Below are 57,436 nucleotides of genomic sequence, written 5' to 3'. Positions count from 1 at the left end.
GCCCGACACGGTGATTCCGAGGCGGTGTGCCGCGGCGACGTCGATGGCGGCATTGAAGGGTCCGGTCGTCACCAGCAGTTTCAGGGCCGGTAGTTGGGCGAGCAGTGTCGCATCGAGGGGGGTGCGTTCCCGCATCGCGACGACGACCTCGTAGCCGGCCAGAGTCTGGACCAGCGCCGGGCCGGGTGCGATGTGTTCTCGCAGTGACGTGATCTCGGCGGCGCACGGAATCGGTGACCAGTCGACGGTGTCGGCGATTCCCTGGTAGTCGTCGAGGACGGCGATGCGCAGCGGTTCGGTCATGAATCAGTAGGCGTTCGGATCGTTCTGCACGGCCGGCGGCACCGGGTGCTGGTAGAGCTGGGATGCGTTCTCCCAGGTGATCTTCCGGATCACCTCGGCGGGCAGGCCCTGGATCTGTTCGTGGATGGTGCGTTGGGTGTGCGGCCAGGTCGAATCGCAGTGCGGGTAGTCGGCTTCGAGCAGGATGTTGCCGGTGCCGATCCGTTCGTGCTGGACGAACGAGGACTGGTCCTCGACCGCACAGAACCAGAAGTTCCTGGTGAACACCTCAGCGGGGGAGAGGGTTTCGCCCAACGCCTTCCAGGTTCCGTACATCTGGTGGTAGCTGAGCATGTGATCGAGCCGATCGAGTAGCCCTGCCACCCAACCGATTCCACCTTCGGACAGGCAGATCTTGAGGTCGGGGTACCGGCTGGGCAGACCCGAGTACAGCCAGTCGACCGCGGCAGTGATGGCGTAGGCGAAGAACAGCACACCCTGCACATCGGGCGGGGCGTCGTCGGTGGTGGACGGCGCCGAACCGGAGGAGCCGATATGCAGGTTGACCACGGTGCCCGTCTCGGCGCACGCGGCCATGATCGGTTCCCAGTAGCCCGAGTGGATGGTGGGCAGCCCGAGCATGGCCGGGTTCTCGCTGAACGTCACGGCGTGGAAGCCGCGTTCAGCGTTCTCGCGGATCATCTGGGCGCCGACCTCGGGATCGAGCAGCCAGGGCAACTGGCACGGGATGATCCGATCGGGATAGGCGCCGGCCCACGCCTCGAGATGCCAGTCGTTCCAGGCCCGCACCGCGGCCATCGCCAGGTCCCGGTCCTTGGTCACCTGCTGCAACCGTTGGCCGGCGAATCCGGGTAGGAACGACGGGAAGTTGAGCGACGCGTACACGCCGTTGAGGTCCATGTCCTTGACACGTTCGTGAATGTCCCAGGCGCCCCGGCGCATCTCGTCGAACCGGGCCGGTTCGAACCCGTACTCCTCGACCGGCCGTCCGACCACGGCGTTGAAACCGACGTTGGGCAGTGACTGCCCGTCGTACATCCAGGTCTGCCCACCGTTTTCGGTATCGACGACCTTCGGGGCGCGGTCGGCGAACTTGCTGGGTACGCGTCCGGTGAAGGTGTCCGGCGGTTCGACGATGTGATCATCGACGGAGATCACCGTGTAGAGCCGTTCGGCCCGCTGCGGTTCGGGCAGAAACGTGACCGTGCGCTCGGCGCCGTTGCGGGCGGTGGTGAAGTCGAGATTGCCGGCGAGTTCGTCGATGGACTTCATGGGGCTGAATCTCCTTGCTGCGTCAGGTCAGAACTTCAGGATCGGCCTTGATGGTCATGCGGGCCGCCCCGGCCCAGTACACATCGGCTGCGCGCTCGATCAGCGAGGCCTTCATGCCGTACATGTCGGCGCGGTTCATCGCCGTCGGTTCCCGCCCGGTGAGCATCACCTGGTAGGCCAGTTTGCACACCCGGTCGATCGACGCGGCGCGGTACACGGCCTCGGCCACGGTGCCTCCCGTGGTGATGACGCCGTGGTTGGCCAGGATGGTGAGGTTGGCCGTGCCGATCCGTTCGGCGAGCTCGCGGGCCCGCGGTGCCGAATCGACCTCACCGTCATAGGTTTCGACCAAACACATGTCGTCGAGGAACAGCGAGCCGGTCTGGTGCACCAGGTCCGGCAATTTCCCCAACGCCGCGATGAGGCTCACGTAATAGGGATGGTTGTGGATGACGACGCGGGCGTCGTCGCGCATGCGGTGCAGTTCGGTGTGGATGTGGATGGCCGGGGTGACATCCCAGCGGCCCCGCACCACGTGCGCATCCTCGTCGACCACACAGATGTCGGATGCGGTGAGCTCCTGCCACCACAATCCCCACGGGTTGACCAACATCTCGGTGCGGCCCTGTGGCTGCCAGGTGATGTGGCCGGCCATGTTCTCGGCGAATCCGATGGAGGCCAGGTGCCGGAACGCCACGGCCAGCGCTTGTTCCTCGGTCAGGTCGACGCCGATCGGTGGGGTGACCGACGGCGACCACACTTTCAACCCGCCCTGCCGCACCTCACCGACGCTCATAACCGTCTCCCAACCGCATCCGGATATCCTCGCGGAGTTGACCTTTGGCGATCTTCCCGCCCGACGACCGGGGCAGCTCATCGAGCACGATCAGCTTCTCGGGAAGCAGTTCTTTCGACATCCCCTGGGTCAGCAGGTGCTCGACGAGCTCCGGCAGATCGATCGTTTGGCTGTTGGCGGGTGCTACGGGCTCGACGTAGATGCAGACCTTCTCGCCGAAGACCGGATCGGGCATGGCCACCGCGGCCGCGACGGCCACCGCGGGATGCGTCGTCACCGCATCCTCGACCTCGCCCGCACTGATGTTCTTGCCGCCGCGCACGATGAAATCCGAGGTGCGGCCGGTAACCGACAGGTAGCCCTCGGCGTCGACCTCGCAGACGTCGCCCATCCGCATCCAGCCGTCGGGCGTGTAGAGCTTGTCGTGGTCCACCCCGCCCAGATAGCCCAGGCTGGTGGCCGGCCCGCGGCAGGCCGGCTGGCCGCGTCCGGTCGAGGTCACGTCGTCGTCGCCGTCGAACAGGCGGACCGCCATCTCCGGCACCAGGCGTCCGGCGGTCCGCAGCCTGCGCTCCCGGGAATCCTGCAATGTGGTCCCGCTCAGCAGGCCGGTTTCGTTGGAGCCGTAGAACTGCAGGATGGTGGCGCCGGTGAGCTCCTCGAAGTCGGCGGCCCGCTGATACGGCAGTGCCTCACCGCCGGTGAAGACCACGCGCAGCGAGCTCAGGTCGTTCTCGCGCGACGCCCGGTCGGCCATGATCATCATCAATTGGGTACTGACACAGCACAACACGCTGACGCGGTGGCGAGCGATCGCCTCGCACGCGGCTGCCGCGTCGAACCGTTCGAGCAGGACCGTGGTGGCGCCGAGGTAGATCGGGGTGGTGTGGGCGGTCCAGATGCCGAACCCGAACGGAGCCGGGATGACCGGCAGGAAGACATCGTCGGCGGTCAGGGCGCCGTTGGCAACCGCCTGCTGATGGAAGTAGTGCCACCGGTTCTGCGTGTGCACCACACATTTGGGAAGGCCCGTGGTGCCCGAGGTCGAGTTGATCAGGAACACGTCGTCGGCTCCGACGCCCGCGGCCGGTGGTCGCGAGGGGGTGTCAGTGTCGAGGGACAAACCGTCCAACACCAGTGCGCTGATCTCGGGCGTCAGTCCCGACCCGGTGGCTTGTGCCGACGAGTGCCGGGCCGCGTCGCTGATAAGCAGGCGCGGCTGGGTGGTCCGCAGGATCTGAGTGGCCTCGCGGGTCCCGGCGCGGGCACCGATCCCGACCACGACGGCACCGCACCGCTCGATCGCCACGAACAACACATGGATGGCCGCGGTATCGCCGTGCCAGACCGCGACGCGATCGCCGGGTGTGACACCCAGTCCGGCCAGCTGGGCAGCGAGTAGCAATGCAGCACAGTCGAATTCGTTCCAGGTGAACGTGGTGGCGGGGTAGTCGACATAGGCCGGCTTGTCGGGGTGGGTGCGGGCGTGTTCGCGCACGGTCTGCGACAGTGTGCGGTCCGACCACCATCCGGCCGCGCGGTAGTGGGCCGCGTCTGCAACATGGGCGGCGTCGCCAGCCTTCATCACCAAATCATATGAAAATAAGGATCTGTGTCAACGGTCGCACCGCGGCGGCCCTGGTTTCATGGTCGCCGAGGGCTCGACTGCGTCCAGGTGCGCACCATCGTCGGGTCGACGACGCCTTCGACACCCGGGTACTGCTGGGCGTTGACGAGATGCGCCGCGGCCAGATCGCGGGCCCGCTGCGCGTCGCCCATGTCGATCGCGTCGATCACCTGCCGGTGATCTTCCAGGACCGCCCGGCGTTCCTCGACGGGCACCGTCGAATGATCCGTCACCTGGGCCGACCAGTTTTGCTCATGGGCGGACCACAATGCCTCCAATGCGCCCGCCAGGATGATCATCGTCTCGTTCCCGCAGTGGCGCACCAGCGCTTCGTGATACCGCCGACTCGCCGAGGTGGCCTGCAGCAGATCCGATACCGATCGGACCGATTCTTCGTGTAGCTCACGGAGAATGGGGACGACCGTGCGTTTGCGGTCCGCGCGTTGGGCGCAGAGTGCGGCGCATGCCGGTTCGACCTGCAGCAGCGCGGTACCCACGTCGGCGAGGCCGACCTGCCCGGCACCTAGCACCAAGCCCATGGTGTAGGCGAGGTTCGCGGAGTCGGGTCGGTGGACCACCGCACCGCCGAGCTTGCCGCGTCGTACCGTCAACAGCCCCTCGGCCTCGAGGATGCGCATCGCTTCGCGCAGAGACGGCTTGCTGATCGGGTACTCGACGAGAAGTTCGTCCTCCTTGGGGAGGATGCTGCCGTCGGGCAGTTCCCCGGTGAGGATCCGGCGCCGCAACTGGTCGGCGACCTGTTCGGCTAGTCGCTGGAACCGGACGTTTGGCTGCGCCACGCATCGAGTGTGCCAGATGGCAGGCAGTTGAGGACGTCGCGCCGAGCCTTGTATCCAAATGATTTGTCTCATACGGTGAGCCATGCAGAAGTGGACCATCGGCGCGGTGACAGTTCATTCGGTCCTGGAGACGGTGGTGCCGACCCGGCCTGACCGGGTGTTTCGCGGGCTGCCATCGGAACTCCCGCACTGGCTGTATCCCCATTACGTCGATGACGCCGGAAATCTGCTGGTGGCCATCCAGTCGTTCTTCATCGAATCCGGCGACGACCTCGTCGTGGTCGATTGCTGCTTCGGCGAAGGCCACGACCTGCCGTACCAGATCCCCATGGACCCGGACCAGTACCGGCAGTCGCTGGCCGCGGCCGGATTCACTCCCGATGAGGTGACCACCGTCGTCTGCACCCACCTTCACCTCGACCATGCCGGACGCCACACGACCCGGCATGACGGCGCCTGGATCCCCACCTACCCCAACGCGACGTACCTGCTCACCGCCGAGGAGTACACGTCGTGGCGGCATTCCTCGGCGCCGAACCGGGCGGCCGCCGAGACCGTCGAACCGCTTGTCGCACAAGATGTTCTGCGGCTCACCGAGATGGACCACGCGATCACCGACGAGATCCGGCTGATCGCGACGCCCGGTCACACACCGGGGCACACCGCGGTACGGATCGAATCCGGCGGTGAGGTGGCGGTGATCAGCGGGGACGTCATCCACCATCCGCTCCAGATCACGCATCCAGACGTGCAGGCTCTGCCCGATGATGATCCGGCCGCGGCCGCGGTGACCCGCGCGCGGCTGCTGCATAGCGTCGTCGACGAGCAGGCCCTCCTGCTCGGCACCCACTTCGCCGCCCCGACCGCAGGCACCGTCATCGCCGATGACGATCGGCTGATGTGGGTGCCGATGTAGGCGGCGCGTCCTAGTTCGCCGTGTGGACGATGAGGATGTCGATCTTCACTCGACGCGCGATGGTGGCAGGCACCGAACCCAACAGGCGCCCGGCGACCGAGTCCAGTCCGATGTCACCGACGACGATCAGATCTGCATCGACCTCTTTGGCGAGTTTCACCAGGGCGTCGACCGGGGCACCTTCGACCGCCCGCTCGACGATATCCGAGGCGCCCGCGGCTTTCGCGCGGTCGCGTGCCGCCTGGAGGATCTCGTAGACCGGGGCCGCGCCGTGCATCCGGTAGCCCTCGCTCTTGAGGCTGTCCTCCGCGCGGGTGTCGACCACGTGATCGGGCGACGGCGGTCGCGACCAGCCGCCCTTTTCGGCCACGGGTTGATGAGCACTCGCGACGATCAGCTTCGCGTTCTCCTGCGCGGCGATCTCGGCGGCGCGGTGGACCGCTCGTAGCGACGAGTCGGAACCGTCGGTCCCGACAACGATCGTCCGATAGGTGCTCATGTCGTCTCCGAACTGTTCGACTACCAGGACAAACAGGACCTTAATGCCTGATGGGTCTCAGCCGGCACAGAAACGTCCAGCATCACCCGCCGTCATACAAATGAAAAGCGCCCCCGGCAGGAATCGAACCTGCGACCTAGGGATTAGAAGGCCCTTGCTCTATCCGACTGAGCTACGGAGGCAGCGCTCGACGAGTCTATCGTGCCTGTGCTCAACACCACGCAAACCGTGTCACCGGCAAAGCCGACCCCCGGGGCCGGTGGCGGACTAGCGTGGACGCTGCACTGGCGGCCGGGGAGGGGAGAGGGACCACGCTATGAGCGACGTGCCGGAGTTGGACGCGGCCGGACTGCCCGAAGAACTGAGCGCAGTCGATCAGCTGTTGCATCGAGGCGAGGCAAACCCCCGCACCCGGTCCGGGATCCTGGGAGTCGAGATCCTCGACACCACACCGGATTGGGACCGTTTCCGTGCCCGCCTGGATCATGCGTCGCGCAAGGTTCTACGGCTGCGCCAGAAGGTCGTCATGCCCACCCTGCCCACGGCAGCCCCGCGCTGGGTCATCGACCCTGACTTCAACCTCGACTATCACGTGCGGCGGGTACGGGTTCCCGCTCCCGGCACTTTGCGCGATGTGTTCGACCTGGCCGAGATCGCGCTGCAGTCGCCGATGGACATCAGCCGTCCGCTGTGGAGCGCCACCCTGGTCGAAGGGCTGGCCGACGGGCGGGCGGCGACCATCCTGCACCTGAGCCACGCGGTATCCGACGGCGTCGGCATCGTCGAGATGTTCGCCAACATCTACGACCTCGAGCGTGACCCTGAACCGGCCGCCGCGGTACCGCTGCCCATCCCGCAGGATCTGTCGCCCAACGACCTGATGCGGGAGGGCATCAACCGACTTCCCGGATCGATTGCGGGCGGCGTGCTCGGTGTGCTCGGACAGGCGGCCCGCGCGGTGACCAAGGTGGTGCGCGACCCCGTCTCGGTGGTCAGCGGCGCCGTCGACTACGCGATGTCCGGCGCCCGCGTGATGGGCCCGGCCGCCCATCCGTCGCCGCTGCTGCGCCGCCGGAGCCTGTCATCGCGCACCGAGGCGATCGACATCCCCTTCGGCGACCTGCACCGAGCGGCCAAGGCCGCCGGCGGTTCGATCAACGACGCCTACCTGGCTGGGTTGTGCGGCGCACTGCGCCTCTACCACGACGCCATGGGCATCTCGATCGAGACGTTGCCGATGGCCGTGCCGGTCAACCTGCGTTCCGAGGATGATCCCGCCGGCGGCAACCGTTTCGCCGGCGTCAACCTCGCCGCGCCCGTCGGAATCGTCGACCCGGAGACCCGGATCAAGGCCGTGCGGTCCCAGATGATGAGCAAACGCGAGGAGCGCGCCATCGACGTGGTCGGCGCCATCGCGCCGGTGCTCAGCCTGCTGCCCGATGCCGTGCTGGAGACGGTGGCCGGGTCGGTGGTGAATTCCGACGTACAGGCCAGCAATGTCCCGGTCTATCCGGGGGACACGTTCATCGCCGGGGCAAAGATCCTGCGCCACTACGGAATAGGTCCGCTGCCCGGGGTCGCGATGATGGTGGTGTTGATCTCGAGGTCCGGGTACATCACGGTCACCACCCGATACGACCGCGCCGCCATCACCGACGAGCAGCTGTTCGCCCGGTGCCTGCTGGCGGGATTCGACGAGGTGTTGGCGCTCGGCGGCGACGGCCGCGCGGAGCCGGCCTCGTTCAGTGGCGATACGTCGGCGACGAACGGGAGTGCTGCACAGTGACTTCGAAAGATCCGTCCCCGAAGCCCCGCGGTACCAAGCAGATGCGGCTGCCCGGCACCCTGGCCGAGATCGAGGGCAGTCCGGAGGGTCCGGAGATCGGCGCGTTCTTCGACCTGGACGGAACCCTGGTGGCCGGCTTCACCGGGGTGATCATGACCCGGGACCGGTTGCGCCGCGGTCAGATGGGCGTCGGCGAGTTCATCGGGATGGTGCAGGCCGGGCTCAACCACCAACTGGGGCGTTCGGAGTTCGAGGACCTGATCGGTAAGGGCGCCCGGATGCTGCGGGGCAATTCGCTCAGCGATCTCGATGAGCTGGGCGAGCGGTTGTTCGTCCAGCATGTGCAGGGCCGCATGTACCCGGAGATGCGTGCGATGGTTCGCGCGCACATGGCCCGTGGCCACAGCGTGGTGCTGAGCTCCTCGGCGCTGACGGTTCAAGTCGAGCCGGTGGCACGTTTTCTCGGCATCGACAACGTGCTGTGCAACAAGTTCGAGACCGATGAGGACGGCCTGATCACCGGGGAAGTGATGAGACCGGTCATCTGGGGTCCGGGCAAAGCCCGTGCGGTGCAGAACTTCTCGGCGGCCAACGGGGTGGACCTGACCAAGAGTTACTTCTACGCCGACGGCGACGAGGACGTCGCCCTGATGTACCTGGTGGGCAACCCGCGGCCGACGAATCCGGCCGGCAAGTTGGCCGCCGTCGCAGCCAAGCGCGGCTGGCCGGTGCTGAAGTTCAGCAGCCGCAGTGGCAGCAGTCCCGTCTCGCAACTGCGCACTTTGGCCAGCCTGGCCGCCATCCCGACCGTTGCGGCAGGCGCGATCGGACTGGGGCTGTTGACCCGCAACAAACGCACGGGGGTCAATTTCTTCACCTCGAACTGGAGCAAGCTGCTCATGCTCGCCACCGGCATCGAGCTCAACGTCCTGGGTGAGGAGAATCTGACCGCGCATCGCCCTGCAGTGTTCATCTTCAATCACCGCAACCAGGCCGACCCGATGATCGCGGGCCGACTCGTCGGGGTGGATTTCACCGGTGTCGGGAAGAAGGAGCTGGAACGCAACCCGCTGATGGGTCCACTGGGCAAGGTCATGGATGCGGCATTCATCGACCGCGACGACCCGGAGAAGGCCGTCGAAAGCCTGCATCGCGTGGAAGAGCTTGCCCGCAAAGGCTTGTCGATCCTGATCGCCCCCGAGGGGACCCGGCTGGACACCACCGAGGTCGGCCCGTTCAAGAAGGGGCCGTTCCGCATCGCGATGGCCGCGGGCATTCCGATCGTGCCGATCGTGATCCGCAACGCCGAGGTGATTGCGGCCCGCGATTCCAGCACGTTCAACCCGGGCACGGTGGATATCGCGGTGTATCCGCCGATATCGGTCGACGATTGGACCGTCGACAACCTCACCGACCGCATCGCCGAGGTCCGCCAGATCTACCTTGACACCCTCGGATCCTGGCCGCAGGACGAGCTGCCCACCTTCGACATCTACACCCGTACGCCCGCGAAGCAGGCGGCCCCGCGCCGGGCGGCCAAGAAGGCCCCCGCGAAGAAGGCGCCCGCGAAGAAAGCCCCGGCGAAAAAGGCTGCGCCCAAACCGGATACCTCACCCTCCGGCTCGTCCTCGCGGTCGACTCCCAAGGGCCGACCGTGACCACGGGAATCGACGATTACCCCAGCTTCAGTACCACCGACGACGCGCTGGTGCTCGCATCGGCGTCGTCACCGGCCGAGCTCGAACTGCTCAACGACTGGCTCAAGGCGCAGCGGCGTGAACATCCCGACACGACCGTCGAGGTACTGCAGTTGCCGGCCACCGACGAACCTGCCCCCGGGGCGGTGGCAAGGCTGGTCGAGGAGCTGGAATCGGACGAGGACCGGCTGGTGGTTCCGGTCCGGGTGTTCTGGGTGCCCGGCGGGTTACCCACCCGGTTGAAAGTCGTCGGGTTGATCTCCGGCCGTGACACCTACCGGCCGCCGGAGGTCCTGCAGCGGCGCATCCTGCGCAAGAACCCGACGCGCGCACGGATCGTCGCTGGGGAACCGGCCAAGGTGTCCGAGCTGCGCAAGCAGTGGAGTGAGACCACGGTCGCGGAAAATCCCAGGGAATTCGCACGATTCGTGCTCCGCCGGGCGGTGCTGGCGATCGAGCGGGTGGAGCTTCGCCTGCTCGGTCCGGAATACAAGTCACCGCGGCTGGTCAAGCCGGAGATGCTCGACTCGGCGCGCTTCCGCCAAGGCCTGGAGCAGATTCCCGGCGCGACGGTGGAGCAGGCCGGCGAGATGCTCGATGAGCTCTCCACCGGGTGGAGTCGCTTCTCGGTGGATCTGATCCCCACCCTGGGCCGAGCGATCTTCAGCCGTGGATTCGATCCGCGCATCGACTACGACCGCTCCGAGATCGAATCGATGCGTCATGCCCTGGAACAACATCCGGCGGTGCTGCTGTTCTCCCACCGGTCCTACCTCGACGGGGTCATCGTCCCGGTGGCCATGCAGGAGAACCGACTTCCTCCGGTCTACACGTTCGCCGGGATCAACCTGTCGTTCGGCCTGATGGGGCCGTTGTTCCGGCATTCCGGCGTCATCTTCCTGCGTCGCAAACTCGATGACCCGCTGTACAAGTACGTGCTGCGGCAGTACGTCGGCTACATCGTGGAGAAGCGGTTCAACCTGAACTGGTCCATTGAGGGCACCCGGTCCCGGACCGGAAAGATGTTGCCGCCCAAGCTCGGACTGCTCGCCTACGTCGCCAATGCCTACCTCGACGGCCGCAGTGACGACATCCTGCTGCAGCCCGTGTCGATCAGTTTCGACCAGCTGCACGAGACCGCCGAGTACGCCGCATACGCCCGCGGCGGCGAGAAGACACCCGAGGGCCTGAGCTGGCTGTACAACTTCATCAAGGCGCAGGGCGAACGGAACTACGGCAAGATCTATGTCCGCTTCCCCGAAGCGGTGTCGATGCGTGAGCACCTCGGTGAGCCGAACGGTGAGATGGTCCACGACGAGGCGGCCAAACGCCTGGCCATGCAGAAGATGGCCTTCGAGGTGGCCTGGCGGATTCTGCGGGTCACGCCGGTCAACGCCACCAACCTGGTGTCGGCGCTGTTGCTGGGCGCCCGCGGAGTTGCGCTGACCCTCGATCAACTGCACCACACACTGCAGGACTCACTGGATTACCTGGAGCGCAAGAACACCCCGATGACCAACAGTGCGCTGCGGTTGCGGACCGCCGAGGGAGTGCGTTCGGCCGTCGACGCGCTCTCCGGCGGGCACCCGGTGACGATGGTCGACAGCGGGCGCGAGCCGGTGTGGCGGATCGCCCCCGAGGACGAACTGGAGGCGGCGTTCTACCGCAACTCCCTGATTCACGCCTTCCAGGAGACCTCGATCGTCGAACTGGCCCTGGCCCATGCCGCACGCGTCGCCGGCGAACCGCTGCAGGTGTTCTGGGACCAGGTGATGCGGCTGCGTGACCTGCTCAAGTTCGACTTCTATTTCGCCGATTCGGAAGCCTTCCGCGACAACGTCGCCGAAGAGTTGTCGTGGTACGACCGCACGCCAGAAGGACAGGCGGCCGGTGGCTGGGAGGCGAAGGTCTCCGGTGGAGGCGACGAGATCTATCAGATGTTGCGCAGCAAGCGACCGCTGTTGGTGGGCGCCATGCTGCGTCCGTTCTTCGAGGCCTACGCGATCGTCGCGGACGTGCTGCGCGATGCCCCTGCTGAAATCGGGGAGCGGGATCTGACGAAGCGGGCGCTCGGTGTGGGGCGGCAGTACGTCGCCCAAGGGCGGGTGAGCAGCAACGAGTCGGTCTCGGCATTGCTGTTCGCCACCGCGCGGCAGGTGGCGGCCGACCAGAACCTCCTGGTCAACGGCCCGGATCTGCAGGCCCGCCGCAATGCCTTCCGCGACGAACTGCGCGGGATCGTCGCGGATATGGACAAGGTCGACGAGATCGCGCGTGAGCAGTTCTACTTCCGGGAGAAGCAGCGCCGCGCCCCGCGAGGCCCGTCCGGCTAGGGGCTCTCACCGAGGTTTCGCCTGGCGGCGAGGGTGTGGTGTCGCCCACGCCATACCCTTGGACCATGACTTCTGCCGGCCGGGTGGCCGCAACCAGCGTGCGTAACAGCGCGGTGTGGCCGGTGCTGGTCGGCGTGGGCCTGTTGGCCGGGGCAGTGGCCGCGGGCATCGGCGCGCTGTCACTGGCGGACGCGCTGACCGCCACCGGCCTGCCTGACCCCGGCCCCGTCACCACCTACGGTCTGCCGTTCGTCCGGGCCGCCGGCGAGATCGCTGCCGTCGTCGCAGTGGGGGCCTTCCTGTTCGCGGCGTTCCTGGTCGCACCCCAGACCAACGGTGTGCTGGATGTGGCCGGTTACCGGGCGCTGCGGCTCGGTACGGCGGCCTCGGGCGTGTGGACGGTGTGCGCCGCGCTGCTGGTTCCGTTGACGATCTCCGACGTGTCCGGGCAGCCGCTGCTCGATCATCTCGGCCCGGTCGACGTGTGGTCGGCCGCGAGCCTCGTCGACGTCTCCGCCGCCTGGCGCTGGACGGCGATCCTGGCCGCCGGCGTCACCATCGCGAGCCTGCCGGTGTTGCGGTGGGGGTGGACACCGGTGTTGCTGGCCGGATCCCTGCTCACTCTGATGCCACTGGTCCTGACCGGACACTCATCGGCCGGCGGTGCCCACGATCTGGCCACCAACAGCCTGTTCATCCACCTGGTGGCGGCCGCGCTGTGGGCCGGCGGACTGATGGCGCTGTTGGCCCACGCCATCCGTGCCGGGCGCGGGGCCGACGGCTCCAACACCGCCCTGGCCGCGCGACGCTTCTCGGCACTGGCGCTGTGGTGTTTCATCGCGATGGCGATCAGCGGGGTGCTCAATGCACTGGTGCGGATCCAGCTTCCCGATCTGGTGCGCACCAACTACGGCTGGCTGCTGGTGGGCAAGGTCGTCGCGCTGAGTCTGCTCGGCGTGCTGGGGTGGCGACAGCGCCGCGTCAGCCTTACCGCCCTGGCCACCGACCCCGACGCGCGCACGCCGCTGATCCGGTTGGCACTGACCGAGGCTGCGCTGTTCGGCGTCACGTTCGGGATCGCCGTCGGGCTGGGCCGTACCCCACCGCCGCCGGAGCCGAGGATTCCCAGCGCCACCGAGGTCGCGATCGGATACGACTTCGCCGGGCCGCCGACGGTCGCCCGGGTGTTGTTCGACTGGCGGTTCGACCTGCTGTTCGGGACCGCGGCGATCGTCGCTGCGGCGATGTACCTGGCCGCGGTGTACCGACTGCGCCGACGTGGCGACGCCTGGCCGGTGGGTCGCACGTTCGCCTGGCTGCTGGGCTGCGCGGCCCTGCTGTTCACCACGTCATCGGGGCTCGGCCGCTACATGCCGGCGATGTTCAGCATGCACATGATCGCCCACATGTTGCTGTCCATGCTGGTGCCCGTCCTGCTGGTGCTGGGCGCCCCGGTGACCCTGGCGCTGCGGGCGCTGCCCGCTGTGGGCCGCGGATCGCCGCCCGGCCCCCGGGAATGGCTCCTCGCAGCTCTGCACTCGAGGGTGTCTCAGTTGCTGACCCAGCCCGTCATCGCGACCGTGCTGTTCGTCGCCGGGTTCTACGGTCTGTACTTCGGCGGCATCTTCGACGCCGCGGTCAGCAACCACGCGGCGCACATCCTGATGAACGTGCACTTCCTGTTGTCGGGATACCTCTTCTACTGGGTGGTCATCGGTGTGGACCCGACCCCGAGGCCCGTCCCACACCTGGTCAAGATCGGTATGGTGTTCTCCTCGCTGCCACTGCACGCCTTCTTCGGCGTGGTGATGATGGGCATGCAGACCGTGCTCGGCGAGAGCTTCTACCGGTCACTGCAATTGCCGTGGCACACCGATCTACTCGGAGACCAGCACCTCGGCGGCGGCATCGCCTGGGCGGCCGGCGAGGTCCCGCTGGTCATCGTGATGCTGGCGCTGCTGATCCAGTGGCGGCGCAGCGATCAGCGCACCGCCAAGCGACTCGACCGGGCCGCTGACCGCGACGACGACGCCGATCTGGCGGCCTACAACGCCATGCTCGCAGAGATGGCGCGGCGCGACGGTCCATCCGGTTAGTCACCGGTAGTAATCGGGGTTATCCCCAGCCTGCGTTTCATCCACATCCGACGGGTGCGTCGGGTCCGGTGCGTGTCTCCTGTCGGAGTGCCGACGGTCAATGGCTGCGTAAGGCGGTCGACGCTTCGGCACCAGCCGCCGGAATCGATGAAGCGAAAGGAACCAGAAAAATGTTCGAGACCCCGTTCAACATCGTCGGCACCATCGTCACCAACCCGGTCCGGCTGCGGTTCGGCGATCAGGAGCTGTACAAGTTCCGGGTGGCCAGCAACTCACGCCGGCGCACCCCCGACGGCAGGTGGGAGCACGGAAACTCGCTGTACGTCACGGTCAACTGCTGGGGAAATCTGGCCACGGGCGTGAGTGCCTCGCTCGGGCGTGGTGACGCCGTTGTGGTGGTCGGTCACCTCTACACCAGCGAATACGACGACAAGGAAGGCGTGCGCCGCTCGTCGGTCGAGGTCCGGGCCACCGCCGTCGGCCCCGATCTGTCTCGTTGCACGGCCAAGGTCGCACCCTTGCCGAAGCCGGCGGTCGAACCGGCGCCTGAGGTGGAGCCCGGCGAACTGACCGATAGCCCGGATGGCGCCGAAACCGAGCCGGACGAGGGTGAGCTGCCACTGTCGGCCTAGCCGGTTTCGGTCGCGCATAGGATGGGCGCGAGTGAGTTGGGCTTGACGCACCCGTCGCGCAAGCGCCCATCCGATATCCCCGAAGAATTTCAGAAAGGCACATCACGGCATGGCCGAATTCATCTACACGATGCGCAAGGTCCGCAAGGCGCACGGCGACAAGGTCATCCTTGACGACGTCAGCCTGAACTTCCTGCCCGGCGCGAAGATCGGCGTCGTCGGTCCCAACGGGGCTGGTAAGTCGAGTGTGCTGAAGATCATGGCCGGTATCGACCATGCCAACAACGGCGACGCGCTGCTTGCACCCGGCGCCTCCGTCGGCATCCTGATGCAGGAGCCGCAGCTCGACGAGACCAAGACGGTCCGCGAGAACGTCGAGGCCGGCGTGGCGATCAAGGCCAAGCTCAACCGGTACAACGAGGTCGCCGAGCTGATGGCTACCGACTACACCGACGAGCTCATGGAAGAGATGGGCCACCTGCAGGAGGAGCTCGACGCCGCCGACGCCTGGGACATCGACTCCCAGCTCGAGCAGGCCATGGACGCGCTGCGCTGCCCGCCGCCCGACGAGCCCGTCACCCACCTCTCCGGTGGTGAGCGCCGCCGCGTGGCGCTGTGCAAGCTGCTGCTGAGCAAGCCTGACCTGCTGCTGCTCGACGAGCCCACCAACCACCTCGACGCCGAGAGCGTGCTGTGGCTCGAACAGCATCTGGCCAACTACAAGGGCGCCATCCTGGCCGTCACCCACGACCGCTACTTCCTCGACAACGTCGCCGAGTGGATCCTCGAACTCGACCGCGGCCGGGCCTACCCATACGAGGGCAACTACTCGACCTACCTGGAGAAGAAGGCCGAGCGCCTCGAAGTCCAGGGCAAGAAGGACCAGAAGCTGCAGAAGCGGCTCAAGGACGAGCTGGCCTGGGTGCGTTCGGGGGCCAAGGCCCGGCAGGCGAAGAACAAGGCCCGCCTCGGCCGCTACGAGGAGATGGTCGCCGAAGCCGAGAAGACCCGGAAGCTCGACTTCGAGGAGATCCAGATCCCGACCCCGCCGCGACTGGGCAGTGTCGTGGTCGAGGTCGAGCACCTGGACAAGGGCTTCGAAGGCCGCCAGCTCATCAAGGACCTATCCTTCACGCTGCCGCGCAACGGCATCGTCGGCGTCATCGGTCCCAACGGCGTCGGCAAGACCACGCTGTTCAAGACCATCGTGGGCCTCGAGCAGCCCGACAGTGGTGAGGTCAAGGTCGGCGATACGGTCAAGCTGAGCTATGTCGACCAGAGCCGCGCCGGCATCGACCCGAAGAAGAACGTCTGGCAGGTCGTCTCCGATGGACTGGACTACATCGAGGTCGGCCAGAACGAGATCCCGTCGCGCGCCTACGTGTCGGCATTCGGGTTCAAGGGACCGGATCAGCAGAAGCCCGCGGGTGTGCTGTCCGGTGGTGAGCGCAACCGGCTCAACCTCGCCCTGACTCTCAAAGAGGGCGGCAACCTGATCCTGCTCGACGAACCGACCAACGACCTCGACGTCGAGACGCTGTCCTCACTGGAGAATGCGCTGGAGCAGTTCCCCGGCTGCGCCGTGGTGATCAGCCACGACCGCTGGTTCCTGGACCGCACCTGCACGCACATCCTGGCGTGGGAGGGCGACGACGACAACGAGGCCAAGTGGTTCTGGTTCGAGGGCAACTTCGGTGCCTACGAGGAGAACAAGATCCAACGTCTCGGTGCCGAAGCCGCACGTCCGCACCGGGTGACCCACCGGAGACTGACCCGGGACTGACCCGTGACGGGATAATGGGCGCAGCAAGCTCGGGGACGCTACTAGTGTCGCAGCTACGCACCGATGCCGGTGTGTGGGCGTGAGTCAGGAGTGATCCGTATGGCGACCGAACCGGGAGCTGGTTCAGGGCAGGGGATTAGCGGCTTGGAGGACTTGCAGGCGCCGCCTGAGGTGATCCACCGGCTTGCCCTGGCATTCCTGTCCACCTATCGGGCTCCGCAGGCCGATGCGCCCGGAATCGCCGCCACCGGTCCGCAGGCCGCCGGTGCCGCCGAGCGTCTGGTCTCCGACGGCACGGTGGCCGCTCAGTACGCGCTGGGCAGCCGCCGGGCACCGGGGGAGACCAAGGTCGAGGTGTATCCGGGCGACGCCGACTCGGGCCCGGCTCTGCAGATCGTCACCGAGCAGGCTGCGATGCTGGTCGACTCGGTGACGGTGCTGCTGCACCGGAACGGCATCGCGTACCCGGCCATCATGAACCCGGTCTTCCGGGTGCGCCGCGACGCCGATGGCACACTGCTGGACTTCCAGCCTGCGGCCGAGGCCACCGGCGGTGACGGTGTCGACGAGTCCTGGATCCTCGTCCCGGTGATCGGGGCGGCCGACGGCTCCGCACTCACCGAGGTGGTTCGGTTGCTGCCCGGTGTGCTCGCCGAGGCCCGCCAGATCGGGCTGGATTCCGCGGCGATGGGCGCCGCGCTGCATGCCCTGGCCAACGATGTAGCCACCGATGTCGACGGCCGGTTCCCCAATGCCGACCGCAGGGATGTCGCCGCGCTCCTGCGCTGGCTGTCCGACGGGCATTTCGTGCTGCTGGGTTACCAGCAGTGCGCGATCAGCGACGGGCTCGCCTCGGTCGATTCAGCCAGCCGGCTCGGTGTACTCAAACTGCGCGAAGATGTGCTCCCGCCGCTGACTGCCGCCGATGATCTGATGGTGCTGGCGCAGGCCACCATGCCCAGCTATGTGCGCTACGGCGCCAATCCGTACATCGTGGTCGTCCGTGAGAGCGGCGCCCGGGTCGTCGAGCACCGTTTTGTCGGCCTGTTCACCGTGGCCGCGATGAACGCCAATGTGCTGGATATTCCGTTGATCTCGCGACGCGTCGAGGAGGCGCTGGCCATTGCCCGGCGCGACCCCAGCCACCCCGGTCAGCTGCTGCGTGACATCGTCCAGACCATCCCGCGCCCCGAACTGTTCGCGTTGAGTTCCAAGCAGCTGCTGGACATGGCGCTGACCGTGGTTGACCTCGGGTCGCGCCGCCGCACTCTGCTGTTCCTACGCGCGGATCAGCTGGCGCACTTCGTGTCCTGCCTGGTGTATCTGCCCCGAGACCGCTACACGACCGCGGTGCGGCTGGAAATGCAGGACATCCTGGTGCGCGAGCTCGGCGGTGAGAGCATCGACTACTCGGCCCGGGTAAGTGAATCACCGTGGGCGGTAGTCCATTTCATCGTGCGCCTGCCCGACGGCACGGTCTCCCACACCGTGGACACCTCCAGTGAGAACGAGACCCGGATCCAGAACCTGTTGACCGAGGCCACCCGCAACTGGGGTGACCGGATGACCAGCGCGGCAGCCCACACGGCGCTCACCCCGGCGGCCGTCGAGCACTATGCCTCGGCCTTCCCGGAGGACTACAAGCAAGCCGTCGCGCCGGCGGATGCCATCGCCGACATCGCGATAATCGAAGCGCTGCAAGACAATTCGGTGAAACTGGTGTTCGCCGAGGGTGGGGATGACGGCCTTGCCCAGCTCACCTGGTACCTGGGCGGCCAGTCGGCCTCGCTGAGTGAACTGCTGCCGATGCTGCAGTCGATGGGTGTGGTGGTGCTCGAGGAGCGCCCGTTCACGGTGCGGCGGGCCGACGGCCTGCCGGTCTGGATCTACCAGTTCAAGGTCGCCCGGCAGCGCAGCCTCCCCGGGGCGCCCGATGCGGCTTCGCGCGAGGCCACTGCCCAGCGATTCGCCGATGCGGTGACCGCGATCTGGCACGGCTGGGTCGAGGTGGACCGGTTCAACGAACTGGTGCTGCGCGCCGACCTGACCTGGCAACAGGTGGTGATCCTGCGCGCCTACGCGAAGTACCTGCGCCAGGCCGGTTTTCCGTACAGTCAGTCGCACATCGAGTCGGTGGTCAACGAGAACCCGCACACCACGCAGTCGCTGGTGCAGCTGTTCGAGGCGCTGTTCGACCCGTCCGAGGACACCGCGGGCACCCGCGACGCCCAGGGGGCGGCTGCTGCGGTGGCCGCCGACATCGACGCCTTGGTGAGCCTGGACACGGACCGGGTGCTGAGGGCCTTCGCCACCTTGATCCAGGCCACCCTGCGCACCAACTACTTTGTGCAGCAGCCAGATTCGGCGCGTCAACGCGGTGTGGTGTCGATGAAGCTGAACCCGGGCCTGATCAACGAACTGCCCCTGCCGCGACCCAAGTTCGAGATCTTCGTCTACTCGCCCCGCGTCGAAGGCGTGCACCTGCGGTTCGGGTTCGTGGCGCGCGGCGGGTTGCGCTGGTCGGACCGTCGCGAAGACTTCCGCACCGAGATCCTCGGCCTGGTCAAGGCCCAGGCCGTGAAGAACGCCGTCATCGTGCCGGTCGGCGCCAAAGGCGGGTTCGTGGTCAAGCGGCCGCCCGAGCCGACCGGCGACGCCGCCGTCGACCGGGAAGCAACGCGCGCCGAAGGCGTTGCGTGCTACCAACTTTTCATCTCCGGGCTGCTCGACGTGACCGACAACGTCGACAAGGGAACCGGTGCCGTCGTCACGCCACCGGAGGTGGTGCGTCGCGACGGGGAGGACGCCTATCTGGTGGTCGCGGCCGACAAGGGCACGGCCACGTTCTCCGACATCGCCAACGAGGTCGCCAAGTCCTACGGGTTCTGGCTGGGCGACGCGTTCGCCTCGGGCGGTTCCATCGGTTACGACCACAAGGCCATGGGCATCACCGCCAAGGGTGCCTGGGAGTCGGTGAAGCGGCACTTCCGGGAGATGGGGGTCGACACCCAGAGTCAGGACTTCACGGTCGTCGGCGTCGGCGACATGAGCGGTGACGTGTTCGGCAACGGCATGCTGCTCTCAAAGCACATCCGGCTGATCGCGGCCTTCGACCACCGGCACATCTTCGTCGATCCCAACCCCGACGCCGCCCGGTCCTGGGTGGAACGCAAGCGCCTGTTCGACCTGCCCCGGTCCAGCTGGGAGGACTACGACAAGGCGTTGATCAGTGAGGGCGGCGGTGTCTTCAGCCGTCAGCAGAAGTCGATCCCGATCAGCCCGCAGGCCCGCGCCGCACTCGGGCTCGATTCAGACATCGAGGAACTCACGCCGCCCACGCTGATGAAGGCCATTCTCAAGGCTCCGGTGGACCTGCTGTGGAATGGCGGCATCGGCACTTACGTCAAGGCCGAGACCGAGGCCGACGTCGGCGATCGCGCCAACGATCAGATCCGGGTGTGCGGAAACGAGGTGCGCGCCAAGGTCATCGGCGAGGGCGGCAACCTCGGCGTGACGTCGCTGGGTCGTATCGAATTCGACCTGGCCGGCGGCCGGATCAACACCGACGCGCTGGACAACTCCGCGGGTGTCGACTGCTCGGACCACGAGGTCAACATCAAGATCCTGATCGACTCGCTGGTTACGGCGGGTCGGATCGAGCCCGGTCAGCGCACCGATCTGCTGCTGTCGATGACCGACGAGGTCGGGGCCCTGGTTCTGACCGACAACAAGCACCAGAACGATCTCATGGGCACCAGCCGGGCCAACGCCGCGAGCATGCTCTCGGTGCACGCCCGGATGATCAAGGAGTTCGTGGCCAACCGTGGGCTCAACCGCGAGCTGGAGGCATTGCCCTCGGAGAAGGAGATCCGGCGCCGAGTCGACGTCGGAATCGGTTTGACCTCACCGGAATTGGCCACCCTGATGGCCCACGTCAAACTCAATCTCAAAGACGACGTGCTGGCCAGTGACCTGCCCGATCAGGAGGTGTTCGCGTCCCGGCTGCCGCAGTACTTCCCGAAGAAGCTGCGTGAACAGTTCACCGGTGAGATCCGGTCGCATCAGCTGCGCCGGGAGATCGCCACGACCATGCTGGTCAACGATCTCGTCGACACCAGCGGGATCAGCTACGCCTACCGCATCACCGAGGACGTCGGGGTCGGCCCCGTCGACGCGGTGCGCAGCTACGTCGCCACCGATGCCATCTTCGGGATCGGTGAGTTGTGGCGCCGGATCCAGGCCGCAGGCGACGCCGGGGTTCCGGTGTCCGTCACCGACCGGATGACACTGGACCTGCGCCGGCTGGTCGACCGGGCCGGGCGCTGGCTGCTCAACTACCGTCCGCAGCCATTGGCAGTCGGCGCCGAGATCAACCGGTTCGCGGCCAAGGTGTCCGCCCTGCGCCCGCACATGCCGCATTGGCTGCGCGGTGACGACAAGGCGATCGTCGAGAAAGAGGCCGGCGAGTTCGTCGTGCAGGGCGTCCCCGACGATCTGGCCTATGCGGTGGCGACCGGGCTGTACCAGTACAGCCTGCTCGACGTGATCGACATCTCCGACATCGTGGACCGCGAGCCTGCCGAAGTCGCCGACACCTACTTCGCGTTGATGGACCACCTCGGCTCCGACGGGCTGCTCACCGCGGTCTCCCGGCTGGGCCGGGACGATCGGTGGCATTCCTTGGCGCGGTTGGCGATTCGCGACGACATCTACGGTTCGCTGCGTGCGTTGTGTTTCGACGTGCTCGCGGTCGGTGAGCCCGACGAGACCGGTGAGGAGAAGATCGCCGAGTGGGAGCTGACCAACAGCTCCCGTGTGACCCGCGCCCGCCGCACGCTGACCGAGATATACGAAGATGGTGAGCAGGACCTTGCGACGCTGTCTGTGGCGGCGCGGCAGATCCGCAGCATGACAAGAACGAGTGGAACGGGAACGACTGCGTGAGCTTTACAACGCCGGTGCATGTGCGCTGGTCGGACATCGACATGTACCAGCACATCAATCACGCCACGATGGTGACTCTTCTCGAAGAGGCCCGGATACCGTTTCTGCGTGAGCCGTTCGGCGCCACAATCGAAACGATCGGCCTGCTGATCGCCGAGGTCAACATCGCCTACAAGGGGCAGCTGCGGCTCGTGGACTCACCGCTGCAGGTGACCATGTGGTCCAAGCGGGTGCGGGCCGTCGACTTCACCATCGGATACGAGGTGCGCTCGCTGCACGCCGCTCCTGATTCCAAGCCGTCGGTGATCGGCGAGACCCAGCTGGCCGCGGTGCACATCGGTGAGCAACGTCTGGAACGTCTGACGGCCGAGCAGCGCGGCTATCTGGAGAGCCACCTGCGATGACCGCCCCCGAGCGCGGTCTGTGGATCGATGACCCGCGGGACCGTGAGGATCTCGCGACGTTCCTCGACCGTGCGCTGCGGTTGGACGATGCCGCGGTGGTGCGCCTGCGGGAGCGGACCGGTACCGGCGCGGCCGTGGCCTGGGTGGCGACCGGGCTGGAGGTGTTGGCCAGCCGGGTGGTGACCGGTCAGGTGCGCCCATCGGATCTGTCCGCCGGAGCCGACGCCCTGGTGGCCGGGTTGTCCACTGCGGGAGACGGATACGTCGACCCGGGCTTCCCGATGGACTCGGCCTGGCGCGGTGGTCTGCCACCCGAGGACGGATTCGTTCACCTCGACGACGTCCCCGCGCGGGTGATGCTCGACCTGGCTCAGCAGGGCGGCGCACTGGCCCGTGAACACGGCAGTGCCCACGGCCCGCCGGCGTCACTGCTGGACCAGGAGGTCATCGCGGTCAGCGCGGGCGACGTGGCTGTCGGAGTGCCCATGCGATGTGTTTTCGCGTTGACCGCCATGGGTTTTCTGCCGCAGACCGGCAACGAGGTGAGTGAAGAGGAGATCGTCCGGGTCCGCGCACACCCGTCGTGGCTGCGCATCGACGCCCGGTTCGGGTCGGTGTTCCGCCGCCGCGACCGTGCCGCCCTGATCCTGGGCTGACCATCGGGCGTGAAGGCGTGACTTCGGGCGACTTCGACTTGAGCATGGACGAATTGCGAGTTGTTGCCCGCTATGTGGTGGAGGCGGCGGAGGACGTTCTTGCCGTGTTCGAGGACGCCCGTCCCGATGATCCTCGGCCGCGAACCGCGGTCGCTGCCGCGTGGCAGTTCGTGCACGGCGCACCAAGATCCAAGCTGCAGCGAATCGCCTCGCTGGACGCGCACCGGGCCGCAAAGGAAGCCGGCACCGAGGCCGCGCGCCTGGCCGCGCAGGCGGCCGGTGATGCCGCCTCGGCGGCCTACCTGCATCCGATCTCGAAAGCTCATCAGGTCGGCCACATCCTGCGTGCCGCGGCGAGTGCGGCCCGCATCTGCGAGATCACCGGCGGCGGTGATCCCGCGGCCGGCGACATGATGCTGCAGCGGGCCAGGCAACGCGCCACCCCGGTCTTGATCGACGTTCTCCGCCGCTACCCGCCTGCGCCGGCCGGCAACGGTCGGGTGGCCCAGCTGATGACGACCTTGGACGATTCCCTGCGGGCGTCGCGTTGACGCCTCACCACTAGACCAGCCAGGCGGCGGTATCGGGGCCGAGACGACCATCGGCCGATTGGCCGCTGCTCAGCAGTACCTCGCCGGGCGGCAACGGCACGGGCTCGCTGCCGGTGTTGAGGACACACACCAGGCCACCGGCACGGCGGAACGCCAGATGTCCGGCCGAGGCGTCCAGCCACTCCATCCCGCCACCGGCGAATTCCTCACGGCTGGAGCGTAATTGGATGGCCCGCCGATAGAATTCCAGGGTCGATTCCTGATCGCCGAGCTGGCGCTGCACCGTCAACGATGCCCACTCGGCCGGCATCGGCAGCCAGGTGTCGGCACTGGAGGAGAACCCGAACGGCGGGTTGTCACCCGACCACGGCACCGGAACCCGGCAACCGTCGCGCCCGCGTTCGGTGTGACCCGAGCGCTCCCACACGGGATCCTGGAGCACGTCGTCGGGCAGATCGACGTTGGGCAGCCCGAGTTCCTCACCGTTGTAGACGAATACCGCTCCCGGTAGCGCCAGCATCACCAGGGCCATCGCCCGTGCTCGAGCCAGTCCCCGGGCGCCACCGCCGTACCGGGTGACCTCGCGTTCCACGTCGTGGTTGGACAGCGTCCAGGTCGGAGTGGCCCCGGCCAGGCCGGCAGCGGCCATCGCGTTGTCGATCGCATCGTGGACCTCGCCGGCGTCGAAATCAGCTTGCACCAGACGGAAATTGAAGCCGAGGTGCAGCTCGTCGGGGCGCAGGTATTTCGCGAAGCGTTCATTGCCGTGCACCCATACCTCGCCGACGGCCACCGCGTCGGGATAGTCGTCGAACACGGTGCGGATGAAGCGGTGGATGTCGTGCACGCTGTCGTTGTCGAACCGCGGGTCGTCGTCGCTGTTGCGCAGCAGCGCGGTGTTGGTGACCGCCATGTCGGGCAGCTCGGGTGGCTTGGCCATGCCGTGCGCGACGTCGATGCGGAAGCCGTCGACCCCGCGATCGAGCCAGAACCGCAAGGTCTTCTCGAGATCCTCGAACACCTCGGGGTGGTTCCAGTTCAGATCGGGCTGGGCGGGGTCGAACAGGTGCAGATACCACTGGCCGGGCGTGCCGTCGGGCTCGGCGACGCGGGTCCATGCCGGACCGCCGAACACCGACACCCAGTTGTTGGGCGGCGTGTCACCGTGCGGGCCACGGCCGTCGCGGAAGATGTATCGGTCGCGTAGCCGCGGATCGGCCAGGGCTTCGACGAACCACGGGTGCGCCGAACTGGTGTGGTTGGGCACCAGGTCCATGGTGAGGCGGATGCCGCGGGCGTGGGCGGCATCGAGCAGGCGGTCCAACGCATCGAGACCGCCGAACAGCGGGTCGACGTCACGCGGGTCGGCGACGTCGTAACCGTGGTCGGCCATCGGCGAGACCATGACCGGATTGAGCCACAGGGCGTTGACGCCGAGCGCCGCCAGATACTCCAGCCCGGCGCCCACCCCGTCGAGGTCACCGACCCCGTCGCCGTTGCTGTCCCGGAACGAGCGGGGATAGACCTGGTAGAAAACCGCGTCCGCCCACCACCGGCGCATCTCAGAACGCCGAGTTCACCATCGAGTCTGCGGCCATGTTCAGGTACTCCAGCAGCGCTTGCCGGTGCGGCTCGTCGAGCGTCGCCGAGTCGATGGAGGCCACTGCGGTGTGCATGCAGCGCAGCCAGGCGTCACGCTCGAGGTACCCGATCCGGAACGGGGCGTGCCGCATCCGCAACCGCGGATGGCCGCGCTGGTCCGAGTAGGTCCTGGGCCCACCCCAGTACTGCTCGAGGAACATCCGCAGCCGTTCCTCGGCGCCGTCGATGTCGTCCTCGGGGTACAGCGGGAGCAGGATCTCGTCCTCGCGCACCAGTTGGTAGAACCGCGACACGATCGCTGCGAACGTCTCGTGGCCCCCGACTTCGTCGTAGAAAGATCGCTGCACCTGTGTCACGTCACTCATTGTGGTCCATTGTGGCCCGAGCGGGCGTCGGGGCCGGTCACGGCGGCCTGGTCACCTCATGTTCATTGGACTGACCTGCGAACACCCGAAGAATTTTCGTGCGTATTGCGGGGATCCGTGGTGGACTGTCTCCTCGGAGGCTCCATGGCGCACAGCAAAAAAGGCCATATACGACGGACCGGCCACATTCCCGGCCCATCGGGACCCCATGTGCCCAATCGCCCTCTACACAGCGTCGAGGTACTCCCCACCAGCGCTCCCGACGCGTCCCTGTGGGGGCGCCGCCGCGTCCTGCTGCTCAACTCGACCTATGAACCGCTGACCGCACTTCCGCTGCGGCGCGCGGTGATCATGGTGATGTGTGGCAAAGCCGACGTCGTGCATGACGACCCGTCGGGACCCCTCATCCACTCGGCCACCCGCACGATCGTGGTGCCCTCGGTGATCCGGCTGCGCGCGTTCGTGCGGGTGCCGTACCGGGCGCGCATCCCGATGACCCGCGCGGCGCTCATGCACCGCGACCGCTTCCGCTGCGCGTACTGCGGCGGGCGTGCCGACACGGTCGACCACGTGATCCCGCGCAGCCGCGGTGGCGAGCATTCCTGGGAGAACTGTGTGGCGGCGTGCGGGCCGTGCAACCACCGCAAGGCCGACCGGTTGCTGGCCGAACTGGGCTGGTCACTGCGGTGCGTGCCGATGCCGCCGAAGGGGCAGCACTGGCGGCTGCTGGCGACGATCAAGGAGCTCGACCCGGCGTGGGTGCGCTATCTCGGCGAGGGCGCGGCTTGATGCCCGACTTGCTGGGCACACTCGGCGCGCCGGCGCATTGCGGCTGATACGGTTTGCGCGTGAGCACAGCACTTACCCATTCCCTCCTCGGAGGGGTTCCGCTGTTGTTGTTCGTGGTCCTGGCGTTGATCTTCTTGGGCCGCCGGGGACCACACCCGGCTACCTACAAGATGTCCGAGCCCTGGACCCACGAGCCCATTCTGTGGGCTGCCGAGGAGCCGCAGGATCACGGGCACGGCGGGCATGATTCACACGGCGTGACGATCGGAGGCGGCGCAAGTGGCAAGTGGTGAACTGGCGACTGCCACGCAGGACCTGGACCTGCCCTACGGCTACGCCCTGACCTACAGCGGTCGGATCTCGGGAGTCACCGAGCCCGGTGAGCTGTCGGTGCACTACCCGTTCCCGACGATGGATCTCGTCGTCCTCGACGACGCCCTGAAGTACGGTTCGCGGGCGGCCGGAGCCCGGTTCGCGATCTACATCGGCGACCTGGGCGCGGACACCGCGGCCGCGGCACGCGAGATCCTCGCCAAGGTGCCGACCCCCAACAACGCGGTGCTGCTCGCGGTTTCACCCGACCAGCACGCGATCGAGGTGGTCTACGGCGCCGACGTCAAGGGCCGTGGCATCGAAGAGGCTGCCCCGCTGGGCGTCTCGGCGGCTGCCGCCTCCTTCAAGGAAGGCAACTTGATCGACGGTCTGATCAGCGCCGTGCGCGTGCTGTCGGCCGGCGTTGCCCCCGCCTAGTTTTCAACACCTTCTGCTTTTGCACCGCGAATGTGCGTGTCTGCTGTCCGACACGCCGCTCGCGGTCGGCGTTTCGCGCACGTTCGCTGACCGGCGAGGTCACGACGCCAGGCTGGCGCGGATCTCCACATAGCGCGTCAAGAACGTCCGCTCGTCGAGCCGCTTGCGCCGCATCCAGGTGCTGACCTCGAAGTTGCACTTGCTGGCATTGCACGATCCGCACGCCGGCACCACGTTGTCCACGGTGTAGCGCCCGCCGCGCGAGATCGCCATCACGCAGTCCTTCTGAAACGGGCCGCCGCTGCTTCCGCAGTAGGCACACCCACCCCATGCCGCCTTGATGGCTTCCCACTGCTCATCGGTGAGGTCGTGGACCACAAGGTCCATTCGGCGCTTGCGCTTGCGGGCAGCCCGTGCCGCGCGGGTTCGACTGACCGCCATGGGCACAGCGTATTTGCCCCGCGAGCGACCGCGTCTGTACAGCGATCACGGCGTGTCGCCGTACAGACACGGTCGCTCGGGGTGTCGACTTAGCTGACGTCGAAGGCGCGGGCGCGCAGCGAGCGCTCCACACCGGCACGGCCCTCGATCACCAGGCGGCGCAGCGCGGGCGGCACCTCGGGATCGGACAGGAAGGCGTCCGCCGCGTCGAGCCCGTTACGGCTGATGTCCCACGACGGGTACAGCCCGATCACCACGGTCTGCGCGACCTCGCTGGACCGCCGCTCCCACACCCCGGAGATCGCGGCGAAGTAGCGAGTCGTGAACGGCGCCAGCAGCTCGGCCTGGCCGGGCTGCACGAAACCACCGACGATGGCGCGGGTGGTGATGTTGGCGATGGTGTCGTCCTCGATGACCTGTTCCCACGCCGCGGACTTCACCTCGTCCTGCGGGCGGGCCGCCGATGCCGCGGCGGCGTGACGCTTGCCGGCCGCGGTCGGGTCGGCCTCGGCCTCGGCGTCGATGAACGGCGTCTCGGGTCCGTCGGCGTCGATCTGCCCGTTGCGGGCCAGTGCGGTGACGATCCGCCAGCGCAGGTCGGTGTCGATCACCAGGCCGGACATGTTCACCGCGGCCGGTTCGTTGTCGAGCAGTGTCGACAGCACGGCGACGTGGTTCGGCGACAGCGCCGACGTGCACAGCGCGTTCACGAAGGCGAGTTGGTGATCAGAACCGGGGGCGGACTCCCGCGCCCGATCGAGCAGCGCATCGCCGAACGCCGGCCAGCCGGTTTCGGCGGCCCACGCGGGATCGGCGTAGGAGCCGAGTGCGGTCTGGGCCTGCATCAGCAGGCGCTGCGCGACGCCGACCTCGGATTCGGCGTGGATACCGCTCATCACCAGGGCGACGAAGTCGCGGGCCTTCATCTCGGCCTCGCGCGTCATCTCCCAGGCCGCCGACCAGGCCAGGGTCCGGGGGAGCGGATCGGCGATGTCGGCGATCCGCGACAGCACGGTCGACAGCGAGGCCGGGTCCAGCCGCAGCGAGCAGTAGGTCAGGTCGTCATCGTTGACCAGGATCAGTTTCCCGCGCGAAACGCCCACCAGGGCAGGAACATCCGTGACCGGTCCCTCGACATCGAGCTCCTCGCGGTGTACCCGCACGAGCTTGCCCGAGCCGGCCGGGTCGTCGTCGTAGATGCCGACGGCCAGCCGGTGCACGCGGGTCTCCCCGGCGCCGGGTGCCGCCCCTGACTGCGCGATGGCGAACCGGGTGAATGCGCCCGAATCGTCCACGTCGAAATCAGCCCGCAGCGTGTTCAGACCCGTTGTCTTGAGCCATTGTTGGCCCCAGCCGGACAGGTCACGCCCCGAGGACTTCTCCAACGCGCCCAGCAGATCGCCGAACGTGGCGTTGGCGAAGGCGTGGTCGCGGAAGTAGTCCCGCAGTCCGGAGAGGAACTCTTCGAGCCCGACGTAGGCCACCAGTTGCTTGAGCACCGAGGCGCCCTTGGCGTAGGTGATGCCGTCGAAGTTGACCTCCACGGCGGCCAGGTCCGGGATGTCGGCGGCGACCGGATGGGTCGAGGGCAACTGATCCTGGCGGTAAGCCCAGGACTTCTCCACGTTGGCGAAAGTGGTCCACGCCGTGGTGTATTCGGTGGCCTCGGCCTGGCAGAGCACCGACGCGAACGTCGCGAAGGACTCGTTGAGCCACAGATCGTCCCACCACTGCATGGTGACCAGATCGCCGAACCACATGTGCGCCATCTCGTGCAGCACGGTCTCGGCGCGGCGCTCGTAGGAGGCCCGGGTCACCTTGGACCGGAAGACGTAGTCCTCCAGGAACGTCACCGCGCCCGCGTTTTCCATGGCGCCCGCGTTGAACTCGGGAACGAACAGCTGGTCGTACTTGCCGAAGGCGTACGGCGTGCCGAAGTTCTTGTGGTAGAAGCCGAAACCCTGTTTGGTCTCGGTGAAAAGCCGCTCGGCGTCCATGAATTCGGACAGCGAGGCCCGGCAGAAGATACCCAACGGGATCTCGCCGTGAGAGTCGGAGTACGAGTCCCGCCACACCGCGTACGGTCCGGCGATCAGCGCGGCGAGGTAGGTGCTCATCTTCGGGGTGGTGGCGAAGGTGTGCACCGTGCCCGCGCCGTTGGGCTCGGCGGTGGTGGTGGCTCCGTTGGAGATCACCTGCCAGTGCGAGGGCGCGGTGACCCGGACGTCGAAGGTGGCCTTGAGGTCGGGCTGGTCGAAGCAGGCGAACATCCGCTTGGCGTCGGCGGTTTCGAACTGCGAGTACAGGTAGACCTCGTCGTCGACCGGGTCGACGAACCGGTGCAGGCCCTCACCGGTGTTGGAGTACAGGCAGTCGGCATCGACCACCAGGACGTTGTGCGCGGCCAGCCCGGACAGCGTGATGCCGGTGGATTCGTCGTAGCCGGACACGTCCAGCGCGGCGCCGTTGAGCGTCGCGCTGCGGACGGTATCGGCCGCCAGATCGATGAAGGTGTCGGCGCCGGCGAGGGCATCGAACTTCACGGTGGTGGTGGACCGGAAGGTGCGTTCGCCTGGTTTGCCGTTGCCGTCGGTGAGGTCGAGGACGACGTTGTAGTTGTCGACGGTCACCAGAGCTGCGCGCTCTACGGCCTGATCGCGGGTGAGATTGGGAAGTGCCACCCGTCCAACCTAGTGGCTGGACATCGGCTGGACCCGGGCTACCGGGGGAAGCCGGCGATCCCGGCCAGTCCGTCGAGGGCGCCCAGGTTGTTCAGAATCGAACCGTCGCTGATCGACGACATCATCTGCGGGCAGTACATCTGGATGGCGATGCCGGTGAAGAACGAGGCCATCTGTGGCGACATGCCGCCGTCCCCGCGCATCTGTGAGGCCACCGACGCGAAGTCCTTACCAGGCTCGACCAGCATCGGACAGACGTCCTGGCCCATCTGGACGGCGGTGTTGGGGTCGCCGTAGCCCACCCCGGCGTTGTTCAGTGCGTTCAGGAACGAGCTGTCGGTCGGATCGTTCGGGGCCGGGTCGGCCTGCGCTGGAACAGCCAACGCGAGGGCGACGGAGACGACACCCACGGTCGTCAGAAGGGCGCGAGCGGCCATATTCAGCTCCTCAGCTATCACGCAGAACTCTTACGACGCTCTGCTCACTTGGGCAACAGTGGTTTACCAGGGTCACAGGAACAACACGTTTCGATAAAGGTTCGCGCACTATGCGTTTCCTGTGCTGCTGCCGTGACTTCAGCATGCATGTCGACATGCCGTCGACATGTCAGCCACCTTGATTGTCGCAATCGCTGCCCGGATAGTTACTCGCATCGGGAACATCTCGACACGGGTGCACAGTTGTGCTGAACGAAGCTGTGCCTTGAACCACATCGAGAGGAACGCGTAGATGGCTCCCAAAGATCAACCGAAAGATCAAAAGGACACCGCCGGCTTCTGGTTCGACCCGCTGTGCCCGTGGTGCTGGATCACCTCGCGCTGGATTCTCGAAGTCGAGCAGGTGCGCGATATCGACGTCGAGTTCCACGTCATGAGCCTCGCGGTGCTCAACGAGGGCCGCGACCTGCCCGAGAACTATCAGGAACTGATGAAGAAGGCCTGGGGCCCGGTCCGTGTCGCCATCGCCGCCGAGCAGCTCAAGGGCCCGGAGATCCTCGGACCGCTCTACACCGCGATGGGCTTCCGGATCCACAACCAGGACAACAAGGACCTCGACACCGTCATCGAGCAGGCTCTCGAAGAGGTCGGCCTGCCCGCCGACCTGGCCGAGGCGGCCAACACGGACAAGTACGACGATGCGCTGCGCAAGAGCCATCACGCGGGCATGGACGCCGTCGGTGACGATGTCGGCACCCCGACCATCCACGTCAACGGCGTCGCGTTCTTCGGCCCGGTACTGTCGCGGATCCCGCGCGGCGAAGAGGCCGGCAAGCTCTGGGACGCGTCGGTGACGTTCGCGGCGTACCCGCATTTCTGGGAGCTCAAGCGCTCCCGTACCGAGGCTCCGCAGTTCGACTGACGGGTAAACCCCGGCCAAAATCACGATTCCGGTTGCGTAACATCGTGGCTCACGCCACGGTGTACGGATGACAGCGGCTGAGCCCAGCACCGACGGCTCGTACCGGGACCGAATCGCCGCCGTGGAACCGGGCGGCAACGAGCACATCGCCGACGCCGACCGGCACGGAAAACCCAGCCAGTTGTTCTGGACCTGGACGTCGCCGAACCTGGAATTCGCCACCATCTTCCTGGGCGTGCTGGCGGTCTCGGTCTACGGCATGACGTTCTGGCAGGCGGTGGCAGGCCTGGCCGTCGGCACCGGTCTCGGCGCGCTCGCGCATTACTTCCTGTCCAAGCGCGGGCCACTGCACGGAGTGCCGCAGATGGTGCTGGGCCGGCTGGCGTTCGGGTTCAAGGGCAACGCCGTGCCCTCACTGCTGATGACGGTGACCGCGGGCATCGGCTGGTTCGCCACCAACAGCGTCAGCGGCGCATTCGCGTTGTCCACCCTGTTCGGTGTGGCACCGGTGCTGGCCCTGGTACTCGTCGTCGTGGTGCAGACCGCGCTGGCGGTGTTCGGGCACAACCTGGTGCAGGCCTTCGAGCGCTGGGCGTTCCCGGTGCTCGCAGTCATCTTCGCGATCACCTCGGTGGTGATCCTGACCAAGGCCGATCTCGGCGCGCCCGCGGTCAGTGGCGGTGTCGGCGGCATGGGCGGTTTCCTGCTCACCGTGGGTACCGCGTTCGGCTACGTCGCGGGCTGGGCCCCGTACGCGGCGGACTACACCCGGTACCTGCCGCGGTCTGCGGCCGGCCCGCGCACCGGGTTCTTCGCGGCCGCAGGGCTGTTCGTGTCATGCATGCTGCTGCAGACAGTAGGCGCGGCCTCGGTGACGATCGGCCCGGCGGTGTCCGACAACCCGACATCGGCATTCACCGCGGAGTTGGCCCCGTGGCTGGCGAGCCTGACCCTGCTGGCCATCGCGATCGGGGCCATCGCCGCCAATGCGATCAACATCTATTCAGGCGCAATGGCTTTCGTGACCATCGGGATCAAACTGCCGCATCACATCGCCCGGGCCCTGGCGACCGCGTTCTTCGGGATCGTCGGCTTCCTCATCGCCTGGTGGGCGCTGGCCGACGCGGCGGCAAGCTACGAGGCGTTCCTGCTGATCATCGCCTACTGGATCGGGCCGTGGCTGGGTGTGGTGTTCGCCGACGAGTACCTGCGTGGGGACCAACCCGTCGCGCAGTTCCTCTACGACCGGTCCTATACGAACTGGCCCGGCCTGGCGTCGTTCCTGGTCGGCCTCGTGGTGTCGGTGGCGTTGTTCTGCAACCAGACGAAGTTCGTCGGGTATATCGCGCGGGAGGTGCCGCAGTTGGGCGACATCACGTTCTTCGTCGGGTTCCTCATCGCAGGCGGCAGCTACCTGGCGTTGTGCCGGTCCAAGCTGACCGCGGAACGAAAGGTGCCGGCGTGACCCCGGAACAGATGCTCGACGTCGCCGTAGCGGAGGCCCGAAAAGGGTTGGCAGAAGGCGGTATTCCGATCGGTGCCGCCCTGTTCAGTTCGGACGGCACCCTGCTGGGCGCCGGGCACAACCGGCGGGTGCAGAACGACGACCCGTCGATCCACGCCGAGACCGACGCCTTCCGGGCCGCCGGGCGTCAGCGGGGCTACCGGTCCACGATCATGGTGACGACGCTCTCGCCGTGCTGGTACTGCAGCGGGCTGGTGCGTCAGTTCAACATCGGCGCCGTGGTGATCGGGGAGAGCCGAACCTTCACCGGCGGTCACGACTGGCTGGCCGAGCACGGAGTAGCGGTTACCCTGCTCGACGATGAACGCTGCGTGGCGATGATGGAGGACTTCATCGCCGAGCGGCCGGATCTGTGGGCGGAGGACATCGGCGAATGAGCGCCATCGCAACTGTGGACATCTCTCGCTGGTACGCCGGTGGGGCCGAGGCCGACGCGGTCGCCGCCGAAGTCGACGCGGGCCTGCAGCGCGCCGGGTTCGTCGTCGTCACCGGCCACGGCGTCGACACCGGATTGGCGGCACGGGTCCGTGCGGCCAGCCGGGAGTTCTTCGCACTGCCCGACGAGGTCAAGGAGCGCTACTCGGTACCGGTCGGCGGTCACGGCTGGATCGGGCCGGGAGCCGAGGCCAACGGCTACGCCGAGGGCACCGAGACCCCGCCGGATCTCAAAGAGAGCTACAGCCTGGGCGCCGAGACCGCCACCGGCGACCTCGAGGTGGACCGGATCTGGTTCGCCCCCAACGTGTGGCCGGCCGAAGTGCCTGCGCTGCAGTCGTTGGTCGACGAGTACACCGCCGCGATGCGCAAGCTCTCGGACGACCTGCTGGCACTGTTCGCCCATTCGCTCGGATTGACGGTCAATCCCTTCGTGGCCCTGGCCGACCGGCCGACGTGGACCATGAACATCAACCACTATCCGCCGGTCAGTGTGGTGGGGGAGCCAGAGCCCGGCCAATTCCGCATCGGCCCACACACCGACTTCGGCACCGTGACGATCCTGGACCGTGAGCCCGGCGCGGGCGGGCTGCAGGTCTACTCCGAGCAGGAGGGCTGGGAGGACGCGCCGTGGGAGCCGGGATCGCTCACGGTCAACATCGGTGACCTGCTGGAGTACTGGAGCGGTCGGCGCTGGCCGTCGGGCCGGCACCGCGTGCTGCCGCCGCAGTCGCACGCCCCCGAGGAAGACCTGGTCTCGCTGATCTACTTCTACGAGGCCAACCACGACGCACTCGTCACACCGCTGGAGCCGCCCATCGGCAAGGTCGCGGGCCTGGAGCCGGTGACGTCGTCGGCCTTCATCAAGGAACGCCTCGACGCCATCACCATCGGCTGACTCGCTACGGCCTGGGGGTCGGGCCGTCGTGATCGAGGGTGAAGAATCCCGTCGTCAACGGTTTGCCGCCGCTGCGGTGCTCGGCTGCCACTACCTCGGTCATCGCCGCGCCGGCCTGTGCGCCGAACAGAAAGAGCAGCTCGCGGTGAGGCACGGCCGCCAGGATGTCGTCGCCGAGAAACCGGGTCATGCGCTCGTAGAGCCCGGGGGCCACCAGTGTGGTTGCTGCCAGCCAACTTCCGCTCACAACGACGGTGGGTGCTCCGGCCGGTCCGCGGTCGAAGAACTCCAGCGCGATCTGCCCAGCCGACAGCGCGGCGGACAATGCCTGATCGGCGTGGCCATATGCAGTCGCCAGATCGATCCCGGCGCCGGCCAGGTTGGCCGATCCGACCGCCCCGAGGATCTGCGCATCAGCCGGGCCCGTCGGTGTCACCAGCGCCACCGAGAGGCCGTGACCGATCCGGCGCTGAGACTGCGCACCGGTCGACAGCGCGTCGGGATAGTCCTCGGGAACCAGGTACGGGTAGATCTGATCGACGTCGATCGCCGATGGTGCCGCGTCTCGCCGTCGGCGGAGCCAACCGCTCATCTCCATACCGTCATCCTGCGCTATGGCCAAGCGGCGTTGCTGACCAGTTAGGGTTACCGACATGCGCGTCTACATCGGTGCCGACCACGCCGGATTCGAGTTCAAGCAGACCATCATCGAGCACCTCAAGAAGACCGGCCACGAGCCGATCGACTGTGGCGCCTACACCTACGACGCCGATGACGACTACCCGGCGTTCTGCATCGACGCGGCGGTCAGGACGGTCGCCGATCCGGGCAGCCTGGGCATCGTGCTCGGCGGCTCGGGCAACGGTGAGCAGATCGCCGCGAACAAGGTGCCCGGCGCCCGCTGTGCCCTGACCTGGAGCGTCGAGACCGCCAAGCTGGCCCGCGAGCACAACAACGCGCAGCTGATGGGCCTGGGCGGACGCATGCACACAGAGGAGGAGGCGCTGGCCATCGTCGACGCTTTCCTGTCGACGCCGTGGTCGGAAGCCGAGCGTCACCAGCGCCGCATCGACATCCTCGCCGACTACGAGAAGGACCACGTGGCCCCGCCGGTTCCCGGCGCGCCTGCCTGACCCATGCCCGAAGGGCACACCCTGCACCGGCTGGCCCGGCTGCACCAGAAGCGGTTCGGCCGGGCACCGGTGCTCGTGTCCAGCCCGCAGGGCCGCTTCGCAGACGGTGCGGCCGCGGTCAACGGCCAGGTGTTCAAGCAGGCCGACGCCTGGGGCAAGCACCTGTTCCACCACTACGACGGTGGCCGGGTGGTGCACATCCATCTCGGCTTGTACGGGACGTTCACCGAAGGCCCTGTCCCGCTGGGACTGCCGGTCGGCCAGGTCCGGATGCGAATCGTCGGCACCGAGTACGGCACCGATCTGCGTGGCCCCACCGTGTGTGAGGTGATCGCCGAGCCCGAGATCGCCGATGTGGTAGCGCGTCTCGGTCCCGACCCGCTGCGTAAAGACGCCGACCCTGGGTTGGCCTGGGCGCGAATCAGCAAGTCGCGCAGATCAATCGGTGCATTGTTGATGGACCAGTCGGTGATCGCCGGGGTCGGAAACGTATACCGCAGCGAGCTGCTGTTCCGCCATCACATCGACCCGTACCGGCCGGGTACGCACATGGGGCAGACCGAATTCAGCGACATGTGGACCGATCTCGTCGAGCTGATGAAGGTCGGCGTACGTCGAGGCAAGATCGTCGTCGTCCGCCCCGAACACGACCACGGGCCGCCGGCCTACGGTCCGGGCCGTCCCCGCACCTACGTCTACCGCCGGGCGGGGGAGGCCTGCCGGGTGTGCGGAACCACCGTGCGCACCGCCGAATTGGAAGCCCGCAACCTGTTCTGGTGCCCCACCTGCCAGGTGTGAGTGAGCGGCCTCGGCGTGGACACGGGACAATCTCCCGGTGGAATTGATCCTCGTCGTCGTCGGAGCCATCCTCGTCACAGCAATCGCGCATCGGCGAGGCCAGGAACCCGCCCTGATCATCGTGGTCATCGGCAGCGTGGTGTCGTTCATGCCGGGGTTCGAACCGCCCGAACTGGATTCGCACATTCTGCTGACGGTGGTGTTGCCGCCGCTGCTGTATTCGGCAGCCCTCGACTTCTCCTTCCCGACGTTCTTCCGCAACATCCGCCCGATCCTGGGTCTCGGTGTCGGGCTGGTCGTGGTGACGGCCTTCGCCGTGGCAGCGGTGTCGTCCTGGTTGGTGTTGGTGCCGTTGACCTTCGGGCTGGCACTGGTGCTCGGCGCGATCGTCGCACCGCCCGACGCCGTCACCGCCGTAGCGGTGGGACGCAAGCTCGGTCTGCCCAAACGGGTGATGGCGATCCTCACCGGGGAGAGCCTGATCAACGACGCGGCCGCACTGACGCTGTTCTCCATCGCGGTGGCACAGGTGGCCGGCAGCCACACCTTCATCGAGAACCCGTTCCTGCTGTTCGGCTACAGCGCCACCATCGGTCCACTGGTCGGGGCACTCCTGGGCTATGTGACGCTGTGGATTCGCAAGCACCTGGACAACCCGGGTCTGGAAACCGTGCAGGGACTGGTGGTTCCGTTCGCGGCATTCATCACCGCCGAGGAACTGCACGCCTCAGGAGTGTTGGCGGTGGTGGTCGCCGGCTTCGTTGTCGGCAACGGCGCGATGGGTGCCGGGTATCAGACGCGGCTGCAGGAGCGGTACGTGTGGAACTCGTTGGACGTGTTGCTCGAGGCATTCGTGTTCGCCTACATCGGTCTGCATCTGCGCTTCGTCCTGGAGCATCTGAACGAAGCCCACGAGTCGCTGGCCGAGGTCGCGATCGCTTCGATGATCGTGTTGGTGATCGTGCTGTTCATCCGCCCGCTGTCGGTGTTCCTGATGTTCGGCCGCAACAAGCTGTCCCGGCACGTGGAGAGCAAGTTCAGCGTGCCGGTTCCAGACGGCGCTCGCGGTGCACTGGGCCGTCGTAAACGAAAACCCAAGGCGGGCTGGCGCACACTGATCGACCGCCGCTCGTTGAGTTGGCGGGAGAACATCGTCGTGTCCTGGACCGGGATGCGCGGCGTGGTGACATTGGCCGCGGCCGCCGCGATCCCGGCCACCACCGCCAGCGGCGAACCGTTCCCGGAACGCGCCACCATCCAGGCGATCGCTTTCGTGGTGAGTGTCGGCACCCTGCTGATCCAGGGCTGGACCCTGCCACTGCTGATCCGCCGGCTGAACCTGTCCCGGTTCTGCGACGACCACGCCGCCGACCGGGAAGAGGAAGTCAAGGCCGAACGGGTGGTGCACGATGCGGCCGACGCGGTGCTCGACGCGTTCGAGGCGGACCCTCCCGACGGTTTGGATCCCCGTGTGGTGACCGAGATTCGCGCCGTGATCGCCCGGCATTCACAGGACGCCGACGAAATGCCCGATCCCGAGGCGCTCACCAAGCGGGCCACGGTGTTCTCGGGCCTGTACCGCAATGTGCTTGCGGCGCAACGCGGTGCGCTCATCACCGAGCGCGACGAGGGCCGGATCGAAGACGAGGCAGTGCGCGCCATGCTGGAGCGTCTGGATCTGCAGGAAGCCGGTGTGTCGGCGCGTCTGGAGAGCCGCCTCTAACGGCCGTCAGCCCGGCAGCGGGTCAGAAGCCCCCGAAATCACCGCCGAAGTCGCCACCGTCGAAGCCGCCGCTGTCCCAGCCGCTGGCGTCCGTGCCACCCCAGTCACCGCCGCCGTCGCCGCCGCCGGTGTCGCCACCGTCGAAACCGCCGGCGTCCTGGCCCGCGGCGAGCCCGTCGGAATAGCCGTCACCGTAACCGTTCTCGAAACCCTGTGCGCCGTAACCGACTCCGTGCATCCCGGAGAACATCGCATCGAACAGCAGCACCGAGCCGAGGCCCCAGGCGCCGGCGACCAGGGCCGGCTTCCACCACGGTTCGGAGTACCAACCGGCCGGCACCGGACGCCCGGCCACCCGGCCACCGGGGTAGTAGTTCGGGGTGCGCTGCGACGGGGCCGGGGAGGCCTCGATCTCGCGGCCCTCGAAATTGATCCGACGGTCCTCGGTGACCTCGCCGGCCGAGCGCTGCCCGGTCAACGACTCCAACTCGGGACCCGGATCCATGCCCATCGCGGTGCGGGCCGCGCGCACGTAATAGAGCCCCTCGATGGCGCTCTCCTTGGCCAGCACGGCCTGCTTTGCCGTGGTGGCCTGATCGATCTGCGAGGACGCCGCGGTGTAACGCTCGGAGGCGTCGGCCAGCGCCTGCTTGGACGCGTCGTCGGAACCGGTCAGGTTGAGCACCTGCCCGCCGAGACGCTCGATCAGCCGGCGGGCGTCAGCCTTGGCGTCGGCCAGCGACTCTGCCGAGCGGCGGCCGTTGGCCTTCGACGAGCTGTAGACGGCGAATGCGATCGCGGCGATGACAAGGACGATGAGTACCAGCAAAACGCTGTTCATGGCGTCCAGCGTACCGACGGGAAACGGTGCTACCGGGTCCTCGAAGAGAACTCAAATTACGCCGAGAGCGGAGTACACCTCGTTGGACAGTGCGACCGTGCGCGGGTCGGCATTGCACTTGGTGGCGTCGAAATGGTTCATCACGTAGGCGTAGCCGATCCGGTGCTCCAGATCGACGAAGGCGAACGAGCCACCCGACCCGCCGTGCCCGAAAATTCGGGTGTTCGGCCCGGCCACACCGCGCTGGTTGAGCATGTAGCCCAGACCCCAGCCGTGATCGGCGACCCGCGCACCCAGCACCACGTCGGCGTCGAAACCGCCCTGGGAGATCCGGCAGCGTTCCATGTGCTCGCGGGTCAGCAGCTTCTCCTGGGCCAGCGCGTTGTAGAAGGTCGCCATGCCGAGCGCGGAGACGTGCGCGTTGGTGCTCGGGAACTCCGCCGCGCGCCACGCGTCGAGGGCTTGCACGCCCAACTCGTCATCGGGCACGAAGTCCATCGACACCGCCCAGCCGGCCATCGGATGGTCGTCGAGGGAGGCCGGCGGTTGGTTGACGTGGTTGTCGGCCAACAGGCTGCGCACGGAGGGCTTGTTCACCATCGCCGCGCACCGGTGATGGTGCCATGCAGGCAAACCGATGTGGATGTCGGCGCCCAGCGGTTCGGCGATCTCGGTGCGCAGATACTGACCGATGGTGCGGCCGGTGACGCGGCGCACCACCTCGCCGAGGATGAAGCCGAAAGTCACCACGTGGTAGCCCTGCGCGCTGCCGGGCGGCCACCACGGTGTCGCGGCGGCGATCCGGGCGCACACCGCGTCCCAGTCGGTCACCTGCCGCCAGTCCATCGGTTCGCGCGGGCCGATCACCCCCGAGCGGTGACCGAGCACCATCGCGATGGTGATGTTCTGCTTTCCGGCCTGGCCGAACTCCGGCCAATAGCGGGCGACCGGGGCATCCAGGTCGATCTCACCGCGGTCGGCCAACAGGTGGATGCACGTGCTGGCCAAGCCTTTGGATCCGGAGTACACGCTGGCCAGGGTGTCCTGCTGCCACGGTCGGGTGCCTGCTGCGTCGGCCGATCCGCCCCACAGGTTGACCACCAGATCGCCCTCGACCCAGACCGCAACGGCGGCGCCCACCTCGCCACGATGGGCGAAGTTGTCCTCGAAGGCATCGCGCACCCGGTCGAACTCCGGGGCGCAGGTGCCTGCGATACGGCTCATGACGGGCATTCGACTCCTGCACAGGTGCGGCGGCATTGCGGCAAGCGATACGCGTAGCTGCCTGAACGCGCGGCCGTCTGCTAAATCGGTTGGCAGTCCCCACCCGTTACCCACGGTAGGTCGACCGCAACTGCGAAACATCCCTGCGGTACCGATCGCAAGCGATTCGAGACGGGGTCGTGATGGTCGAGCCGGCTGATCCGACGGGTTCAGTGGGGCGCCGAGCAGCACATCAGACGCCGCGTTCCACGCCAGGGTCGCGGACTGCGCCGGGTCACGACCCTCGGGTAGAAATCGAGGCGGATTATCCGTCCGGCCCAGCTGAGCGGAGCCACCACTTGTCGGGCTCGAAACAGCACGTAGATCGCTGTGACCGCGCGATAATCGGCCTCGTGTCCGTTGCGCTCTGGGTGCTTGCCGCGGTGTTCGCCATCGGTGCCGTCGCCGGTGGGTTGTTGCGGATTCGTGCCTGGCTCGACAAGCCGGTGCCGCCCGAAGTGATCGAGGCTGCGCACCGTGATGACGACAAGGACGAGTAGCGCCATGAAAACGATGATCGTCGGAGCCCTGGCTGCCAACGTTCTGATGATCGTGTCTCCGGTCGCTCATGCCGATCGAGCCGAACCTCCGCCGCTCTACGGGCACTACAACCTGTTCATCGACTTCTCGAAGCAGACGTTCAACGGAGTGCCGACACCGATGAATCCGATTACGGTGCCGGTCGAATTCACCACCAACTGTGATGTGAACGGATGCGTTGCGCGCATGGACAATACGGACGATCACGCCCGCAACCCAGGCGCTCCCGTGGCATATGAGTACCGCTGGAACGGCAATCGTTGGGATACGAGCGGCGAGTATCCCTACTTTTGCGATCGCAGTAACCCGACTAGTGCAGTGCAGGCCCGGCGCTCGGATTACTGGACCCCGAACCCCGACGGCAGCTTCTACGGAGAGCGCACCCTCATCACCGAGGGGGTCGGTTGCCCGGGTGACGGGCCAGGCACCCATTGGCTGCCGATATCGCTGACACCCATCGATCCACCCCAGGGCGGCCCGGGGCAGTGAGCGGGCTCGGCGGCGTTTTGTTCCGTTACAACCTGCGATGATCGCCCGGAGAAACAAAAAACCGCCCTATCAGGGCGGTCCTTGTGGAGCGGGCGACGGGAATCGAACCCGCGTAGCTAGTTTGGAAGACTAGGGCTCTACCATTGAGCTACGCCCGCATGTGCAGCATCAGCACTGTACCGGTGTGCCCCCGACCAAAGCCAATTGAATGCCCCGTGCCGTGAGCACGTAGTATCTCGCGTGGTCCGTTTGTGGGTTTTGCCGCAGCGGATCGACCACCACGGGGTGTAGCGCAGCTTGGTAGCGCATCCGCTTTGGGAGCGGAAGGCCGCAGGTTCAAATCCTGTCACCCCGACTCACCCGCCAGTACGAAAGAACTATCTAGGAGCAGGAAGAGTGAAGAGCACAGTCGAGCAGTTGAGCCCCACCCGGGTGCGCATCAATGTGGAGGTGCCCTTCACCGAGCTTGAGCCCGATTTCGAGCGCGCATTCAAGGCGCTGGCCCAGCAGGTCCGCCTGCCCGGGTTCCGCCCCGGCAAGGCCCCGCGCAAGCTGCTGGAGGCCCGTGTCGGCCGCGGCGCAGTGCTGGAGCAGGTCGTCAACGACGCACTGCCGAGCCGCTACAGCGAGGCCGTCAGCGCCTCCGACGTCAAGCCGCTGGGTCAGCCCGAGATCGAGGTGACCAAGCTGGAGGACGGCCAGGAGCTGGCGTTCACCGCCGAGGTTGATGTGCGTCCCGAGATCACGCTGCCCGAGTTCGACGCACTCAAGATCACCGTCGATCCCATCGAGGTCGACGATGAGGCCGTCGATGCCGAGCTGCAGTCGCTGCGTGCCCGCTTCGGCACCCTGACCGGCGTCGAGCGCGGTGCCGCCGAAGGCGATTTCGTCTCGATCGACCTGTCGGCCACCGTCGACGGCACCGAGGTGCCCGAGGCCGCCACCGAAGGCCTGTCGCACGAGGTCGGTTCCGGTCAGCTGATCGAGGGCCTCGACGACGCGATCACCGGTCTGAAGGCCGGCGAGTCCAAGGTCTTCACCACCAAGCTGGCCGCCGGTGAGTACGCCGGCAAGGATGCCGACGTGACGGTGACCGTCAAGTCGGTCAAGGAGCGCGAGCTGCCCGAGGCTGACGACGACTTCGCCCAGCTGGCAAGCGAATTCGACACCATCGGCGAGCTCAAGGAGAGCCTCACCGACCAGGTGCGCCGGGTCAAGAGCGTGCAGCAGGCCGAGCAGATCCGCGACAAGGCCATCGAGGCGCTGCTGGAGCAGACCGAGGTTCCGCTGCCGGAGAAGATCGTTCAGGCTCAGATCGACGACGCCCTGCACAACGCGATCCACGGCCTGGAGCACGACGAGGACAAGTTCGCCGAGCAGCTGACCGAACAGGGCAGCAGCCGTGAGGAATTCGACGCCGACAACAAGTCGAATGCCGAAAAGGCCGTCAAGACGCAGCTGTTGATGGACGCCGTCGCCGACAAGCTCGACATCCAGGTCGGCCAGAACGATCTCACCGAGCGTCTGGTGCTGATGTCGCGTCAGTACGGCATCGAGCCCCAGCAGCTGATCCAGATCCTGCAGCAGAACAACCAGCTGCCGGCCATGTTCGCCGACGTGCGGCGCGGGCTGACGATCGCCGCTGTCGTGCACGCCGCCACCGTCACCGACACCGACGGCACCGTGATCGACACCGCGGAGTTCTTCGGTCCGGCCGAAGCTGCACAGGTCGAGGGTGCCGACGACGCTCCTGCTGACGAGTCCGCCGAAAAGGCCGCTGACGCCGCCGAGTGACGCTGTGAGCGAACGCGCCCCCGTACGGGAGTGCGTGGCGCCGCAGTTTCGTTAGTGTCGTCAGTACCAATGCGTAAGAGAAAGCAGGTATCCAGTCGTGACTGACATGCGTTCGAACGGGAGCGGGTTCAGCCTCGTCGACTCCGTCTATGAGCGCTTGCTTGCCGAGCGGATCATCTTCCTGGGGTCGCAAGTGGACGACGACATCGCCAACAAGCTGTGCGCGCAGATCCTGTTGCTGTCGGCGGAGGATCCGACCAAGGACATCCACCTCTACATCAACTCGCCGGGCGGTTCGATCAGCGCCGGTATGGCCATCTACGACACGATGGTCCTGGCGCCGTGCGACATCGCCACCTATGCGATGGGCATGGCGGCTTCGATGGGTGAATTCCTGTTGGCCGCGGGCACCAAGGGCAAGCGTTACGCCCTGCCGCACGCCCGGATCCTGATGCACCAGCCGTTGGGTGGTGTCACCGGTAGCGCCGCGGACATCGCGATCCAGGCCGAGCAGTTTGCGGTCATCAAGAAGGAAATGTTCCGGCTCAACGCCGAGTTCACCGGACAGACGATCGAGCGCATCGAGGCCGACTCGGACCGCGACCGCTGGTTCACCGCACCGGAAGCCCTGGAGTACGGGTTTGTCGACCACATCATCACCAGCGCCAATGTCAACGGCACCGGACCGGGAGCAGGACTAGACAAATGACCGACCACACTGATCCCCGCCTGGCGCCGCAGGCCCGCTACATCCTGCCGTCGTTCATCGAGCACAGCAGCTTCGGCGTCAAGGAATCCAACCCGTACAACAAGCTGTTCGAGGAACGCATCATCTTCCTCGGCGTGCAGGTGGACGACGCGTCGGCCAACGACATCATGGCCCAGCTGCTCGTGCTGGAGTCGCTGGACCCCGACCGCGACATCACCATGTACATCAACTCGCCCGGTGGATCGTTCACCTCGCTGATGGCGATCTACGACACCATGCAGTACGTGCGCGCCGACATCCAGACGGTGTGCCTCGGTCAGGCCGCCTCGGCCGCCGCGGTGCTGCTGGCCGCCGGTACCCCGGGTAAGCGTCTGGCCCTGCCGAACGCCCGGGTACTGATCCACCAGCCGTCGCTGGGCGGCGTGATCCAGGGCCAGTTCTCCGATCTGGAGATCCAGGCCGCCGAGATCGAGCGGATGCGCACCCTGATGGAGACCACCCTGGCCCGCCACACCGGCAAGGATCCCGAGGTCATCCGCAAGGACACCGACCGCGACAAGATCCTCACCGCCGAGCAGGCCAAGGATTACGGGATCATCGACACGGTCCTCGAGTACCGCAAGCTGTCCGCCCAGGCCTAGCGCCACCGCGGCAACTTCCAGCCCGATGACACACGCCCTGCCCGGTCACCTCCGGTGCGGGGCGTGCGTCGTCAGGGCGGAGGCGGAAATTCTGTTGACCTGCGTTTGCGCCGCCGTCCTAGAGATGCCCGGTATCCTCGACCACGGCAAATGCCGGGCAAGGACCGCGGCGCTCGACTGTTCGCCCGCGTTCCCCAACGACACGCCAAGGACACGGTCAGCGCGCCGAGGGGTGACGAGCCGCCAGGAGAGATATGTTCTCCTGCACACGAACAAATACCACCGGAGCGATTCGGCCTTATCGGTCGCACCGCGACGGAACGAACGGGTAGCGTCGGGTTTACGCCCGAGGTAACCGAGCAAGTGGCGTAACGACCGACCTGCGAACAGGAAGTAGGACCTCCCCATATGGCGCGCATCGGAGACGGCGGTGACCTGCTGAAGTGCTCGTTCTGCGGCAAGAGCCAAAAGCAAGTCAAAAAGCTCATTGCTGGTCCCGGCGTGTACATCTGCGACGAGTGCATAGACCTGTGCAACGAGATCATCGAGGAGGAACTCGCCGACGCTGACGACGTCAAGCTCGACGAGCTGCCCAAACCGGCTGAGATCCGGGACTTCCTCGAGGGCTACGTCATCGGTCAGGACACGGCGAAGCGGACGCTGGCCGTGGCCGTCTACAACCACTACAAGCGCATCCAGGCGCAGGAGAAGTCTCGCGATTCGCGCTCCGAGCCGGTCGAGCTCACGAAGTCCAACATCTTGATGCTGGGCCCCACCGGCTGCGGTAAGACCTACCTGGCCCAGACGCTGGCCAAGATGCTCAACGTGCCGTTCGCCATCGCCGACGCCACCGCGCTGACCGAGGCCGGCTATGTGGGCGAGGACGTCGAGAACATTCTGCTCAAGCTGATTCAGGCCGCCGACTACGACGTCAAGCGTGCCGAGACCGGCATCATCTACATCGACGAGGTCGACAAGATCGCCCGCAAGAGCGAGAACCCGTCGATCACCCGTGATGTCTCCGGTGAGGGCGTGCAGCAGGCCCTGCTGAAGATCCTGGAAGGCACGCAGGCGTCGGTTCCCCCGCAGGGCGGCCGCAAGCATCCGCACCAGGAGTTCATCCAGATCGACACCACCAACGTGCTGTTCATCGTGGCGGGTGCGTTCGCGGGCCTGGAGAGGATCGTCTCCGACCGGGTCGGCAAGCGCGGCCTGGGCTTCGGCGCCGAGGTGAGGTCCAAGGCCGAGATCGACACCCAGGACCACTTCGCCGAGGTGATGCCCGAGGATCTGATCAAGTTCGGTCTGATCCCCGAGTTCATCGGCCGCCTGCCGGTCGTGGCCTCGGTGACCAACCTGGACAAGGAGTCCTTGGTCAAGATCCTCTCCGAGCCGAAGAACGCTCTGGTCAAGCAGTACGTCCGGCTGTTCGAGATGGACAACGTGGAGCTGGAGTTCACCGAAGAGGCGTTGGAGGCGATCGCCGATCAGGCCATCCACCGCGGTACCGGTGCCCGCGGCCTGCGCGCCATCATGGAGGAAGTCCTGCTGCCGGTGATGTACGACATCCCCAGCCGCGACGACGTCGCCAAGGTGGTCGTCACGAAGGAGACGGTGCAGGACAACGTGCTGCCGACCATCGTGCCGCGTAAGCCGCCGCGTTCGGAGCGCCGCGACAAGACCGCTTAGGTCCACGCCGACATTGCACTCAGGGTCGTGATCCCAACCGGATCACGACCCTGAGTGCATTTCGGCGAAGCTCTAACTGCCCGGAACCGGCGTCACCGATCGGAGTAGATGCTGCGCGGACGCCAGGTCGTCGCCACTGTCGACGTAGAGCGCCAGTAGCAGGTGGTTGCCGTCGGCCGCGGCGTACCCGTAGAGCGCAGGCAGTCGCGCGTCGTCGCTGTCTTCGGCCAGCCGATAGGACAGGCACGACGCCGCGCCGGACTCCCACTGCGCATGGTCGTAGGCACGTGGGTTGACCTTCGATTTGAACTCGTCACGCCGTGCTTCAGCGCTGGCTGTCTTGCCGTCGCCCCACGCGGTCAACCAGGCCGTCAGTCCCGGCCGCCAGAAGACCAGGCTTCCATCCTCGATGCGCCGGTTCATCGGCTCGGGCAGGGTCAGCACCCAGTCCCGCGAAATCTGGAGCTGGCCCACACACGTCGGGAAGTTCGGATTCAGCTGCGGCGGAGTTGCCGCATCGGGGTCGCCGGGTGCGCCCTCGGGATCCTCGACGAAGCCGGCACTTTCCCGGATGAATGCCGCGCCCGGCGGAGCGTCCAAGTAGGCGATGATGGCCCGGTCGTAGTTGGCCAGGACGTTCAGCGAATACAGGCCCAGGTTCGACGGGTCGTCGACGTACGCCTGATCTTCGTCGCCGGCCATGAAGGTCCAGCCTTCGCCGTCGCGGTACATATATCCCACCGGCGCACCGTCGACCATGATGCGGTCGGATGCGAAGCACGCGTAGTGGGGTGCGAGGCCGTCGACGATCCGGTCGGCGGGCAGCCAGAACTTCTTCGCCATCAGCGGGTGACGCGATCCGGGCGGGTGTAGACGTTCATCGAGTCGCCCCGCAGGAAGGCCACCAGGGTCAGCCCCGATTGACTGGCCAGATCGACGGCCAGTGAGGACGGCGCCGAGACGGCGGCCAGGATCGGGATGCCCGCCATCACAGCCTTCTGGGTGAGCTCGAACGACGCTCGGCCGCTGACCAGAAGCACTGTGGCAGTTGACGGAACCCGGTTGTGCTCCAGTGCCCAGCCGATCACCTTGTCGACGGCGTTGTGCCTGCCGATGTCCTCGCGGACGACGAGCATGGTGCCATCGACGGTGAACAGTGCTGCCGCGTGCAGGCCGCCGGTGCTGGCGAAGACCTTCTGGGCATCGCGCAGCTTCGCAGGCATCGTCGAGAGCAACGCGGCGGGAACTGTGGACGGGTCATCGCCGGGGCAGTGCCTGCTGCTCAACCGCACCGCATCCAGCGAGGCCTTGCCGCACACCCCGCATGACGAGGTGGTGTAGAAGTTGCGGGTCACGTCAACCTCAGGCTTGGGCACATCCGGGGCCAAGGTCGCGTCCAACACGTTGTAGGTGTTGACCCCGTCCTCGTCGGCACCCCGGCAGTAGCGCACCGACACCAGATCCTCACGCTGACGGATCAACCCCTCGGTCAGCAGAAAACCTTGGGCCAATTCGACATCGGCGCCCGGGGTCCGCATCGTGACGGTGATGGGTGTGCCGTCGACCCGGATCTCCAGGGGTTCCTCGACCACCAGGGTTTCCGGCCGGGCCTCGGCCGTCGCACCGGTGAGGTGGTGGGCGCGACGGCGAGCGGTCACCCGTCCCACTAGGAGCCTCCCGTTTCGCGTCGCTGCAACCGGATGACAACGGCCTTGGACACCGGTGTGTTGGACTTTGCGGCCGTATGATCCAGCGGCACCAGCGGATTGGTTTCCGGATAGTAGGCCGCGGCGTTGCCGGCCGGCGTGGAGTAGGGCACCACCAGGAAGTCGTCGGCGCGGCGTTCCTGGCCGTCGAATTCCGACACCAGGTCCACGCGCTCGCCTGCCCGGAACCCCAACCGCTCGATGTCGGCGGGGTTGACGAACACCACGCGCCGTCCGCCCTTGACGCCGCGGTAGCGGTCGTCCAGGCCGTAAATCGTGGTGTTGTACTGGTCGTGGCTGCGCAGGGTCTGCAGCACGAGCCGTCCCTCGGGCACCGGCACCCACTGCAGGGGGTTCACCGCGAAGTTGGCTTTGCCGGTGGTGGTGGGGAATTCGCGGGAATCGCGCGGCGGGTGGGGGAGCTGGAACCCGTCGGGCCGGCGCACCCTGGTGTTGTAATCGGCGCAGCCGGGGACCACCGCGGCGATCGCGTCGCGCACGGTGTCGTAATCGGCGGCGAAGGTCTCCCACGGCACTGGATGGTCCGGGCCCAACAGGGTGCGGGCGAGCTCACAGACGATGCCGACCTCGCTGCGCAACTGATCGCTCGGCGGGTGCAGGCTGCCACGGGACAGGTGCACCATCGACATCGAATCCTCAACCGACACCTGCTGTTTGTGTCCGGCGACGATGTCGCGGTCGGTGCGGCCCAGGGTGGGCAGGATCAGTGCGGTCTGACCGTGCACCAGGTGACTGCGGTTGAGTTTCGTCGAAATCTGAACCGTCAGAGCGCAACTGCGCAACGCGGCCTCGGTGACCTCGGTGTCGGGGGTGGCCGAGACGAAGTTGCCGCCCATCCCGATGAACACACTGGCCCGGCGGTCGCGCATGGCGCGGATGGCGTCGACGGTGTCGTAGCCGTGCTTACGCGGGCTGGTGATGCCGAACCGGTTGTCGAGCGCGTCGAGGAACGGTTCGGGCATCTTCTCCCAGATGCCCATGGTCCGGTCGCCCTGCACGTTGGAGTGGCCGCGCACCGGGCACACCCCTGCTCCCGGCTTGCCGATCATGCCGCGCAGCAGCAGCAGGTTGGTGGCCTCGCCGATGGTGGCCACCGCGTGATGATGCTGGGTGAGACCCATGGCCCAACACACCACGGTGCGCTGGGAGCTGGCCAGCAGGTCGGCGACTCGCTGCAACTGGGCACGGTCCACGCCGCTGGCCTCGGTCACGGTGTCGAGGTCGACGCCGCGGGTCTGGGCGGCGTACTCGTCGTACCCGGCGCAGTGCGCGGCGATGAACTCGTGGTCCAAAACGGGCGCCGCGGCTCCACCTCGTTCATCGGCCTCCAGCAGCAACCGGCCCAACCCGGCGAACAGCGCCATGTCCCCGCCGATGCGGATCTGCACGAACTCATCCGCGATGGGGACGCCGTGCCCGACGACACCATGTACCTTCTGCGGATCCTTGAATCGGATCAGGCCCGCCTCGGGTAGCGGATTGATCGCAATGATCTTGGCGCCGTTGGCTTTCGCCTTCTCCAGCACCGACAGCATGCGGGGATGGTTGGTGCCCGGATTCTGTCCGGCGATGAGGATGAGGTCGGCCTCGGTGACGTCCTCGACGGTGACCGAGCCCTTGCCGATGCCGATCGATTCCGTCAGCGCGGTGCCCGAGGACTCGTGGCACATGTTCGAGCAGTCCGGCAGGTTGTTGGTGCCGTAACTGCGGACCAGCAGTTGGTAGAGGAACGCGGCCTCGTTGCTGGTGCGCCCGGACGTGTAGAACAGCGCCTCGTCGGGGGAGGCCAGCGCGTTGAGGTGCTCGGCGATCAACCGGTAGGCGTCGTCCCAGGAAATCGGGCGGTAGTGGTCGTGGCCCGGCGCCAACACCATCGGATGGGTGAGCCGACCTTGTTGTGACAGCCAGTATTCGGGCTTGGAGTCGAGTTCGGTGATGCTGTGGCGCGCGAAGAACTCGGGTGTCACCACACGTTTGGTGGCTTCTTCGGCGACAGCTTTGGCGCCGTTCTCGCAGAACTCGGCGAGTTTGCGGCCGCCGTGCTCCTCGGGCCAGGCGCAGCCCGGGCAGTCGAAGCCGTGTCGCTGGTTGAGTCGGGTGAGCGCGGCGGCGGTTCGCAGTGGCCCCATCTGCTCGAACCCGCGCTGCATGGACACCATGACGGCCTTGACCCCGGCGGCCTCGTCCTTGGGTTCGGTGATCAACGCGGCGTGCTCGTCGTAGTCGGCATCGATGTCCCTGGCGCTGGTCATGAGCCCAATCTAGTCCCCGAAAACCGGGGGATGCGCCGCTTGGCTGGCGTCGATATTCGATATTTCACATGCAGTGATAGATGCTTTCTATCGAACTGCGACGAATGCGGGGAGCCATGGCGAGTGACGTGCTACTTCAGCAGCTCGACTATCTGCTGGCGCTCGCGACCGAGAGGCACTTCGGCCGGGCGGCCGCGCGGTGCCACGTCAGTCAACCGACGCTGTCGGTGGCGATCCGCCGCCTGGAGCGCGAGTTGGGCATCGTCATCGTGCAGCGGGGCCATCGGTTCGAAGGATTTACCGAAGAGGGTCATCGCGTCGTGACGTGGGCCCAGCGGATCGTCGCGGAACGCGACGACATGCTCGCTGATATCGACCGCATGCGCGGACGGTTGACTGTCACAGCCCGGATCGGTGCGATACCGACAGCGGTGCCCACGGGCCCGTTTATCACCACTGAATTTCTGCGCCGCAATCCGGCCGCGTCGGTGCGTATCGAGGCGTTGTCATCACGCGAGATCGCCCGGCGGCTCGCTGATTTCGAGATCGACGCCGGGTTGACCTATCTCGATGACGAAGCCCCGCCCGGAACCAGGTCAGTGGAGATGTACCGGGAGCGCTATGTCCTGGTGGCGCCGGCCGACCATGCACTGATGCGTCACCGTGAGATCCCGTGGTCGGATGCGGCCGGACTGGAACTCTGCGTGCTGAACACCACGATGCGCAACCGGCGCATCCTCGATGCCAACATGGCCGCTGAAGGGGTGCGCTACCGACCTGTGGTGGAGGCGGATTCGGTCGACGCGCTGTATGCGCACCTGACGAACTCACCGCGCGCGACCATCGCCTCCACGGCATGGCTGCCACAGCTCGGGATGCCGTCAGGCTTCGCCGCGCGGCCGATGGTGCAGCACGGTCCGCGCCCGGCGATCGGACTCGTGGTGCTCGACCGTGCGCCCGCATCGATCGTGGCCGCCGCGCTCGTCGAGGTGGCCACCGATGTGGATATCGGCGCACGCATCGACCGCTGGTGGGACGAGACGGGACAGGCGGGCGCCGAGAGCTTCCGGTAGGAGCCCAGTACTTATCCGGGCTCTGCCGTGGGGGCCGGCTGGGCCTTGACGGGTGGCGTGGCGGCCGGTGTCTCGGGTGCTGACGGCGCGGCGGACTGGGTCACGGTCTCGCCGAATTGCATGGTGGCTTCGGCTGCGGGTACTGACATTTCGGGTGCGGTGTGGACCTGGGCGGTATCGAGCCCCAGCACGGCCATGGCAGCTACTGCTGCAAAGCCGGCGGTACAGAGGAGGAGCTTGGTTCTCGAACCCGTACGCATTTCGCAACACCCTTCGTCATCACATCGATTACCTATGTGATTTCCAATGCATATCGGGCGTGCGGTATTCCATGTCATCGGGCGACTGAGTCACATTTCGATCTCGGGTCGGGGGATCGGACGGGGCCGGGGGGCGTGGAGATCGCCCTGACCGGGAGACTTCATCCATGTCACGAGAGCTAGTCCCCGGGGTAACGGTGCTCGGCAACCTCGCGATCGACATCATCAACGGGGCGCCACCCAGTCCGGGGGGATGTGCCTCGTTCGCCGGGGTGGCTCTGCAGGCGGCGGGTGGACCCGGCCGGATCGTCGCGATGGGTGCCGAACGCGATCACGTTCTGTTCGACGGACTTCGCGCGCGGTTCGGGTCGCTGGTGCAGATCCTGCCCTCGGAGGCGACGAGTTCGTTCCGCCTCGACTACGACGACACCGATCACCGGCACATGGGTGTGCAGGCGATCGGCCCGGTGTGGACGGACGCGGACATCGACGTAGCCGATCCGACGACGACATGGGTGCACCTGGCTCCGTTGCTGCGCACCGATTTCCCGGCCGAGACGCTCGCGGCCCTGGCGGCGCGCGGCCATCGGGTCGCCTATGACGGGCAGGGCCTGGTGCGGGCCGAGCGATTGGGGCCGCTGGTCGAGGATCGTCACTTTCCCGCAGACCTACTGGTCAACGTCGACATCCTCAAACTCGCCGAGGACGAGGCGGTGATCGTCGCCGACGGCGCTTTCGACGCGTCGACTGCGGAACGACTCGGCGTCGCGGAGATCCTGGTGACCTACGGCTCAGAGGGATGTGACATCTATATCGACGGTGCGGTGCAACGCGTGCCGGCCGCCTGGCGGGTTCTGGATGTCCAGACCACGGGGGCGGGGGACATGTTCACCGCTTGTTATGTGGCACACCGCGCGGCGGGCCACGATCCGCATCGCGCCGCGGAGGCGGCCAGCGCACTCGTGGCGCGGGAGTTGGACAAGCGTGTGCACGCCGGTACTGCCGATCACGGGTGAACGCCGGCCCGGGTTAGACTCGACAGGTGTCAAGTTTATGCTTGCCGGTGCTAGCGGAGAGCTACCGGCCGGTAGCCTTTTCCTTAGAGAATGGCATTCTCCTAAACGTGACGAAAACCACAGTCTTGTCTCAAATGGGGCTTGTTCACGTCGGTGAACTGCATCTTCGTCGGGATCTCACCCGCGTGTCGGGGCACAACGCGGTGAAGCCCAGCCTAAGAGCAGTGCAATAATCGGTACTGGTAGTGACATCAAAATTCGGTGGACGTTCGATCCGGCGGCAGGTTATGTGACAGCGGCCCGGAAAGACGTGGTCAAAGCAGTGTGAAAGGCGGTAGCCGTGGGTGAGAACGGCAACGGCAATGGCGCCGCGCCGCGGCAGAAGCTCGAGAAGGTCGTCATCCGCTTCGCCGGCGACTCCGGCGACGGTATGCAGCTGACCGGTGACCGCTTCACTTCTGAAGCTGCACTGTTCGGCAACGATCTGGCGACCCAGCCGAATTACCCGGCCGAGATCCGCGCGCCACAGGGCACCCTGCCCGGTGTGTCGTCGTTCCAGATCCAGATCGCCGACTACGACATCCTCACGGCCGGTGACCGCCCCGACGTGCTCGTGGCGATGAATCCCGCCGCGCTCAAGGCCAACGTCTCGGATCTGCCCCGGGGCGGCCTGATCATCGCCAACTCCGATGAGTTCACCAAGCGCAACCTCGCCAAGGTCGGATACGACAGCAATCCGCTAGAGGATGACACGTTGTCCGACTATGTGGTGACGTCCGTGGCGATGACGACGCTGACTCTGGGTGCCGTCGAGGTGATCGGCGCCACGAAGAAGGACGGCCAGCGCGCCAAGAACATGTTCGCTCTCGGTCTGCTGTCGTGGATGTACGGCCGCGAGCTCGAGCACAGCGAGGCGTTCATCCGCGAGAAGTTCTCCCGCAAGCCCGACGTGGCCGAGGCCAACGTCCTGGCGCTGAAGGCCGGCTGGAACTACGGCGAGACCACCGAGGCGTTCGCCACCACCTACGAGGTGTCGCCGGCCAAGCTCAAGTCCGGTGAATACCGTCAGATCTCGGGCAACACCGCACTGGCCTACGGCATCGTGGCCGCCGGACACCTGGCCCAGATCCAGGTGGTGCTGGGCACCTACCCGATCACGCCGGCGTCGGACATCCTCCACGAGCTGTCCAAGCACAAGAACTTCAACGTCCTGACCTTCCAGGCCGAGGACGAGATCGCCGGCATCGGTGCCGCCATCGGCGCTTCCTACGGCGGTGCGTTGGGTGTCACCAGCACCTCGGGCCCGGGCGTCTCGCTCAAGTCCGAGGCGATCGGCCTGGCCGTGATGACCGAACTGCCGTTGCTCATCGTCGATGTGCAGCGCGGTGGCCCGTCGACGGGCCTGCCGACCAAGACCGAGCAGGCCGACCTGCTGCAGGCGCTGTTCGGCCGCAACGGCGAATCGCCGGTCGCGGTCCTGGCCCCGAAGTCGCCGTCGGATTGCTTCGACATCGCCGTGGAGGCCTCGCGGATCGCGATTGACTACCACACCCCGGTCATCATCCTGTCCGACGGTGCGGTCGCCAACGGCTCTGAGCCCTGGCAGATTCCGGACATCAGCACCTATCCGGCGATCGAACACAAGCTGGCCAAGTCCGGCGAGCCGTTCGCGCCGTACGCCCGCGACCCCGAGACCCTGGCCCGTCAGTTCGCGGTGCCCGGTACCCCGGGTCTGGAGCACCGGATCGGTGGCCTCGAGGCCGCCAACGGTTCGGGCAACATCTCCTACGAGCCCAAGAACCACGACCTCATGGTGCGGTTGCGCCAGGAGAAGATCGCCGGCATCACGGTGCCCGATCTGGAGGTCGACGACCTCACCGGCGACGCAGAACTGCTGATGCTGGGCTGGGGTAGCAGCTACGGCCCGATCGGCGAGGCGTGCAGGCGCGCCCGGCGCAAGGGCATCAAGGTGGCCCAGGCCCATCTGCGCCACCTCAATCCCTTCCCGGCCAATCTCGGGGAGGTGCTGCGCCGCTACCCGAAGGTGGTGGTGCCGGAGATGAACCTCGGTCAACTGGCGCTGCTGCTGCGCGGCAAGTACCTGGTCGACGTCCAGTCGGTGACGAAGGTGGAGGGCATGGCCTTCCTCGCCGACGAGGTCGAGGGCATCATCGATGCGGCCCTGGATGGCACGCTGGGTGAGAAGGAAAACGACAAGGCCAAGTTCGCACGGTTGGCGGCGGCCACCATCGAGGTTGAGGCGAGCGGTGTGGGAGCGAGCGCATGACTGACTTGATCGGTACGGATCTGGGACTGACCGAAGGGGCGTTGACCAAGAACGCCCTGGTGCCCACCACCGACCAACCGCAGAAGGGCAAGGACTTCACCAGCGACCAGGAGGTCCGCTGGTGCCCGGGTTGCGGTGACTACGTCATCCTCAACACCATCCGCAACTTCCTGCCGGAGCTGGGCCTCAAGCGCGAGAACATCGCGTTCATCAGCGGCATCGGCTGCTCCAGCCGGTTCCCGTACTACCTGGAGACCTACGGCTTCCACTCGATCCACGGGCGCGCTCCGACCATCGCCACCGGCCTGGCGCTGGCCCGTCCCGACCTGTCGGTGTGGGTCGTCACCGGTGACGGTGACTCGCTGTCGATCGGCGGCAACCACCTGATCCACGCGCTGCGCCGCAACGTCAACCTCACGATCCTGCTGTTCAACAACCGGATCTACGGACTGACCAAGGGCCAGTACTCGCCGACCTCGGAGGTCGGCAAGGTCACCAAGTCCACCCCGATGGGCTCGCTGGACTACCCGTTCAACCCGGTGTCGCTGGCACTGGGGGCCGAGGCCACGTTCGTGGGCCGCGCGCTGGACTCCGACCGCAAGGGCCTGTCCGAGGTGCTGCGCGGCGCGGCCGAGCACCGCGGTGCCGCGCTGGTGGAGATCATGCAGGACTGCCCGATCTTCAACGACGGATCGTTCGACGCGCTGCGCAAGGAAGGCGCCGAGGAGCGGCTGATCAACGTCAGCCACGGTGAGCCGATCAAGTTCGGTACCGATGGTGAGTACTGCGTGGTCAAGTCCGGGTACGGCCTGGAGGTCGCCAAGACCGCCGAGGTCGCAGCCGACGACATCGTGGTCCACAACGCCGAGATCGACGATCCCGCTTACGCATTCGCGCTGTCGCGGCTGAGCGAGCAGAACCTCGATCACATGGTGATGGGTATCTTCCGGAAGGTCAGCCGACCCAGCTACGACGACGCCGCGCGTCAGCAGGTCAACACGGCCATCGAATCCAAGCCCCATGACACCGCAGCTCTGCAATCCTTGCTGCGTGGCAAAGACACCTGGACCGTGGACTAAACGCGCTGATCGCGCTGACCTCGCTGACCGAAACGAACTGAGCACAGCCCCGCTCGCCGCGGTAGTTCTGGCGGGCGGGGCTTCGCGCCGTATGGGGCGCGACAAGGCGACGCTGCCGTTTGACGGTTCGACGATGGTCGAGCATGTCGTCGCCGCCGTGAGTAAGCGGTGTTCACCGGTTTTTGTCATCGCCGCGCCAGGACAGCCGCTGCCCGAAGTGAGTGCCGAGGTCTTGCGCGACGAGGTGCGCGGTGTCGGGCCGCTGGTGGCGACGGGTCGTGGGTTGCGGGCCGTCGCCGAGGCCGGCCTGGATCGCGCCTTCGTCTGCGCGGTGGACATGCCGTATCTGAATTCCGAACTGATCGATGTCCTGGCCGCCTCTGCCGATCGGGTACCGGCCGATATCGTGCTGCCCTGGGACGGCAGGGCTCATTACCTCGCGGGGGTCTACCGCAGCGCGCTCACCGAGCAGATCGCCGCCCTGGTGCACGACGGACAGCACAGCATGCGCGCGCTGGCCGAGTCCGTCGACACGCAGTGGATCGTGATGCCACCGCAGCGAGCGCTGACCAATGTCAACACCGCGGCCGATCTGCCCTGAGCGGAGCTATTCGTCCGGGACGGGTACAGCAAATTACGAATTTGCACTCAAAGTGAGCGCAATTTATCGTTTCGAAATAATTGACCGAATATTTATGCATATTCGGGGCTTCGGAAGTCGGGTGAATTCAGGAACCGTCATCGATCAGGGCGCTCGTGTGGCTCGCGAAAGCTGCTGGCGTTCAAGATTATTCACCCTGGCCGGCATTGCGCGAATGACGCGCACTATTCGCTGGGGCCCGCGCTGAGCATGTCTGATTCTGGGCAAAACAACTCTGACCGTGTGCTTTGGCCGGGCTCGGGGGATCAGGCGCCGAGTGGCTGGGTTGCCCAGGGCTGCTGACGCTTCTCGGTTGAACGTTGTAAGTGTTTGTGACACAACAGATTCAGGCGTTTCGCCTATGCGCCGGAGGCGTCAGGTGGACAGTCGGCCGGCCTCGGCCGGCGCGGGCTGCGCACGTGATATGCGTTGTGTTCCAGTGTATTTGGAGTCTGCGCTGGCTTCGGGGTTGGGGAGTTCTGTAGCGAACGAATTCGCGCGATGTGACGCTTGATGACACTCGTCGGTGGCATCTACCTGCGCTTTCTGTTCCCTGTGGACACGTGCGCCGGTTTTGCTGAACCCGAATCAAGTGGGCCACCTCACAAAAATTGCGTGATCTCGCTCACGTTCCGTTTGCGCCGATCACGAAACGGTAACGGTGGCGGCGCTGCGTTGACCTGCACAAACGATTCGTTCAGCGTCCCGTTATCTGTCCGTGATCTTTCCGCTATCGCTTCTACATCGATATGACTTCTCTTCGAGACCTTTGTACGGTCCAAAGCGTCTCCGACACGGAGCAAATAATTTCAACACCAAGAACCTGCGTGTGAGTGGGGCCGCGGTGGCGATTACGCCCGACGCGGGGGCCTGGGTCTGATCCCGGGCCGGGCACTGTGGCCCTCCCTTTCGTGCCTGACCGAGACGGCACGAACCAACCCCTCCGGCCTGGATACAGGCTGCCGCACCCGCCTGGGCGGGTGTCGATGGCGCGCGCTTGGCGAGAGGAATGAAGTGAAGAACATCCGCAAGACGTTTGGCCTGGGCATCATTGCTGGAGCGCTCGCTGTGGCTCCCGTGGCACTGGGTGCCGGCACCGCCAATGCGGACAGCGTTAACTGGGACGCCGTCGCAGCCTGCGAGTCGGGTGGCAACTGGGCGATCAACACCGGTAACGGGTACTACGGTGGCCTGCAGTTCAACATGGGCACCTGGCGCGCCAACGGCGGCTCCGGCTCGCCGCATCAGGCTTCGCGCTCGGAGCAGATCCGGGTCGCCGAGAACGTGCTGCACAGCCAGGGCATCGGCGCGTGGCCGGTGTGCGGCCGGCGCGGCTAGTACAGCTGCCACCAGCACGACCAAAAACTTGATATGAAGCGGTGGGGGGGGGGGGGCCGGGGCCCGGGGGGGGGGGGGGGTGGCGGGCCCCCCCCACCCCAGCCCAACACCCAGGGGGGCGGGGAGGGGGGCCCCGGCCCGAACCCACCCCCCAACCAACACCAAAAAATTTTGTATTGATAGATTGGTAGTGTTATATTTGTT

The 57,436-nt window shown here is 66.5% G+C and carries 50 protein-coding genes, 3 tRNA genes and 1 pseudogene (1 of these 54 cut by a window edge); 34 read left to right on the top strand and 20 right to left on the bottom strand.

Going from position 1 to position 57,436, the window contains the following annotated elements; all coding sequences use genetic code 11:
* The 5 genes in view from AB0I14_RS30255 to AB0I14_RS30235 are tightly spaced (at most 59 nt apart) and all read right to left on the bottom strand, a layout consistent with a single transcriptional unit that may run on beyond the window.
* Positions 1–303, bottom strand: the 5' portion of a protein-coding gene (locus tag AB0I14_RS30255) for a D-2-hydroxyacid dehydrogenase family protein (protein WP_358030052.1). Its footprint begins 657 nt before the window's first position; 303 of the gene's 960 nt are visible here — the first part of the coding sequence; the start codon lies at positions 301–303; the stop codon falls past the left edge of the window.
* Between the two features lie 3 nt (positions 304–306).
* Complete coding sequence (locus tag AB0I14_RS30250; RefSeq protein ID WP_358030049.1) at positions 307–1,575, bottom strand: amidohydrolase family protein; 1,269 nt, start codon at positions 1,573–1,575, stop codon at positions 307–309.
* Positions 1,576–1,597: 22 nt separating this feature from the next.
* A complete protein-coding gene (locus AB0I14_RS30245) occupies positions 1,598–2,371 on the bottom strand; it encodes a class II aldolase/adducin family protein (protein ID WP_358030047.1) in 774 nt (257 codons plus the stop codon).
* Positions 2,358–3,956, bottom strand: a complete 1,599-nt coding sequence (locus AB0I14_RS30240; protein WP_358030044.1) for a class I adenylate-forming enzyme family protein — start codon at positions 3,954–3,956, stop codon at positions 2,358–2,360. The genes AB0I14_RS30245 and AB0I14_RS30240 overlap by 14 nt, the downstream gene beginning before the upstream one ends.
* 59 nt (positions 3,957–4,015) lie before the next feature.
* Complete coding sequence (locus AB0I14_RS30235; protein WP_358030042.1) at positions 4,016–4,798, bottom strand: GntR family transcriptional regulator; 783 nt, start codon at positions 4,796–4,798, stop codon at positions 4,016–4,018.
* An 82-nt stretch (positions 4,799–4,880) separates the two neighbouring features.
* On the opposite strand from AB0I14_RS30235, the gene AB0I14_RS30230 reads away from it, so the two are divergent.
* Positions 4,881–5,714 carry an MBL fold metallo-hydrolase gene (locus tag AB0I14_RS30230; RefSeq protein ID WP_358030039.1) on the top strand — a complete coding sequence of 278 codons (834 nt, stop codon included), beginning with the start codon at positions 4,881–4,883 and terminating at the stop codon, positions 5,712–5,714.
* Between the two features lie 10 nt (positions 5,715–5,724).
* Here the strand turns inward: AB0I14_RS30230 and AB0I14_RS30225 are convergent, their stop codons facing one another.
* Together AB0I14_RS30225 and AB0I14_RS30220 are read right to left on the bottom strand one after the other, a co-directional pair.
* The gene (locus AB0I14_RS30225) at positions 5,725–6,213 is read right to left on the bottom strand and encodes a universal stress protein (protein ID WP_358030036.1); all 489 of its coding nucleotides are present in this window, start codon (positions 6,211–6,213) and stop codon (positions 5,725–5,727) included.
* Between the two features lie 108 nt (positions 6,214–6,321).
* Positions 6,322–6,395, bottom strand: a tRNA-Arg gene (locus tag AB0I14_RS30220).
* Positions 6,396–6,529: 134 nt separating this feature from the next.
* Here AB0I14_RS30220 and AB0I14_RS30215 point away from each other — a divergent pair.
* From AB0I14_RS30215 to AB0I14_RS30170, 10 genes are all read left to right on the top strand, one after another.
* A complete protein-coding gene (locus AB0I14_RS30215) occupies positions 6,530–7,999 on the top strand; it encodes a wax ester/triacylglycerol synthase family O-acyltransferase (protein WP_358030033.1) in 1,470 nt (489 codons plus the stop codon).
* A gap of 41 nt (positions 8,000–8,040) precedes the next feature.
* Entirely contained in the window at positions 8,041–9,657 is a 1,617-nt protein-coding gene (locus tag AB0I14_RS30210) for an HAD-IB family hydrolase/lysophospholipid acyltransferase family protein (RefSeq protein WP_358030259.1), read from the top strand.
* The gene (locus tag AB0I14_RS30205) at positions 9,654–12,029 is read left to right on the top strand and encodes a glycerol-3-phosphate 1-O-acyltransferase (RefSeq protein WP_358030030.1); all 2,376 of its coding nucleotides are present in this window, start codon (positions 9,654–9,656) and stop codon (positions 12,027–12,029) included. Before AB0I14_RS30210 ends, AB0I14_RS30205 begins: the two co-directional genes overlap by 4 nt.
* Positions 12,030–12,094: 65 nt before the next feature.
* The gene (locus tag AB0I14_RS30200) at positions 12,095–14,125 is read left to right on the top strand and encodes a cytochrome c oxidase assembly protein (protein ID WP_358030028.1); all 2,031 of its coding nucleotides are present in this window, start codon (positions 12,095–12,097) and stop codon (positions 14,123–14,125) included.
* A gap of 170 nt (positions 14,126–14,295) precedes the next feature.
* Positions 14,296–14,757 (top strand): single-stranded DNA-binding protein, encoded by a 462-nt coding sequence (locus AB0I14_RS30195; RefSeq protein ID WP_358030025.1) that lies wholly within the window; start codon positions 14,296–14,298, stop codon positions 14,755–14,757.
* 109 nt (positions 14,758–14,866) lie between these two features.
* Complete coding sequence (ettA, locus tag AB0I14_RS30190; RefSeq protein ID WP_358030023.1) at positions 14,867–16,540, top strand: energy-dependent translational throttle protein EttA; 1,674 nt, start codon at positions 14,867–14,869, stop codon at positions 16,538–16,540.
* A gap of 171 nt (positions 16,541–16,711) precedes the next feature.
* Positions 16,712–21,484 (top strand): NAD-glutamate dehydrogenase, encoded by a 4,773-nt coding sequence (locus AB0I14_RS30185; RefSeq protein ID WP_358030256.1) that lies wholly within the window; start codon positions 16,712–16,714, stop codon positions 21,482–21,484.
* Positions 21,485–21,525: 41 nt separating this feature from the next.
* A complete protein-coding gene (locus AB0I14_RS30180) occupies positions 21,526–21,888 on the top strand; it encodes a thioesterase family protein (protein WP_358030253.1) in 363 nt (120 codons plus the stop codon).
* Positions 21,885–22,544: a hypothetical protein gene (locus AB0I14_RS30175; RefSeq protein ID WP_358030021.1), complete on the top strand. Its 660-nt coding sequence runs from the start codon at positions 21,885–21,887 to the stop codon at positions 22,542–22,544. The genes AB0I14_RS30180 and AB0I14_RS30175 overlap by 4 nt, the downstream gene beginning before the upstream one ends.
* A 44-nt stretch (positions 22,545–22,588) precedes the next feature.
* Positions 22,589–23,095, top strand: a complete 507-nt coding sequence (locus AB0I14_RS30170; protein ID WP_358030251.1) for a putative immunity protein — start codon at positions 22,589–22,591, stop codon at positions 23,093–23,095.
* 10 nt (positions 23,096–23,105) lie between these two features.
* Here AB0I14_RS30170 and AB0I14_RS30165 read toward each other — a convergent pair whose 3' ends face one another.
* Together AB0I14_RS30165 and AB0I14_RS30160 are read right to left on the bottom strand one after the other, a co-directional pair.
* Positions 23,106–24,656, bottom strand: coding sequence for a glycoside hydrolase family 13 protein (locus AB0I14_RS30165; RefSeq protein WP_358030018.1), 1,551 nt, complete (start codon positions 24,654–24,656; stop codon positions 23,106–23,108).
* 1 nt (position 24,657) lies between these two features.
* Positions 24,658–25,044: a globin gene (locus AB0I14_RS30160; RefSeq protein WP_358030248.1), complete on the bottom strand. Its 387-nt coding sequence runs from the start codon at positions 25,042–25,044 to the stop codon at positions 24,658–24,660.
* Positions 25,045–25,206: 162 nt separating this feature from the next.
* Here AB0I14_RS30160 and AB0I14_RS30155 point away from each other — a divergent pair, with 162 nt between their 5' ends.
* Genes AB0I14_RS30155 through AB0I14_RS30145 form a run of 3 tightly spaced genes read left to right on the top strand, consistent with a single transcriptional unit; the run spans position 25,207 to position 26,601 of the window.
* Complete coding sequence (locus AB0I14_RS30155; RefSeq protein WP_358030015.1) at positions 25,207–25,851, top strand: HNH endonuclease; 645 nt, start codon at positions 25,207–25,209, stop codon at positions 25,849–25,851.
* 59 nt (positions 25,852–25,910) lie between these two features.
* The gene (locus tag AB0I14_RS30150; protein WP_358030012.1) at positions 25,911–26,144 is read left to right on the top strand and encodes a hypothetical protein; all 234 of its coding nucleotides are present in this window, start codon (positions 25,911–25,913) and stop codon (positions 26,142–26,144) included.
* Positions 26,131–26,601, top strand: coding sequence for a DUF5130 domain-containing protein (locus tag AB0I14_RS30145; RefSeq protein WP_358030009.1), 471 nt, complete (start codon positions 26,131–26,133; stop codon positions 26,599–26,601). The genes AB0I14_RS30150 and AB0I14_RS30145 overlap by 14 nt, the downstream gene beginning before the upstream one ends.
* A 99-nt stretch (positions 26,602–26,700) precedes the next feature.
* Here the strand turns inward: AB0I14_RS30145 and AB0I14_RS30140 are convergent, their stop codons facing one another.
* The 3 genes from AB0I14_RS30140 to AB0I14_RS30130 all read right to left on the bottom strand — a co-directional run bounded on the left by AB0I14_RS30140 (position 26,701) and on the right by AB0I14_RS30130 (position 30,160).
* Positions 26,701–27,042 carry an HNH endonuclease signature motif containing protein gene (locus AB0I14_RS30140; protein WP_358030006.1) on the bottom strand — a complete coding sequence of 114 codons (342 nt, stop codon included), beginning with the start codon at positions 27,040–27,042 and terminating at the stop codon, positions 26,701–26,703.
* An 89-nt stretch (positions 27,043–27,131) separates the two neighbouring features.
* On the bottom strand, positions 27,132–29,723 hold the full coding sequence (gene pepN / locus AB0I14_RS30135) for an aminopeptidase N (protein WP_358030003.1): 2,592 nt from the start codon (positions 29,721–29,723) through the stop codon (positions 27,132–27,134).
* A gap of 38 nt (positions 29,724–29,761) precedes the next feature.
* Positions 29,762–30,160: a DUF732 domain-containing protein gene (locus AB0I14_RS30130; protein ID WP_358030001.1), complete on the bottom strand. Its 399-nt coding sequence runs from the start codon at positions 30,158–30,160 to the stop codon at positions 29,762–29,764.
* Between the two features lie 292 nt (positions 30,161–30,452).
* Between AB0I14_RS30130 and AB0I14_RS30125 the strand changes: the two genes are divergently transcribed.
* From AB0I14_RS30125 to AB0I14_RS30110, 4 genes are all read left to right on the top strand, one after another.
* Positions 30,453–31,082, top strand: coding sequence for a DsbA family protein (locus AB0I14_RS30125; protein ID WP_358029998.1), 630 nt, complete (start codon positions 30,453–30,455; stop codon positions 31,080–31,082).
* A 67-nt stretch (positions 31,083–31,149) separates the two neighbouring features.
* Positions 31,150–32,547 (top strand): cytosine permease, encoded by a 1,398-nt coding sequence (locus AB0I14_RS30120; RefSeq protein WP_358029995.1) that lies wholly within the window; start codon positions 31,150–31,152, stop codon positions 32,545–32,547.
* Positions 32,544–32,984, top strand: a complete 441-nt coding sequence (locus tag AB0I14_RS30115; RefSeq protein ID WP_358029992.1) for a nucleoside deaminase — start codon at positions 32,544–32,546, stop codon at positions 32,982–32,984. Before AB0I14_RS30120 ends, AB0I14_RS30115 begins: the two co-directional genes overlap by 4 nt.
* Positions 32,981–33,940, top strand: coding sequence for a 2-oxoglutarate and iron-dependent oxygenase domain-containing protein (locus tag AB0I14_RS30110; protein ID WP_358029990.1), 960 nt, complete (start codon positions 32,981–32,983; stop codon positions 33,938–33,940). Before AB0I14_RS30115 ends, AB0I14_RS30110 begins: the two co-directional genes overlap by 4 nt.
* A 4-nt stretch (positions 33,941–33,944) precedes the next feature.
* Here the strand turns inward: AB0I14_RS30110 and AB0I14_RS30105 are convergent, their stop codons facing one another.
* Positions 33,945–34,532, bottom strand: coding sequence for a hypothetical protein (locus AB0I14_RS30105; protein WP_358029988.1), 588 nt, complete (start codon positions 34,530–34,532; stop codon positions 33,945–33,947).
* 61 nt (positions 34,533–34,593) lie between these two features.
* Between AB0I14_RS30105 and AB0I14_RS30100 the strand changes: the two genes are divergently transcribed.
* From AB0I14_RS30100 to AB0I14_RS30090, 3 genes are read left to right on the top strand one after another with little or no spacing between them, the layout of a single operon-like run.
* Positions 34,594–35,073: a ribose-5-phosphate isomerase gene (locus AB0I14_RS30100; RefSeq protein WP_358029985.1), complete on the top strand. Its 480-nt coding sequence runs from the start codon at positions 34,594–34,596 to the stop codon at positions 35,071–35,073.
* A 3-nt stretch (positions 35,074–35,076) separates the two neighbouring features.
* Entirely contained in the window at positions 35,077–35,871 is a 795-nt protein-coding gene (locus tag AB0I14_RS30095) for a DNA-formamidopyrimidine glycosylase family protein (protein WP_358029982.1), read from the top strand.
* 37 nt (positions 35,872–35,908) lie between these two features.
* Positions 35,909–37,594, top strand: a complete 1,686-nt coding sequence (locus AB0I14_RS30090) for a sodium:proton antiporter (protein WP_358029978.1) — start codon at positions 35,909–35,911, stop codon at positions 37,592–37,594.
* 22 nt (positions 37,595–37,616) lie between these two features.
* Here the strand turns inward: AB0I14_RS30090 and AB0I14_RS30085 are convergent, their stop codons facing one another.
* Both AB0I14_RS30085 and AB0I14_RS30080 read right to left on the bottom strand, forming a co-directional pair.
* The gene (locus AB0I14_RS30085) at positions 37,617–38,435 is read right to left on the bottom strand and encodes a DUF1542 domain-containing protein (protein WP_358029975.1); all 819 of its coding nucleotides are present in this window, start codon (positions 38,433–38,435) and stop codon (positions 37,617–37,619) included.
* A 51-nt stretch (positions 38,436–38,486) separates the two neighbouring features.
* Positions 38,487–39,668 carry a serine hydrolase domain-containing protein gene (locus AB0I14_RS30080; RefSeq protein WP_358029972.1) on the bottom strand — a complete coding sequence of 394 codons (1,182 nt, stop codon included), beginning with the start codon at positions 39,666–39,668 and terminating at the stop codon, positions 38,487–38,489.
* A gap of 383 nt (positions 39,669–40,051) precedes the next feature.
* Here AB0I14_RS30080 and AB0I14_RS30075 point away from each other — a divergent pair, with 383 nt between their 5' ends.
* Positions 40,052–40,198 carry a hypothetical protein gene (locus AB0I14_RS30075; RefSeq protein ID WP_358029969.1) on the top strand — a complete coding sequence of 49 codons (147 nt, stop codon included), beginning with the start codon at positions 40,052–40,054 and terminating at the stop codon, positions 40,196–40,198.
* A gap of 4 nt (positions 40,199–40,202) precedes the next feature.
* Positions 40,203–40,727 carry a hypothetical protein gene (locus AB0I14_RS30070; RefSeq protein WP_358029966.1) on the top strand — a complete coding sequence of 175 codons (525 nt, stop codon included), beginning with the start codon at positions 40,203–40,205 and terminating at the stop codon, positions 40,725–40,727.
* 84 nt (positions 40,728–40,811) lie between these two features.
* On the opposite strand, the gene AB0I14_RS30065 is transcribed toward AB0I14_RS30070, so the two are convergent.
* Positions 40,812–40,885, bottom strand: a tRNA-Gly gene (locus AB0I14_RS30065).
* 123 nt (positions 40,886–41,008) lie between these two features.
* Here AB0I14_RS30065 and AB0I14_RS30060 point away from each other — a divergent pair.
* The 5 genes from AB0I14_RS30060 to clpX all read left to right on the top strand — a co-directional run bounded on the left by AB0I14_RS30060 (position 41,009) and on the right by clpX (position 45,560).
* Positions 41,009–41,082: transfer RNA gene (locus AB0I14_RS30060), tRNA-Pro, on the top strand.
* Between the two features lie 41 nt (positions 41,083–41,123).
* Entirely contained in the window at positions 41,124–42,521 is a 1,398-nt protein-coding gene (tig, locus tag AB0I14_RS30055) for a trigger factor (protein ID WP_358029963.1), read from the top strand.
* A gap of 106 nt (positions 42,522–42,627) precedes the next feature.
* A complete protein-coding gene (locus tag AB0I14_RS30050; RefSeq protein ID WP_018599225.1) occupies positions 42,628–43,230 on the top strand; it encodes an ATP-dependent Clp protease proteolytic subunit in 603 nt (200 codons plus the stop codon).
* On the top strand, positions 43,227–43,871 hold the full coding sequence (clpP2, locus tag AB0I14_RS30045; protein WP_358029960.1) for an ATP-dependent CLP protease proteolytic subunit ClpP2: 645 nt from the start codon (positions 43,227–43,229) through the stop codon (positions 43,869–43,871). The genes AB0I14_RS30050 and clpP2 overlap by 4 nt, the downstream gene beginning before the upstream one ends.
* Before the next feature lie 408 nt (positions 43,872–44,279).
* Positions 44,280–45,560, top strand: a complete 1,281-nt coding sequence (clpX, locus tag AB0I14_RS30040; protein ID WP_358029957.1) for an ATP-dependent Clp protease ATP-binding subunit ClpX — start codon at positions 44,280–44,282, stop codon at positions 45,558–45,560.
* 72 nt (positions 45,561–45,632) lie between these two features.
* On the opposite strand, the gene AB0I14_RS30035 is transcribed toward clpX, so the two are convergent.
* The 3 genes from AB0I14_RS30035 to AB0I14_RS30025 are packed head-to-tail and all read right to left on the bottom strand — an operon-like array spanning position 45,633 to position 49,539.
* Complete coding sequence (locus AB0I14_RS30035; protein WP_358029954.1) at positions 45,633–46,403, bottom strand: DUF2185 domain-containing protein; 771 nt, start codon at positions 46,401–46,403, stop codon at positions 45,633–45,635.
* Complete coding sequence (gene fdhD / locus AB0I14_RS30030) at positions 46,403–47,227, bottom strand: formate dehydrogenase accessory sulfurtransferase FdhD (RefSeq protein ID WP_358029951.1); 825 nt, start codon at positions 47,225–47,227, stop codon at positions 46,403–46,405. Before fdhD ends, AB0I14_RS30035 begins: the two co-directional genes overlap by 1 nt.
* On the bottom strand, positions 47,227–49,539 hold the full coding sequence (locus tag AB0I14_RS30025; RefSeq protein ID WP_358029948.1) for an FdhF/YdeP family oxidoreductase: 2,313 nt from the start codon (positions 49,537–49,539) through the stop codon (positions 47,227–47,229). The genes fdhD and AB0I14_RS30025 overlap by 1 nt, the downstream gene beginning before the upstream one ends.
* 116 nt (positions 49,540–49,655) lie before the next feature.
* Between AB0I14_RS30025 and AB0I14_RS30020 the strand changes: the two genes are divergently transcribed.
* On the top strand, positions 49,656–50,612 hold the full coding sequence (locus tag AB0I14_RS30020; RefSeq protein WP_358030245.1) for a LysR family transcriptional regulator: 957 nt from the start codon (positions 49,656–49,658) through the stop codon (positions 50,610–50,612).
* 11 nt (positions 50,613–50,623) lie between these two features.
* On the opposite strand, the gene AB0I14_RS30015 is transcribed toward AB0I14_RS30020, so the two are convergent.
* Positions 50,624–50,809: a hypothetical protein gene (locus AB0I14_RS30015; protein ID WP_358029945.1), complete on the bottom strand. Its 186-nt coding sequence runs from the start codon at positions 50,807–50,809 to the stop codon at positions 50,624–50,626.
* A gap of 230 nt (positions 50,810–51,039) precedes the next feature.
* On the opposite strand from AB0I14_RS30015, the gene AB0I14_RS30010 reads away from it, so the two are divergent.
* The 5 genes and pseudogenes from AB0I14_RS30010 to AB0I14_RS29990 all read left to right on the top strand — a co-directional run.
* On the top strand, positions 51,040–51,888 hold the full coding sequence (locus tag AB0I14_RS30010; protein WP_358029942.1) for a PfkB family carbohydrate kinase: 849 nt from the start codon (positions 51,040–51,042) through the stop codon (positions 51,886–51,888).
* 340 nt (positions 51,889–52,228) lie between these two features.
* Complete coding sequence (locus AB0I14_RS30005; RefSeq protein WP_358029939.1) at positions 52,229–54,175, top strand: 2-oxoacid:acceptor oxidoreductase subunit alpha; 1,947 nt, start codon at positions 52,229–52,231, stop codon at positions 54,173–54,175.
* Complete coding sequence (locus AB0I14_RS30000; protein WP_358029936.1) at positions 54,172–55,254, top strand: 2-oxoacid:ferredoxin oxidoreductase subunit beta; 1,083 nt, start codon at positions 54,172–54,174, stop codon at positions 55,252–55,254. Before AB0I14_RS30005 ends, AB0I14_RS30000 begins: the two co-directional genes overlap by 4 nt.
* Before the next feature lie 37 nt (positions 55,255–55,291).
* A complete protein-coding gene (gene mobA, locus AB0I14_RS29995; RefSeq protein WP_358030242.1) occupies positions 55,292–55,855 on the top strand; it encodes a molybdenum cofactor guanylyltransferase in 564 nt (187 codons plus the stop codon).
* A gap of 1,149 nt (positions 55,856–57,004) precedes the next feature.
* Positions 57,005–57,232, top strand: a pseudogene (locus tag AB0I14_RS29990) (transglycosylase family protein); the annotation flags it as partial.
* Positions 57,233–57,436: the final 204 nt, after the last annotated feature.

Source organism: Mycobacterium sp. NPDC050441, from assembly GCF_040655355.1.
Classification (GTDB): Bacteria; Actinomycetota; Actinomycetes; order Mycobacteriales; family Mycobacteriaceae; genus Mycobacterium.
Note: the sequence above shows the minus strand (reverse complement) of the source record. Positions and strands in the feature narration are given on the sequence as shown.

Bases quoted from the DNA above. Each gene is read 5' to 3' on its own strand.
- AB0I14_RS30080 (WP_358029972.1), bottom strand. From the start codon at position 39,668: ATGCCCGTCATGAGCCGTATCGCAGGCACCTGCGCCCCGGAGTTCGAC.
- AB0I14_RS30010 (WP_358029942.1), top strand. From the start codon at position 51,040: ATGTCACGAGAGCTAGTCCCCGGGGTAACGGTGCTCGGCAACCTCGCG.
- AB0I14_RS30095 (WP_358029982.1), top strand. From the start codon at position 35,077: ATGCCCGAAGGGCACACCCTGCACCGGCTGGCCCGGCTGCACCAGAAG.
- AB0I14_RS30110 (WP_358029990.1), top strand. From the start codon at position 32,981: ATGAGCGCCATCGCAACTGTGGACATCTCTCGCTGGTACGCCGGTGGG.
- AB0I14_RS30140 (WP_358030006.1), bottom strand. From the start codon at position 27,042: ATGGCGGTCAGTCGAACCCGCGCGGCACGGGCTGCCCGCAAGCGCAAG.
- AB0I14_RS30240 (WP_358030044.1), bottom strand. From the start codon at position 3,956: ATGAAGGCTGGCGACGCCGCCCATGTTGCAGACGCGGCCCACTACCGC.
- AB0I14_RS30050 (WP_018599225.1), top strand. From the start codon at position 42,628: ATGCGTTCGAACGGGAGCGGGTTCAGCCTCGTCGACTCCGTCTATGAG.
- AB0I14_RS30200 (WP_358030028.1), top strand. From the start codon at position 12,095: ATGACTTCTGCCGGCCGGGTGGCCGCAACCAGCGTGCGTAACAGCGCG.
- AB0I14_RS30070 (WP_358029966.1), top strand. From the start codon at position 40,203: ATGAAAACGATGATCGTCGGAGCCCTGGCTGCCAACGTTCTGATGATC.
- ettA (WP_358030023.1), top strand. From the start codon at position 14,867: ATGGCCGAATTCATCTACACGATGCGCAAGGTCCGCAAGGCGCACGGC.
- AB0I14_RS30015 (WP_358029945.1), bottom strand. From the start codon at position 50,809: ATGGCCGTGCTGGGGCTCGATACCGCCCAGGTCCACACCGCACCCGAA.
- AB0I14_RS30195 (WP_358030025.1), top strand. From the start codon at position 14,296: ATGTTCGAGACCCCGTTCAACATCGTCGGCACCATCGTCACCAACCCG.
- AB0I14_RS30215 (WP_358030033.1), top strand. From the start codon at position 6,530: ATGAGCGACGTGCCGGAGTTGGACGCGGCCGGACTGCCCGAAGAACTG.
- AB0I14_RS30175 (WP_358030021.1), top strand. From the start codon at position 21,885: ATGACCGCCCCCGAGCGCGGTCTGTGGATCGATGACCCGCGGGACCGT.
- AB0I14_RS30155 (WP_358030015.1), top strand. From the start codon at position 25,207: ATGGCGCACAGCAAAAAAGGCCATATACGACGGACCGGCCACATTCCC.
- AB0I14_RS30225 (WP_358030036.1), bottom strand. From the start codon at position 6,213: ATGAGCACCTATCGGACGATCGTTGTCGGGACCGACGGTTCCGACTCG.
- clpX (WP_358029957.1), top strand. From the start codon at position 44,280: ATGGCGCGCATCGGAGACGGCGGTGACCTGCTGAAGTGCTCGTTCTGC.
- AB0I14_RS30000 (WP_358029936.1), top strand. From the start codon at position 54,172: ATGACTGACTTGATCGGTACGGATCTGGGACTGACCGAAGGGGCGTTG.
- AB0I14_RS30025 (WP_358029948.1), bottom strand. From the start codon at position 49,539: ATGACCAGCGCCAGGGACATCGATGCCGACTACGACGAGCACGCCGCG.
- AB0I14_RS30120 (WP_358029995.1), top strand. From the start codon at position 31,150: ATGACAGCGGCTGAGCCCAGCACCGACGGCTCGTACCGGGACCGAATC.
- AB0I14_RS30020 (WP_358030245.1), top strand. From the start codon at position 49,656: ATGGCGAGTGACGTGCTACTTCAGCAGCTCGACTATCTGCTGGCGCTC.
- AB0I14_RS30230 (WP_358030039.1), top strand. From the start codon at position 4,881: ATGCAGAAGTGGACCATCGGCGCGGTGACAGTTCATTCGGTCCTGGAG.
- clpP2 (WP_358029960.1), top strand. From the start codon at position 43,227: ATGACCGACCACACTGATCCCCGCCTGGCGCCGCAGGCCCGCTACATC.
- AB0I14_RS30085 (WP_358029975.1), bottom strand. From the start codon at position 38,435: ATGAACAGCGTTTTGCTGGTACTCATCGTCCTTGTCATCGCCGCGATC.
- AB0I14_RS30105 (WP_358029988.1), bottom strand. From the start codon at position 34,532: ATGAGCGGTTGGCTCCGCCGACGGCGAGACGCGGCACCATCGGCGATC.
- AB0I14_RS30165 (WP_358030018.1), bottom strand. From the start codon at position 24,656: ATGCGCCGGTGGTGGGCGGACGCGGTTTTCTACCAGGTCTATCCCCGC.
- AB0I14_RS30170 (WP_358030251.1), top strand. From the start codon at position 22,589: ATGGACGAATTGCGAGTTGTTGCCCGCTATGTGGTGGAGGCGGCGGAG.
- AB0I14_RS30125 (WP_358029998.1), top strand. From the start codon at position 30,453: ATGGCTCCCAAAGATCAACCGAAAGATCAAAAGGACACCGCCGGCTTC.
- AB0I14_RS30250 (WP_358030049.1), bottom strand. From the start codon at position 1,575: ATGAAGTCCATCGACGAACTCGCCGGCAATCTCGACTTCACCACCGCC.
- AB0I14_RS30035 (WP_358029954.1), bottom strand. From the start codon at position 46,403: ATGGCGAAGAAGTTCTGGCTGCCCGCCGACCGGATCGTCGACGGCCTC.
- AB0I14_RS30180 (WP_358030253.1), top strand. From the start codon at position 21,526: ATGTACCAGCACATCAATCACGCCACGATGGTGACTCTTCTCGAAGAG.
- AB0I14_RS30130 (WP_358030001.1), bottom strand. From the start codon at position 30,160: ATGGCCGCTCGCGCCCTTCTGACGACCGTGGGTGTCGTCTCCGTCGCC.
- AB0I14_RS30210 (WP_358030259.1), top strand. From the start codon at position 8,041: ATGCGGCTGCCCGGCACCCTGGCCGAGATCGAGGGCAGTCCGGAGGGT.
- AB0I14_RS30100 (WP_358029985.1), top strand. From the start codon at position 34,594: ATGCGCGTCTACATCGGTGCCGACCACGCCGGATTCGAGTTCAAGCAG.
- AB0I14_RS30245 (WP_358030047.1), bottom strand. From the start codon at position 2,371: ATGAGCGTCGGTGAGGTGCGGCAGGGCGGGTTGAAAGTGTGGTCGCCG.